The sequence below is a fragment of the Frankiales bacterium genome, assembly GCA_016125335.1.
Classification (GTDB): Bacteria; Actinomycetota; Actinomycetes; order S36-B12; family CAIYMF01; genus Longivirga.
In genome coordinates, this window is record WGLY01000025.1 from 55,396 (window position 1) to 111,838 (window position 56,443).

The 56,443-nt window shown below is 72.4% G+C and carries 57 protein-coding genes, 2 tRNA genes and 3 pseudogenes (2 of these 62 running past the window's edge); 31 read left to right on the plus strand and 31 right to left on the minus strand.

From position 1 onward, the window contains the following. On the plus strand, nt 1-220 hold the 3' portion of the coding sequence (locus GC157_13755; GenBank protein ID MBI1378531.1) for a type III polyketide synthase. The gene continues 851 nt to the left of window position 1, outside the view; the window shows 220 of its 1,071 coding nt (coding positions 852-1,071); the start codon falls outside the window, past its left edge; the stop codon is at nt 218-220. Between the two features lie 15 nt (nt 221-235). On the opposite strand, the gene GC157_13760 is transcribed toward GC157_13755, so the two are convergent. Continuing rightward, on the minus strand, nt 236-730 hold the full coding sequence (locus GC157_13760) for a PAS domain-containing protein (GenBank protein ID MBI1378532.1): 495 nt from the start codon (nt 728-730) through the stop codon (nt 236-238). Between the two features lie 245 nt (nt 731-975). Between GC157_13760 and GC157_13765 the strand changes: the two genes are divergently transcribed. Continuing rightward, nucleotides 976-3,228, plus strand: coding sequence for a SpoIIE family protein phosphatase (locus GC157_13765; GenBank protein MBI1378533.1), 2,253 nt, complete (start codon nt 976-978; stop codon nt 3,226-3,228). A gap of 37 nt (nt 3,229-3,265) precedes the next feature. Here GC157_13765 and GC157_13770 read toward each other — a convergent pair whose 3' ends face one another. After that, on the minus strand, nt 3,266-3,772 hold the full coding sequence (locus GC157_13770; GenBank protein MBI1378534.1) for a VOC family protein: 507 nt from the start codon (nt 3,770-3,772) through the stop codon (nt 3,266-3,268). A 74-nt stretch (nt 3,773-3,846) separates the two neighbouring features. Further along, on the minus strand, nt 3,847-4,347 hold the full coding sequence (locus GC157_13775) for a MarR family transcriptional regulator (GenBank protein MBI1378535.1): 501 nt from the start codon (nt 4,345-4,347) through the stop codon (nt 3,847-3,849). Between the two features lie 117 nt (nt 4,348-4,464). On the opposite strand from GC157_13775, the gene GC157_13780 reads away from it, so the two are divergent. From GC157_13780 to GC157_13790, 3 genes are all read left to right on the plus strand, one after another. Then, nucleotides 4,465-5,040: a diguanylate cyclase gene (locus tag GC157_13780; GenBank protein ID MBI1378536.1), complete on the plus strand. Its 576-nt coding sequence runs from the start codon at nt 4,465-4,467 to the stop codon at nt 5,038-5,040. 137 nt (nt 5,041-5,177) lie between these two features. Then, nucleotides 5,178-5,600 (plus strand): hypothetical protein, encoded by a 423-nt coding sequence (locus GC157_13785; protein MBI1378537.1) that lies wholly within the window; start codon nt 5,178-5,180, stop codon nt 5,598-5,600. A 263-nt stretch (nt 5,601-5,863) separates the two neighbouring features. Beyond that, nucleotides 5,864-6,493, plus strand: coding sequence for a hypothetical protein (locus tag GC157_13790; protein ID MBI1378538.1), 630 nt, complete (start codon nt 5,864-5,866; stop codon nt 6,491-6,493). Nucleotides 6,494-6,860: 367 nt separating this feature from the next. Here GC157_13790 and GC157_13795 read toward each other — a convergent pair whose 3' ends face one another. The 7 genes from GC157_13795 to GC157_13825 all read right to left on the minus strand — a co-directional run bounded on the left by GC157_13795 (nt 6,861) and on the right by GC157_13825 (nt 11,314). Next, nucleotides 6,861-7,997, minus strand: coding sequence for a hypothetical protein (locus GC157_13795; protein MBI1378539.1), 1,137 nt, complete (start codon nt 7,995-7,997; stop codon nt 6,861-6,863). Nucleotides 7,998-8,027: 30 nt separating this feature from the next. Next, entirely contained in the window at nt 8,028-8,867 is an 840-nt protein-coding gene (locus GC157_13800) for a cation diffusion facilitator family transporter (protein MBI1378540.1), read from the minus strand. A gap of 126 nt (nt 8,868-8,993) precedes the next feature. After that, entirely contained in the window at nt 8,994-9,236 is a 243-nt protein-coding gene (locus tag GC157_13805) for a thioredoxin family protein (GenBank protein ID MBI1378541.1), read from the minus strand. A 27-nt stretch (nt 9,237-9,263) separates the two neighbouring features. Then, nucleotides 9,264-10,316 (minus strand): permease, encoded by a 1,053-nt coding sequence (locus tag GC157_13810; protein ID MBI1378542.1) that lies wholly within the window; start codon nt 10,314-10,316, stop codon nt 9,264-9,266. Beyond that, on the minus strand, nt 10,313-10,570 hold the full coding sequence (locus tag GC157_13815; GenBank protein ID MBI1378543.1) for a metalloregulator ArsR/SmtB family transcription factor: 258 nt from the start codon (nt 10,568-10,570) through the stop codon (nt 10,313-10,315). The genes GC157_13810 and GC157_13815 overlap by 4 nt, the downstream gene beginning before the upstream one ends. A gap of 140 nt (nt 10,571-10,710) precedes the next feature. Continuing rightward, nucleotides 10,711-11,010, minus strand: a complete 300-nt coding sequence (locus GC157_13820; GenBank protein ID MBI1378544.1) for a thioredoxin family protein — start codon at nt 11,008-11,010, stop codon at nt 10,711-10,713. A gap of 28 nt (nt 11,011-11,038) precedes the next feature. Beyond that, nucleotides 11,039-11,314, minus strand: coding sequence for a metalloregulator ArsR/SmtB family transcription factor (locus tag GC157_13825; GenBank protein ID MBI1378545.1), 276 nt, complete (start codon nt 11,312-11,314; stop codon nt 11,039-11,041). A 203-nt stretch (nt 11,315-11,517) separates the two neighbouring features. Between GC157_13825 and GC157_13830 the strand changes: the two genes are divergently transcribed. The 8 genes from GC157_13830 (at nt 11,518) to arsA (ending at nt 18,373) form a co-directional block, all read left to right on the plus strand. Then, nucleotides 11,518-12,036: a glyoxalase/bleomycin resistance/dioxygenase family protein gene (locus GC157_13830; protein MBI1378546.1), complete on the plus strand. Its 519-nt coding sequence runs from the start codon at nt 11,518-11,520 to the stop codon at nt 12,034-12,036. A 26-nt stretch (nt 12,037-12,062) separates the two neighbouring features. After that, nucleotides 12,063-12,704 carry an arsenate reductase ArsC gene (locus GC157_13835; GenBank protein MBI1378547.1) on the plus strand — a complete coding sequence of 214 codons (642 nt, stop codon included), beginning with the start codon at nt 12,063-12,065 and terminating at the stop codon, nt 12,702-12,704. Between the two features lie 35 nt (nt 12,705-12,739). After that, on the plus strand, nt 12,740-13,156 hold the full coding sequence (locus GC157_13840; protein ID MBI1378548.1) for a phosphotyrosine protein phosphatase: 417 nt from the start codon (nt 12,740-12,742) through the stop codon (nt 13,154-13,156). Next, nucleotides 13,153-14,124: a thioredoxin-disulfide reductase gene (gene trxB, locus GC157_13845; GenBank protein ID MBI1378549.1), complete on the plus strand. Its 972-nt coding sequence runs from the start codon at nt 13,153-13,155 to the stop codon at nt 14,122-14,124. Before GC157_13840 ends, trxB begins: the two co-directional genes overlap by 4 nt. A gap of 53 nt (nt 14,125-14,177) precedes the next feature. After that, on the plus strand, nt 14,178-14,939 hold the full coding sequence (locus GC157_13850; protein ID MBI1378550.1) for an aquaporin family protein: 762 nt from the start codon (nt 14,178-14,180) through the stop codon (nt 14,937-14,939). 217 nt (nt 14,940-15,156) lie between these two features. After that, nucleotides 15,157-16,155: an ACR3 family arsenite efflux transporter gene (gene arsB / locus GC157_13855; protein MBI1378551.1), complete on the plus strand. Its 999-nt coding sequence runs from the start codon at nt 15,157-15,159 to the stop codon at nt 16,153-16,155. A 14-nt stretch (nt 16,156-16,169) separates the two neighbouring features. Further along, nucleotides 16,170-16,577 (plus strand): arsenite efflux transporter metallochaperone ArsD, encoded by a 408-nt coding sequence (arsD, locus tag GC157_13860; protein MBI1378552.1) that lies wholly within the window; start codon nt 16,170-16,172, stop codon nt 16,575-16,577. Between the two features lie 5 nt (nt 16,578-16,582). Continuing rightward, nucleotides 16,583-18,373 carry an arsenical pump-driving ATPase gene (gene arsA, locus GC157_13865; GenBank protein ID MBI1378553.1) on the plus strand — a complete coding sequence of 597 codons (1,791 nt, stop codon included), beginning with the start codon at nt 16,583-16,585 and terminating at the stop codon, nt 18,371-18,373. 19 nt (nt 18,374-18,392) lie between these two features. On the opposite strand, the gene GC157_13870 is transcribed toward arsA, so the two are convergent. Further along, the gene (locus tag GC157_13870; protein MBI1378554.1) at nt 18,393-19,178 is read right to left on the minus strand and encodes a TSUP family transporter; all 786 of its coding nucleotides are present in this window, start codon (nt 19,176-19,178) and stop codon (nt 18,393-18,395) included. Nucleotides 19,179-19,309: 131 nt separating this feature from the next. Then, the gene (locus GC157_13875) at nt 19,310-19,678 is read right to left on the minus strand and encodes a hypothetical protein (protein MBI1378555.1); all 369 of its coding nucleotides are present in this window, start codon (nt 19,676-19,678) and stop codon (nt 19,310-19,312) included. A 10-nt stretch (nt 19,679-19,688) separates the two neighbouring features. Here GC157_13875 and GC157_13880 point away from each other — a divergent pair, with 10 nt between their 5' ends. The 7 genes from GC157_13880 to GC157_13910 all read left to right on the plus strand — a co-directional run bounded on the left by GC157_13880 (nt 19,689) and on the right by GC157_13910 (nt 27,235). Then, entirely contained in the window at nt 19,689-19,901 is a 213-nt protein-coding gene (locus GC157_13880; GenBank protein MBI1378556.1) for a hypothetical protein, read from the plus strand. Nucleotides 19,902-19,933: 32 nt separating this feature from the next. Beyond that, nucleotides 19,934-20,356, plus strand: coding sequence for a hypothetical protein (locus tag GC157_13885; protein ID MBI1378557.1), 423 nt, complete (start codon nt 19,934-19,936; stop codon nt 20,354-20,356). Between the two features lie 260 nt (nt 20,357-20,616). Continuing rightward, nucleotides 20,617-21,192, plus strand: coding sequence for a helix-turn-helix domain-containing protein (locus GC157_13890; GenBank protein ID MBI1378558.1), 576 nt, complete (start codon nt 20,617-20,619; stop codon nt 21,190-21,192). Beyond that, complete coding sequence (locus GC157_13895) at nt 21,192-21,716, plus strand: hypothetical protein (protein MBI1378559.1); 525 nt, start codon at nt 21,192-21,194, stop codon at nt 21,714-21,716. Before GC157_13890 ends, GC157_13895 begins: the two co-directional genes overlap by 1 nt. Before the next feature lie 244 nt (nt 21,717-21,960). After that, on the plus strand, nt 21,961-25,284 hold the full coding sequence (locus tag GC157_13900; protein MBI1378560.1) for a relaxase domain-containing protein: 3,324 nt from the start codon (nt 21,961-21,963) through the stop codon (nt 25,282-25,284). Nucleotides 25,285-25,827: 543 nt separating this feature from the next. Continuing rightward, the gene (locus GC157_13905) at nt 25,828-26,058 is read left to right on the plus strand and encodes a helix-turn-helix domain-containing protein (protein ID MBI1378561.1); all 231 of its coding nucleotides are present in this window, start codon (nt 25,828-25,830) and stop codon (nt 26,056-26,058) included. Then, a complete protein-coding gene (locus tag GC157_13910) occupies nt 25,997-27,235 on the plus strand; it encodes a tyrosine-type recombinase/integrase (GenBank protein ID MBI1378562.1) in 1,239 nt (412 codons plus the stop codon). Before GC157_13905 ends, GC157_13910 begins: the two co-directional genes overlap by 62 nt. Before the next feature lie 32 nt (nt 27,236-27,267). Here the strand turns inward: GC157_13910 and GC157_13915 are convergent. Further along, nucleotides 27,268-27,345 (minus strand) — tRNA-Ile (locus GC157_13915). Between the two features lie 249 nt (nt 27,346-27,594). Here GC157_13915 and GC157_13920 point away from each other — a divergent pair. After that, the gene (locus GC157_13920; GenBank protein MBI1378563.1) at nt 27,595-28,494 is read left to right on the plus strand and encodes a ribonuclease BN; all 900 of its coding nucleotides are present in this window, start codon (nt 27,595-27,597) and stop codon (nt 28,492-28,494) included. Between the two features lie 34 nt (nt 28,495-28,528). After that, nucleotides 28,529-29,389, plus strand: coding sequence for a hypothetical protein (locus GC157_13925; protein ID MBI1378564.1), 861 nt, complete (start codon nt 28,529-28,531; stop codon nt 29,387-29,389). Nucleotides 29,390-29,445: 56 nt separating this feature from the next. Here GC157_13925 and GC157_13930 read toward each other — a convergent pair. The 3 genes from GC157_13930 to GC157_13940 all read right to left on the minus strand — a co-directional run bounded on the left by GC157_13930 (nt 29,446) and on the right by GC157_13940 (nt 32,015). Then, nucleotides 29,446-29,521, minus strand: a tRNA-Asn gene (locus GC157_13930). 87 nt (nt 29,522-29,608) lie between these two features. Beyond that, complete coding sequence (locus GC157_13935) at nt 29,609-30,097, minus strand: hypothetical protein (protein MBI1378565.1); 489 nt, start codon at nt 30,095-30,097, stop codon at nt 29,609-29,611. Nucleotides 30,098-30,122: 25 nt separating this feature from the next. Then, on the minus strand, nt 30,123-32,015 hold the full coding sequence (locus tag GC157_13940) for a DNA primase (protein MBI1378566.1): 1,893 nt from the start codon (nt 32,013-32,015) through the stop codon (nt 30,123-30,125). Between the two features lie 127 nt (nt 32,016-32,142). Between GC157_13940 and GC157_13945 the strand changes: the two genes are divergently transcribed. After that, entirely contained in the window at nt 32,143-33,348 is a 1,206-nt protein-coding gene (locus GC157_13945) for an aminotransferase class V-fold PLP-dependent enzyme (protein ID MBI1378567.1), read from the plus strand. 499 nt (nt 33,349-33,847) lie between these two features. After that, nucleotides 33,848-34,900, plus strand: a complete 1,053-nt coding sequence (locus tag GC157_13950; GenBank protein MBI1378568.1) for a hypothetical protein — start codon at nt 33,848-33,850, stop codon at nt 34,898-34,900. A gap of 3 nt (nt 34,901-34,903) precedes the next feature. Here the strand turns inward: GC157_13950 and GC157_13955 are convergent, their stop codons facing one another. From GC157_13955 to GC157_13965, 3 genes are all read right to left on the minus strand, one after another. Continuing rightward, nucleotides 34,904-35,440, minus strand: a complete 537-nt coding sequence (locus GC157_13955; protein ID MBI1378569.1) for a DUF664 domain-containing protein — start codon at nt 35,438-35,440, stop codon at nt 34,904-34,906. A 98-nt stretch (nt 35,441-35,538) separates the two neighbouring features. Then, nucleotides 35,539-36,816 (minus strand): deoxyguanosinetriphosphate triphosphohydrolase, encoded by a 1,278-nt coding sequence (locus GC157_13960; protein MBI1378570.1) that lies wholly within the window; start codon nt 36,814-36,816, stop codon nt 35,539-35,541. A gap of 39 nt (nt 36,817-36,855) precedes the next feature. Beyond that, the gene (locus tag GC157_13965; GenBank protein ID MBI1378571.1) at nt 36,856-37,605 is read right to left on the minus strand and encodes a hypothetical protein; all 750 of its coding nucleotides are present in this window, start codon (nt 37,603-37,605) and stop codon (nt 36,856-36,858) included. A gap of 118 nt (nt 37,606-37,723) precedes the next feature. Here GC157_13965 and GC157_13970 point away from each other — a divergent pair. Then, a pseudogene (locus GC157_13970) lies at nt 37,724-38,254 on the plus strand (hypothetical protein). Between the two features lie 249 nt (nt 38,255-38,503). Here the strand turns inward: GC157_13970 and GC157_13975 are convergent. Beyond that, nucleotides 38,504-41,215 carry a pyruvate, phosphate dikinase gene (locus GC157_13975; GenBank protein ID MBI1378572.1) on the minus strand — a complete coding sequence of 904 codons (2,712 nt, stop codon included), beginning with the start codon at nt 41,213-41,215 and terminating at the stop codon, nt 38,504-38,506. A gap of 305 nt (nt 41,216-41,520) precedes the next feature. Here GC157_13975 and GC157_13980 point away from each other — a divergent pair. After that, a pseudogene (locus GC157_13980) lies at nt 41,521-41,742 on the plus strand (TetR family transcriptional regulator). Nucleotides 41,743-42,879: 1,137 nt separating this feature from the next. On the opposite strand, the gene GC157_13985 reads toward GC157_13980, so the two are convergent. Together GC157_13985 and dusB are read right to left on the minus strand one after the other, a co-directional pair. Continuing rightward, nucleotides 42,880-43,770, minus strand: a complete 891-nt coding sequence (locus GC157_13985; protein ID MBI1378573.1) for a hypothetical protein — start codon at nt 43,768-43,770, stop codon at nt 42,880-42,882. Nucleotides 43,771-43,936: 166 nt separating this feature from the next. Further along, complete coding sequence (gene dusB / locus GC157_13990; GenBank protein ID MBI1378574.1) at nt 43,937-45,145, minus strand: tRNA dihydrouridine synthase DusB; 1,209 nt, start codon at nt 45,143-45,145, stop codon at nt 43,937-43,939. Nucleotides 45,146-45,221: 76 nt separating this feature from the next. Between dusB and GC157_13995 the strand changes: the two genes are divergently transcribed. Continuing rightward, nucleotides 45,222-45,989, plus strand: a complete 768-nt coding sequence (locus GC157_13995) for a hypothetical protein (GenBank protein MBI1378575.1) — start codon at nt 45,222-45,224, stop codon at nt 45,987-45,989. On the opposite strand, the gene GC157_14000 is transcribed toward GC157_13995, so the two are convergent. The 7 genes and pseudogenes from GC157_14000 to GC157_14030 all read right to left on the minus strand — a co-directional run bounded on the left by GC157_14000 (nt 45,986) and on the right by GC157_14030 (nt 51,842). After that, nucleotides 45,986-46,591, minus strand: a complete 606-nt coding sequence (locus tag GC157_14000) for a response regulator (GenBank protein ID MBI1378576.1) — start codon at nt 46,589-46,591, stop codon at nt 45,986-45,988. The genes GC157_13995 and GC157_14000 overlap by 4 nt on opposite strands. Beyond that, on the minus strand, nt 46,588-47,766 hold the full coding sequence (locus GC157_14005; GenBank protein ID MBI1378577.1) for a histidine kinase: 1,179 nt from the start codon (nt 47,764-47,766) through the stop codon (nt 46,588-46,590). Before GC157_14005 ends, GC157_14000 begins: the two co-directional genes overlap by 4 nt. Continuing rightward, the gene (locus GC157_14010) at nt 47,763-48,500 is read right to left on the minus strand and encodes an ABC transporter permease (protein ID MBI1378578.1); all 738 of its coding nucleotides are present in this window, start codon (nt 48,498-48,500) and stop codon (nt 47,763-47,765) included. The genes GC157_14005 and GC157_14010 overlap by 4 nt, the downstream gene beginning before the upstream one ends. Next, entirely contained in the window at nt 48,497-49,447 is a 951-nt protein-coding gene (locus GC157_14015; protein MBI1378579.1) for an ATP-binding cassette domain-containing protein, read from the minus strand. The genes GC157_14010 and GC157_14015 overlap by 4 nt, the downstream gene beginning before the upstream one ends. A 119-nt stretch (nt 49,448-49,566) precedes the next feature. Then, nucleotides 49,567-50,949, minus strand: a complete 1,383-nt coding sequence (locus GC157_14020) for a glycine--tRNA ligase (protein MBI1378580.1) — start codon at nt 50,947-50,949, stop codon at nt 49,567-49,569. Between the two features lie 66 nt (nt 50,950-51,015). Beyond that, on the minus strand, nt 51,016-51,450 hold the full coding sequence (locus tag GC157_14025) for a hypothetical protein (protein ID MBI1378581.1): 435 nt from the start codon (nt 51,448-51,450) through the stop codon (nt 51,016-51,018). Nucleotides 51,451-51,572: 122 nt separating this feature from the next. Next, nucleotides 51,573-51,842: pseudogene (locus GC157_14030) on the minus strand (antibiotic biosynthesis monooxygenase). Nucleotides 51,843-51,959: 117 nt separating this feature from the next. Here GC157_14030 and GC157_14035 point away from each other — a divergent pair. Genes GC157_14035 through GC157_14045 form a run of 3 tightly spaced genes read left to right on the plus strand, consistent with a single transcriptional unit; the run spans nt 51,960 to nt 53,571 of the window. After that, nucleotides 51,960-52,346, plus strand: coding sequence for a hypothetical protein (locus tag GC157_14035; GenBank protein MBI1378582.1), 387 nt, complete (start codon nt 51,960-51,962; stop codon nt 52,344-52,346). Between the two features lie 60 nt (nt 52,347-52,406). Then, nucleotides 52,407-53,138 carry a hypothetical protein gene (locus GC157_14040; protein MBI1378583.1) on the plus strand — a complete coding sequence of 244 codons (732 nt, stop codon included), beginning with the start codon at nt 52,407-52,409 and terminating at the stop codon, nt 53,136-53,138. Nucleotides 53,139-53,148: 10 nt separating this feature from the next. Beyond that, a complete protein-coding gene (locus tag GC157_14045) occupies nt 53,149-53,571 on the plus strand; it encodes a transcriptional repressor (protein MBI1378584.1) in 423 nt (140 codons plus the stop codon). 9 nt (nt 53,572-53,580) lie between these two features. On the opposite strand, the gene GC157_14050 is transcribed toward GC157_14045, so the two are convergent. Next, nucleotides 53,581-54,417: an isoprenyl transferase gene (locus GC157_14050; GenBank protein MBI1378585.1), complete on the minus strand. Its 837-nt coding sequence runs from the start codon at nt 54,415-54,417 to the stop codon at nt 53,581-53,583. A gap of 55 nt (nt 54,418-54,472) precedes the next feature. Continuing rightward, nucleotides 54,473-55,204, minus strand: a complete 732-nt coding sequence (gene recO / locus GC157_14055) for a DNA repair protein RecO (protein ID MBI1378586.1) — start codon at nt 55,202-55,204, stop codon at nt 54,473-54,475. 79 nt (nt 55,205-55,283) lie between these two features. On the opposite strand from recO, the gene GC157_14060 reads away from it, so the two are divergent. Next, nucleotides 55,284-56,443: the 5' portion of an AI-2E family transporter gene (locus GC157_14060; protein MBI1378587.1), read on the plus strand. 238 nt of this gene lie beyond the right edge of the window; the window shows 1,160 of its 1,398 coding nt (coding positions 1-1,160); the start codon lies at nt 55,284-55,286; its stop codon lies beyond the right edge, outside the window.

The window sequence follows — 56,443 nt, forward strand, 5'->3', positions numbered from 1 at the left end:
CATCCTCGACGTCGTGCAGGACCGGCTCGGGCTGCCTGACGACGCGCTCGCGGAGTCGCGAGAGACGCTGGGCGAGTTCGGCAACTGCTCGAGCGCCACGGTGCTGCTCGTGCTCGACCGGGTGCTCACCGCACGGCGTCCGGCCTCGGGCTCGCACCTGGTGGTGATGGCGTTCGGCCCCGGTCTCACGCTCTACGCCGCGCTGCTGCGCGTGCGCTGAGGCGCGCGACCGCGGTCACTCCCCGAGGACGGCCTCCGGCGAGGGGGCGACGTAGTTCGTCATGTCGACACCGGTGACCACGATGTAGGGGGTCGGCTCGGTGTGCAGCTCGCGGTCGACCAGCGGGTGCATAGCGATGTCGATGAGGCCCTCGCGGCCGTCGCCGTGGAAGAAGGCGGTGACGACGCGCAGGCTCTGCCCCGTGGTGAGCACCTGCTCCACCCAGCCGTGCACGGCCGCCGCCAGGTCGGGGTCGGGCGACCACCAGCCGCACTCCCAGAAGCGCACGCCCAGGACGGCGGCGCGGTCGTGCCCGAGCCCCTCGACCGACGTGTGGTTCGCGTCGAGGACCCGGCCGTGCTCGTCGAGCATGCCGGAGAACAGCAGAGGGGTCTCGTAGAGCGCCTGGAACCACAGGACGGACAGGTCGCCGCTGATGGGGCGGCCCACCTCGAACATGCCTCGGCCCGGTCCGGGCGACCAGCGTTCGACTCCCTTGTAGCGGCGCACGTGCTCTCCTCCTGCTGCTGCCCGGCGGTCCGGTGCCGGACCGCCCGACCTCACACCGGCGGGACCCCCACCCTCGCATCGCCGTCCGTTTTCCGGAAGGTTGCGCGGAGCGCCGGACGGCGAGCACGGAGAGTGGGCACTGTCGACCCGGGTGTGCCGAGCGACGGTGCGACGGCACGACCCTGTGCCGACGCGTCTGCACGACGATCCTGGTGGAACCGACCCGAGCGCGACAGGGGTGATAGGTGGCGACCTCCGAGCAGCTGTCCCTTCCCCCACGACGCGACATCGCCCCGGCACTGCTCGCGCTCACCTCCCGGCTGGCCGCCGCCGGCGACCCGTCCGAGGTCCTCGACGTCCTCCTCGAGCACTGCCCGTCGCTGCTCGGGGCCGACCTGGTCAACGTCTCGCTGCTCGACCCCGACGGCGACACCTTGCGGCTGGTGTCCTCGCGCAGCACCTCGCTGGAGGTGGCCGAGGAGTTCGCCGCGTACCCGCTCGACGCGCCCCTGCCCACCCGCGACGCCATGGCGGGCGAGGGCCGCACGGTGGTGCTGCGCTCCCTCGCCGAGCGCGACGCGCGCTACCCGGCGCTGGCCGGGGTGGAGGTGGCGCACGAGGCGTTCCTGGTCACACCCCTGCGCACGGCCCGGGTGCGGGTCGGGGCGCTCGGACTGGGCTGGCTGTCGTCCGCCGACCTCACCGACGAGGTCGTGGCCGTCAGCGAGTCGGTGGCCGAGCTCGTCGCCTCGGCGCTCGAGCGCGCCCTCGCCGCCCGCGACGAGATGCGCGCACGCCGGCGCGCGCAGGGGGCGCTGCTGAAGCTCCAGAGCCTCCAGCAGCTCACCAGCGACCTGGCGCACACGACGGACGTCCGTGAGGCGGGCGACCTCGTGGCCCAGAGCGCCTGCGACGAGCTCGGGGCCGACGCGGCGACGATCCACATGCTCGACGCCTCCGGCACGTGGGCAACGCAGCTGGCCACCTGCGGGCTGGACTCCGAGGAGGTCACGCGCCGCACCACGTGGCCGGTGACCGACTCGGACGTCGCGCTCGAGCTGCTCGAGACGGGCGAGCCGGTCGTGGTGCGCTCGCGACGCGAGCGCGACGAGCGCTTCCCCTCGTTCCAGGCCCGCCGCATCACGCAGCAGGCGTGGGTCACGGTGCTCCTCACCGTGGGCGGCCGGGCGGTGGGGATCGCGGCTTTCGGGTGGGACGAGCCCCACGACGTCGACGACGACGAGCTCGTGCTGCTCCAGGCCCTGGCCGGGCACGCCGCGGCAGCGATCGACCGCGCCCGGCTGATCGAGGACGAGCAGGCCCAGCGGCACCGGGCCGAGCGCGGGCGCGAGCGGCTCGTGCTGCTGTCCGAGGTGGGCCGGGTGCTCGACTCCGCGGCGGACGCCGACCGGGCGGTGGCGATGGTGCGCCGAGCAGTGCTGGCCGGCCGGGCCGACTGGTGCCGCTTCGAGGGGGCTTGCGACGACGCCCCGGTCGAGCCCGGGTCGCCGCTGCACTCCGAGGAGGCGAACGCCGCAGCGCAGACCGCGGCCCACGAGCGGGCCGTCGTCGCGTTCACGGTCCTCGAGGATGGTCGGCCCAGCCGGGAGGGCCTCGCGGTGCCGGTGCGGTGGTCCGGTCCCCGCCCCCTGGTGATGCTCGTCGCCGTCGAGCCCGGGCACGAGCTCGCGGAGTCCGACCGTGGCGCCTACGAGGAGGTCTGCCGCCGCCTGGCCGCCCGGCTGGACAACCTCGCCCTCCTCGAGGAGCAGACCCGGATCGCCGAGCGGCTCCAGGAGTCGCTGCTGCCCGCTCCGTTCCCGGAGGTCCCCTGGCTGACCCTCGGCTCGGCGTACGAGCCCGCGGACACCTCGCTCGACGTGTGCGGCGACTTCCTCGACGTGTTCGAGGCCGACGACGGCGACCTCGTGCTCGTCATCGGCGACGTCGTCGGCCGAGGCGTGGAGGCGGCCGGGCTCACCGGGCTCGCCCGGCACACCCTGCGCGCGCTGGCCGGCGACCTGAGCCCGGACCGCGCCCTGCGCCGGCTGAACGGCACGCTGCTCGGCACGGCGTCGCGGGACGAGGCGCCCTCGCTGCTCACCGCGGCGTGCCTGCGGCTGCGGCGCACGGAGGGGGGCGCACGGCTCACCCTCGCGCTGGGCGGGCACTGCCAGCCGGTGCTCGTCCAGGACGGACGGGTCTCGCTGTTCGGCGAGCCGGGCACGCTGCTGGGCGCGTTCGACACCGTGTCGCACCCGCTGACCACCGTGGACCTGGCGCCGGGGGACGTCGTCGTGCTCTACACCGACGGCGTGATCGAGGCGAAGGGGGCGGAGGTGGCGGACCAGTTCGGCGACGAGCGGCTGATCGAGCTGCTCGTGGAGCAGACCGACCACGACCCCGCCCACCTCGCGCGCGAGGTGATCGGCACGGTGCGCCGCTTCCGCCGCTCGGCGCCGGACGACATGGCCGTCCTCGTCGTGCGGATCGACTGAGCCGCACGGGCTCTCGCGGCAGCGACGTCTCAGCCGCTCAGGACTGCGTGGCCGAGTCGGCCGCGGCCTCGAGGTCGGCCACCACGATGCGGGTCATGCCGAACATCGCCTGCAGCGCGGCACCGGCCCGCGCCGGGTCGCGGTCGGCGAGCAGCTCGCCGAGCCGGTCCGGCACGATCTGCCACGACACGCCCCAGCGGTCCTTGAGCCAGCCGCACGGGCCCTCCTCGCCGCCGTCGGCGACCAGCGCGTCCCAGTACCGGTCGACCTCGGCCTGGTCCGCGCACGCCACCGACAGCGAGAACGCCTCCGTGGGCCCGAACTCGGCCGGACCGCCGATGGCGCGGTACTCGACGCCACCGAGGGTGAAGCCGGCGAGCAGCGTGGCCTCGCCGTCGGGGCCGGGCGAGTACTGCAGCGAGGTGATCTGCGAGCCCGGGACGAGCGAGGTGTACAGGCGCAGCGCCGCCTCGCCGTCGGTGCGGAACCAGAGGCAGGGCGTGACCTTCTGCCGAGCCGCGCCGGGGGCGTCGTCGTCGCTCATGCCGCGAGTCTCCTGTCACCGTCGGCAGGACTGTCAACCGGTCCGGTCCCGGCCTCCGGGCCCGGCGGACGCCGTCAGCCCGCGGCTGCCGGGCCCGCTGCCGCACGGGAGGCGTCGTCCGACGCCCGGGTGAGCGTCGCGGTCACCCGCCCCTCGGGGTCCACGCGGGCGAGGATGGCGTCGGCGATGGCGCGCAGCTCGTCGAGCTGCTCGCCGGTGAGGGCGTCCACGACGTGGCCGCGCACCGCCTCGAGGTGCCCCGGCGCGGCCTCGCGGACCACCTCCCAGCCGGCGTCGGTCAGGCGCGCGTTGGTGGCCCGGCCGTCCTCGGGGCACGGGAACCGCTCCACCAGGCCGCGGCCCTCGAGGCGCGAGACCACGTGCGAGAGGCGGGGCAGCGTCCCGCTGGTGCGCGAGGCGAGTGAGCTCATCCGCAGGGTGCGCTCGGGCGCCTCGGAGAGCATCGCGAGCACCCAGTACTCGAAGTGGGTGAGGTCCGAGTCGCGGCGCAGCTGCTGGTCGAGGACGCCCGGCAGCAGCTCCATCACAGCCGCGAGGCGCACCCAGGCGGCCATCTCGCGCTCGTCCAGCCAGCGGGTCATGGCCGCATCCTACCGCTTACTTGACACGACAACTAATTCCTCGTAGCCTCAGATTTAGTTGATGCGACAATCTTCTACCCGGAGGTCCCCATGAGCACCGTCACCATCCTCGGCAAGGGCAACATCGGCTCCGCCCTCGCCGGCATCGCCGGCAAGGCCGGCCGCGAGGTCCAGGTCCTCGACACCGACAGCGCCGACACCCCCGTCACCGGCGACGTCGTCGTGCTCGCCGTCCCGTTCGCCGCCGTGGACTCGGTGGTCGCGCAGCGCGGCGAGCAGCTCGCCGGCAAGGTCGTGGTGGACGTCACCAACCCGGTCGACTTCGCGACCTTCGACGGCCTCGTGGTGCCGGCCGACTCCTCGGCCGCCGCTCACCTGCAGGCCGCGCTGCCGGAGTCGAAGGTCGTGAAGGCCTTCAACACCACCTTCGCCGCGACCCTGGCCTCGGGCTCGGTCGGCGACTCGACGACCACCATCCTGATCGCCGGCGACGACGCGGAGGCCAAGTCCGCTGTGTCCGCGCTCGTCACCGACGGCGGGCTGAAGGCCCTCGACGCCGGGTCCCTCAAGCGGGCGCGGGAGCTCGAGGCGCTCGGGTTCCTCCAGATCACGCTCGCGGCCTCGGAGCAGGTCGGCTGGGACGGCGGCTTCGCGGTCGTCGCCTGACCCTCTCCCCCGCACGCCCGATCGGCCCGGCACCCCGCGTGCCGGGCCGATCGCCGTGGGGCCGGCGAGGTCGCTCCTCGTCGGGCGTCGTCGAGGCCGGTCGTGCCAGGGTGAGGACCACGACACCGGAGGCACCGATGGCACACCCACGCGTCGCAGCACTCGTCCTCGCCGCCGGCCTGGTCCTGTCCGGGTGCGGCTCCACCGGGTCCACGCAGCCGACCGCCGAGCAGCAGGTCTGCAGCGCGCGGGCCGACGTGCAGAAGGCCTACGACACCCTCGTCACCCAGGTGCAGGCGCTCAACTTCGGCGATGCCAAGACGACGCTGTCGCAGCTCACGTCGGCGGTCGACGGGCTCGTGGACGCGGAGAAGAACCTGGCGACCGAGAAGCGGGCGGCGATCGAGCCTCAGGTGACCGCGCTGAAGGCCACGCTGCAGGGGCTCTCGCAGGCCACCACGGCCGCCGAGCTCGGCGCCGGGCTCACGACCGCCAAGCAGCAGTTCACCGACGTGCTCTCCACCGTCGCGACGACGGCCGACTGCAGCACCTCGACCTGAGGCCTCGGCTCCCGCTCCCCGCCACCATGCGGTCCGGGGTCCTCCCGCCGCGCCCGCCGGCGACCTCCGGCGGGCCGGGAGTGTCAGGCATCAGCCGAAACAGCTGTCAGGCATGAGCCGACGACGTGCCACGCGTCAAACGCTATTGGACGTGTCTGGAGTGTGGGCCACGGCAGCGGCGTACACACAGAGAATCAAGGCGAAATGGATCAAGAAGGTCGCCGCGCAGTAGCGTCAACGCCCACGAGAGGGAGGTCAGACCGGTGGACGAGGCCGACGAGCCGCAGCAGTTCAGTGAGCAGACGAGTGGAGCAATCAACGCCGCTGTGGACGCATTGGTTGATGCGCTTCGATCCCACGCTGCCTTCGTCGGGGCGTTGCGAGGAGGCAGCAGCGAGATGCCATCCCTGTTTGCCGCCAACGAGGCTGTCGAACGTTTGATCACAGAGTGGAGCGAGCGCGTCTTCGATCACACGGGGACGTTCCCTGCGGTGCTGGTTGGTGACCCGGACCTCGATGGCTCAGATGACGACGAGGACGGCTGGGAGGAGTTGACGGAGGGTGACCCGCTGACCGTCGTCTCCCGGTGGGACCTGGCGCTGGTCGACCCAGGGGCCTTGCTCGACGCGGGACGTGCAGCGCATCGTCGCAATCGTGACGAGGAGACGGACGAGGATGCCGCCATGGCTATCGCAACTCCCGCCAACGCCCTGTATGCGATCCTCCACGAGTCCGGGGAACCCTGGTACCGGATCCCGGGTGTGGAAGTGATCAAGGGAGCCCGCTTGTTCATCCGCCCTGATGAGCAACCCGCTCCGCTGTCGGCCGATGACGAGGGCGACGACGTCGGCCAGCCAGCCGGTGAGGTTCTGTTCGGCGAGAGTTGGGCTTGACGCCCAGCCCGGCTCGCGGGGACTTCACGGGCTCGCCGCGGGCCTTTCGGAGTGCTGGCCCGACTCACAGGGACCTGATTCGGGTATCGGCCCTGGAAGGGCCTGTGGGGCGGGTGGGGCTCGAACCCACGACCTGACGGGTCGAAAAGGCGGGTTCTGGCCGGTTCAAGCAAGTACGAGATTTCCAGTATTTGCCACGCTTTTCGTCGCTTGACGTCCAGGAACATCTGGGACTGTTTGACCAGCGTTGGTGTCACGGTTGGTGTCAAATGATCTTGGCGCTAGCGTCGAGATCGGCGGGGTCATGGATCGTCCGCACCCGCATCTCCGGTGTGGCCCTTCCGAGCTGTGCCGGCCGCCCCGCTCATCATCGTCGCCAGACGAGGCCGCTGCGCACTCCGCGAACTGTTCCGGCGCTGACCACGACCCAGAAGGTGAGGAGGCCGGCGTAGAGCAGGACGCCGAACCACTCGATGAGGCTGGTGTCCCAGGCTCGGGCGAGCGTCAAGGTGGCGACGGTGAATGCGCCGAGGGGGAAGGTGAATCCCCACCAGCCCAGGTTGTAGGGCAGTGCGCCGGCTCGCAGGTAGCGCACGAGCAGCGCTACCGCCGCGGCGAGCCACCAGATCCCGAATCCCCACAGCCCGGTTGCTGCGAGCTGGCTGATGAGTGTGACCGTCGCTGCGCTTGATCCGAACAGGGGTGCTCCGGCGTGGGCTAGCGCGAGGAGGGCGAGCACTCCGACTCCGACCGGGCCGAGGCCGATCCACAGCGATGGGGCCATCGGTGCGCCTGGGAGGGGGTGCAGAACGAGGCGGTCGTGGAGCAGGCTCATGACGAGCAGGAACAGCAGGAACCCCATGCCGTAGAGCGCGTACCCGAGCATCAGGAGCTGCCGCGCGGTGCCGGAAGTGACGTGGGGCATCAGTGGGACGAGCGCCATCGGGATGATGATCGTCACGACCGGTGGGATGAACCAGCCGCCGTTGACCATGGCGGCCGGTGCCTCGCCGGTGAACAGGACGTAGGCGAACGTCACGCTGATCGCGAGCGCGAGGACACCGCCGACGACGGCGAGCGTGGCGATGATCGCTGTCACAGCGGAGTCGGAAAGTACGGTCGGTCCGATGACCGAGGTCATGACAGCGAGGACCAGCAGTCCACCGGGAACGGTCCCGTAGAGGGCTCCCATCACCGGGTGTCGCAGGTCCGCGATCGCCGCGTCGGTGTGCCGGATCCAACGGGCGGCATACGCGAGGGACAACACGGCGGCGATCAGGTAGGCGAGGACCGCGATCACGACGCCGGCCGCGTGCGCGGCGCTCTGGAGGGCGGCGACGTTTCCGGGGTTGTCGTAGGTGGCGACTGCGAGGATCGCGGTCCCCATGACCGCGGCGAACCAGCCCGGGTGCAGCCCGCGCAGGCGCTGCAGTCCCTCGGGCGGCGTCGCGGTGGGCGTGGGTGGTGCCGAGTTCGTCATCTGAGCGTTCTGCTCAGTTCTCATCGCGGGTTCCTGTTCGTGTGTGCGGAGGAGTCATTCCCTGATGTCGGTGGCGCATTCGAGCTCGAGAGCCATGTGGGTGAGGGCGAAGTGCTCGGTCAAGGTGGTGCGCACGCTCTCGGCGGTGCGCTGGGCCTCGCGGAGGCTGGGCCCTCCGGCGAGCACGAGGTGCGCGGACAAGGTGGGGATGTCGGAGGCGAGGTTCCACAGGTGGAGGTGGTGCACGTCGGTGACTGCGTCGACGGCGAGGATCGCGTCCCGGACCCGTTCGCTGTCGATGCCACGTGGGGTGCCTTCCATCAGCACGTGAGTGGTGTCGCGGAGCAGACCCCAGCCGGCCCAGAGCACGAGCAGTGCGGTGGCCATGGACACCAGGGAGTCGGCGCGCAGCCAGCCGAAGCTGAGGATGAGCAGACCAGCCAGGACGGCGCCGAGGGATCCGGCGGCGTCGGTGGCCAGGTGGACGAACGAGGCCCGCATGTTCAGGCTCTCGCCCTGGGAGCGGTGGACGAGGAGCGCACTTCCGAGGTTGATGACCAGACCGAAGGAGGCCACGGCGGCCAGCCCGGCACCGTCGACGGGAACCGGGTCGGTGAGTCGGGTGATGCTCTCGAACAGGATCCAGCCGCCGGCGGCGATCAGCAGCAATGCGCTGACCTGCGCGGCGAGCACTTCGGCGCGGGCGAAGCCGAAGCTGTGCCGGGTGCTGACCGGGCGCGCGGCCAGGATCACCGCGCCGAGCGCGATGGCGAGGCCGGCGACGTCGGAGACCAGGTGGGCGGCGTCGGCGAGCAGGGCCAGGGACCCGAAGACGATCCCCCCGGAGACCTCGATGACCAGGAGGACACCGTTGAGCCCGAGTGCCCAGCCCAGGGCTCGGCGCTGGCCGGCCCTTCCGGCGTCGACGCCGTGCTCGAACTCGTGACCGTCCGCGGGGGTTACGGCAGGGCGGGTCTGGGGGCCACGGCGTCTGTGCCGGGCCTGGTCATGGCCGGGCGGCTATGCGGTCGCGGGGGCGAGCAGGGCGCGGAGCTCGGCGATCTTGGGGACGCGTCCGTAGACGACGACCTCCTCGTCGACGACGAGGGCGGGGGTCGACATGATCCCGTAGCCGGCGATCTCGGCGTAGTCCTCGACCTTCTCGATCGTCGCGTCGAGCCCGAGGTCGGCGACGGCCTCGCGGGTGACGCGTTCGAGGTTCTTGCAGTTGGTGCAGCCGGGGCCGAGGACCTTGATGATCATCGTGTTCTCCTTGGTGGTGGGGCGAAGTCAAGCAGCGAGCAGGAAGTTGAACAGGTAGCCGACAAGGACGATCCCGGTGCCGACGACGCCGACGTAGGCGGCGAGGAGCTGGGGCTTGAGGACTCGGCGGAGCAGGATCATCTCGGGCAGGGAGAGCGCGACGACGGCCATCATGAACGCGAGCAGGGTCCCCATCGGCAGGCCCTTCTCGTAGAGGGCCTGGACCAGCGGCATGATGCCCGCGGCGTTGGAGTAGAGCGGGATGCCGATACCGACAGCGACCAGGACGCCGAAGGTGGAACCGGGTCCGGCGTACGTGGTGAAGAACTCGGTGGGCACCCAGCCGTGGATGACCGCGCCCAGGCCGATGCCGACGAGCAGGTAGGGCCAGATCTTGCGCAGAATGGTGCCGACCTCCTCGACGCCCATCGCCACTCGGTCGTCGAAGGTAAGTCCGGCGGCGGGGTCGATGGCCTTGCCGCGCAGCTTGGTCTCGAACACGAACGGCTCGACCCAGCGCTCCACACCAAGGCGTCCCAGGATCCAGCCCGCGACGATCGCGATGACCAGACCGGTGCCGATGTAGATGGCGGTGATCTTCACCCCGAACAGGGTGAGCAGCATGCCGATGGCGATCTCGTTGACCATCGGGGACGCGATGAGGAAGCTCAGGGTCACCCCGATCGGGACGCCGGCGGCGACGAACCCGATGAACGCTGGGACGGCGGAGCAGGAGCAGAACGGGGTGACGACGCCGAGGCCGGCGGCCATCACATTGCCGACGCCCTCGCGCTTCCCGCCGAGCATCGCGCGGGTCCGTTCGACGCTCATGTAGGAGCGCAGGAAGGTGACGATGAAGATGATGAGGACGAGCAGCAGGGTGATCTTGATCGAGTCGTAGACGAAGAAGTGGATCGTCTCGGTCACCCGCGCGGTGGGGTCCATCCCGAACCCGTTGAAGAGGACCCAGTCCCACAGGTGTTCGTTGAGCTGATACACCGCGAACCAGACGACCGCGGCGACGGCCAGGGTCAGTCCACGGCCGCGGCGGGTCTCCGGCATCCGCTCGAGCAGGGTCATGACCGATCGCCACCCAGGCTCGTCGGCAGCGCGGCAGTGATCCGGGCCTGCGCGTCGGGGGCGAGCGCGTAGTCGATCCACCTGCCGCGGCGGGTCGCGGTGACCAGACCGGCCTCGCGCAAGACCTTGAGGTGGTAGCTGAGCAGGTTCGCCGCGATCGGCACGTGCTCCTGGATGTCGCACACGCACGACGGCTTGACCGCGAGACGGTGCAGCACGGTCCACCGGACCGGGTCCGCGACGGCCTGGAGCAGGCTCACGGACGCATCGGCGTCTACAGCCGACCAGGACAGTTCAGTGCTCGTTGCTACAATCACAACTGAAGTATCGTCCTGGGCGTGGCGTTCAATCCCGCCGGGGAGCGGGTTGTGACCTACGGAACACGAGTGGTCGTTCAGCCGAGTGCGGTCACCAGGTCCTCGACGCTGGGGCAGCCGGACAGTCCGGTTGGGCTGCGGTACACCCGACAGCTCAGACCGGGAGCGCCCTCGCCGGTCGGGAACGGGTCGGTGCCGTTGATGAGGAAGCTCGGCGAGCCACGGAAGTTCGCCGCCACCGCGTCCTCATGGGTCTCGACCCGGCGCAGAACGATCGACACGTCGTCGTGCCCGGCCCGTCGCAGCGCCTCCAGGAGTCGCTCCTGGGCGACGGTCCAGTTGGGGCAGCCGTCGAAGTACTGCAGCTCGACATCCACGGGTCCGGCCCTTCCTGTCATCGTCGGCTCAGCGGAAGACGGAGGCGATCTCCGCGAGGCGCTCGGGGACCACGGAGTACCAGGCCCAGGTGCCGCGCTTCTCACGAGTGATCAGGCCGGCCTCGGTGAGGATCTTGAGGTGGTGCGAGACGGTCGGCTGGGACAGGCCGAGCGGCTCAGTCAGGTCGCAGGCGCAGGACTCGCCAGCCTCGCTGGCACGGATCAGGGCGATCAGCTGCAGCCGGGCGGGATCGGAGACGGCCTTGAGTAGCTGGGCGAGCGCCTCGGCGGAGGAGCGGTCCATCGGCTCGGTGAGACCCGACGGGCAGCACTCCGGACCGTCGAGGAGCACACCCTTGCGCGTGCGTGTCGTCGTGGCCACGTCACGTCTCCTTCACCTGTCGTTCACCGACACACCTGGGACATTGACATTCGTCGATACGTTCCGCGAGGATGCTTCGACAGACGTCAATGTAGACGATCGTCGATGTAGATGGAGTGGTGAGCATGTCGCGAGTCCAGCTGGCGCTCAACGTGTCCGACCTCGAGGCCTCGGTCACGTTCTACTCGACGATGTTCGGCGTCGAGCCGCACAAGCGCCGGCCCGGGTACGCGAACTTCGCGATCACCGAGCCGCCGCTCAAGCTCGTCCTCATCGAGGTCCCCGCTGACACCCGCGGGACCGGCGTCGCGGGCGCACTGAACCACCTGGGCGTCGAGGTCGCCTCCGTCGAGGACGTCGAGGAGGGCGCGGCCCGGCTGCGCGACGCCGGCCTGGCGACCTTCGACGAGAAGGACACCACCTGCTGCTACGCACTGCAGGACAAGGTCTGGGTGCATGACCCGGCCGGTGCGCCGTGGGAGATCTACACGGTCAAGGACGACGACCCCGCCAACCCCCAGCCGGCTACCGCCTCGCTCCCGCTGCTCGCGACCGTCGGTGGCGATGGCGCCTGCTGCACCCCCGCATCCGGGTTCGTGACCGCCGACGCGGGTGCCGGCTCCGACGCCGCTGCCTGCTGCTGACCACGACAGAGGACAGGAACCGCCCCGTGACCGAGTCCGACCTGCCCGACCGGGCGACCTCGCCCGTGGCCGGCACCATCGACCAGCTCGCCTACCGGTTCGACGGCATCTTCAGCCGCGAGACCGTCGCCGCGTGCGTCCAGGAGTGCTACGACCTGCTCGCCGAGAACGCCACCATCACCGGGTTCCTCCCCGTCTTGGCGGGCAAGTTCGCGCGGGAGCGGCTGACCGCGGTCGCCCGCCTCGAGGGGCTGACACAGGTGACGGTTCCCGAGGTGCTGTTCCTCTGCGTGCACAACGCCGGCCGCTCCCAGATGGCCGCCGCGCTGATGCACCAGCTCTCCGAGGGCCGGGTCCACGTCCGCTCGGCCGGGTCCGCGCCGAGCGGGCAGATCAACCCGGTCGTCACTGAGGTCATGGCCGAGATCGGGATCGAGCTGACCGAGGCGTTCCCCAAGCCGCTGACCGACGACATCGTCCGCGCCTCCGACGTCATCGTGACCATGGGCTGCGGCGACGCGTGCCCGGTCTACCCCGGCAAGCGCTACCTCGACTGGGAGCTCCCCGACCCGGCCGGGCTCCCGATCGAGGACATCCGACCCATCCGCGACCAGATCGAGACCCGGGTCCGCGGACTGCTCGACGAGCTCATCCCCGCCAACTCCTAGTCCACCCAACCGCCCTTCCGCAGAGAGTGACCACTGTGAGCGAGAAGCCTTCCGTCCTGTTCGTGTGCGTCCACAACGCGGGCCGGTCCCAGATGGCCGCGGCCTACCTGACCCACCTGGCCGGTGACCGCATCGAGGTCCGCTCCGCCGGGTCCGCCCCCGCCAACACCGTGAACCCGGCTGTCGTCGAGGCACTAGCGGAGGAGGGCATCGACATCTCCGCCGAGACCCCCAAGGTCCTCACCACCGAGGCGGTCCAGGCGTCGGACTACGTCATCACGATGGGCTGCGGGGACGCGTGCCCGTTCTTTCCGGGCAAGACCTACCTCGACTGGGTCCTCGAGGACCCCGCCGGGCAGGGCGTGGAGTCGGTGCGCCCGATCCGCAACGAGATCAAGGCCCGCATCGAGGGGCTCATCGCCGAGATCGACGCGAAGGCGGCGACGTCGTGAGCGACGTCCGCAACCTGATCATCATCGGGTCGGGCCCGGCGGGCTACACCGCCGCGATCTACGCCGCCCGCGCCCAGCTCGCCCCACTGGTCTTCGAGGGCGCGGTGACCGCCGGCGGTGCGCTGATGAACACCACCGAGGTCGAAAACTTCCCCGGCTTCACCGACGCGATCATGGGCCCCGCGCTGATGGAGAACATGCGCGCCCAGGCAGTCCGCTTCGGTGCCGAGATCATCACCGACGACGTCACCGCCGTCGACCTCACCGGGCCGATCAAGTCGGTCACCGACGGCGAGGGCACCACCCACCGCGCCCAAGCCGTGATCCTGGCCATGGGGTCGGGTTACCGCGAGCTCGGCGTCGAGGGCGAGAAGCGCCTGTCGGGCCACGGTGTCTCGTGGTGCGCGACGTGCGACGGGTTCTTCTTCCGCAACCAGCACATCGCGGTCGTGGGCGGCGGTGACTCGGCCATCGAGGAGGCCACCTTCCTCACCCGCTTCGCGGAGACCGTGACTCTCGTGCACCGACGCGACAGCCTGCGCGCCAGCAAGATCATGCAGGAGCGGGCGTTCGCCAACGAGAAGATGCGCTTCGCCTGGAACTCCGAGGTCGCCGAGATCGTGGGCGGCGACAAGCTCGAGAGCCTCGTCCTGCGCGACACGTCGACGGGCGAGACCCGCTCGATCGAGGCCACCGGCCTGTTCGTCGCGATCGGCCATGACCCCCGCTCGGAGCTGATTCGCGGCCAGGTGGCGCTCGACGACGAGGGCTACGTTCTCGTCGAGGGCCGCAGCACCAGGACGAACCTCGAGGGCGTCTTCGCCTGCGGCGACCTGGTCGACCTCACCTACCGGCAGGCCATCACCGCGGCCGGTTCCGGGTGCGCAGCCGCGCTCGACGCGGAGAAGTTCCTCGCCAACTTAGAGGCCGCCGAGAGCACCCATGACCCGCTGCAGGTCCTCGTGTAGGTGTCCGGCTCCCACGGCGCTAGCGGGATGTCCGTGCGTCCCTCAGGCCTCACATGCAAGGAGATCTCGTGCTCGAGTCCGCACCGGTAGCCGTCGTGACCAGCGCAGCTGTGTCCCTGCCTCGTCGGTTGTTCGCCGAGGCGCTGGGCACTGCGCTGCTCGTGGCCGCCGTCGTCGGGTCGGGGATCATGGCTCAGCGACTCTCACCCACCGACACCGGGCTCGCACTGCTCGAGAACGCGATCGCCACAGGTGCGGTGCTGCTCGTTCTTATCGCCACGCTCGGCCCGATCAGCGGTGCGCACTTCAACCCGGTCGTCACGGCGGTGGATGCCTGGTTCGGCGGCATCGACCGCCGTGACATCGCCCCCTACGTGGTGGTTCAGGTCCTCGGCGCGTGCGCCGGCGCGATCCTCGCCAACCTCATGTTCGGGCTGTCCGCAGTGTCGATCTCCACCCACGATCGGACCGGCAGCGGGATCCTGCTCTCCGAGGTGGTCGCCACATTCGGTCTACTGTGGGTGATCCTCGGCCTGGTCCGCGCCGGCCGGTCCAGTTGGATCGCCGCGTCGGTCGCCGCCTACATCGTCGGCGCCTACTGGTTCACCGCATCCACATCGTTCGCCAATCCGGCAGTCACCATCGGCCGAACCCTGTCGAACACCTTCGCCGGCATCGCCCCCGCGAGCGTGCCCGGCTTCGTCGTCGCGCAGTGCATCGGCGCCGTACTCGCCGTGCTCGCCACGGTTGTGCTCTGGCCCCGGCACTCGCCCTCCGGAGCGGTCGCCATCGACATCCACGAGGAGACCCGCTGACGGTGACGTGCCCGACTGCGCCCGCCATCGTGTTGGCGAACGGAGGAGACTGCTGACGACCACGCGACAAGCACAAGGGTGCGCCGGTAGCGAGACGCACGGAGGAGGCCCGGTGAGCGACCACGGCGCGCCATCGACTCCGGCGTCCGCCGACGACGCGGTTCTCACCCGGCTCTCGCGACTCGATCGGTTCCTGCCGGTGTGGATCCTGCTGGCGATGGCCGCGGGCCTGCTCATCGGCCGCACCTTCCCCGGCGTCCAGTCCGCACTCGACGCCGTCAAGGTCGGGCAGACATCGCTGCCGATCGCGCTCGGCCTGCTCTTGATGATGTACCCGGTGCTGGCAAAGGTCCGCTACGAGGACATGGGCCACGTCACCGGCGACCGCAAGCTGCTGTGGCTCTCGCTGTTGCTCAACTGGGTCATCGGCCCGGCGCTGATGTTCGCCCTTGCCTGGATCTTCCTGGCCGACCAGCCCGAGTTCCGGACCGGGCTCATCGTGATCGGCCTGGCCCGATGCATCGCGATGGTCCTGATCTGGAACGACCTCGCCTGCGGCGACGGCGAGGCAGCGGCCCTGCTCGTCGCGCTGAACTCGGTGTTCCAGATCCTCGCCTACGCCCTGCTCGGCACGTTCTACCTCAAGATCCTCCCGGGCTGGCTCGGCCTGGACACCCAGATCGTGACGTTCTCCACCTGGGAGATCACCAAGGCCGTCCTGATCTTCCTCGGCATCCCCCTGCTCGCCGGCTACCTCACCCGCCGCATCGGCCTGCGGACGAAGGGCCGTGACTGGTACGAGCAGAAGTTCATCTCGAGGATCAGCCCGTTCGCGCTCTACGGGCTGCTGTTCACCATCGTCGTGATGTTCGCCCTGCAGGGCGACGCCATCACGTCGGACCCACTCGCCGTGGTCAGCATCGCGATCCCGCTGCTCGTCTACTTCGCCATCATGTGGGGCGTCTCCTTCCTCGCCGGCACCCGGTCTCACCTGGGCTACCCCAAGACTGCGACGCTCGCGTTCACTGCTGCCGGCAACAACTTCGAGCTCGCGATCGCCGTCAGCATCGGTGTCTGGGGCGTCACCTCCGGACAGGCACTGGCCGGGGTGATCGGACCGCTGATCGAGGTCCCCGCCCTCGTCGCGCTCGTCTACGTGTCGTTGTGGCTGCGCCGCAAGTACTTCACCAAGCCCGTCATCCCCGCCACCACCTGAGCAAGGAGCACCCTGTGCCCGCCATCCGCGTCTTCGAGCCCGCCCTGTGCTGCAACACCGGGGTCTGCGGCCCCGAGCTCGACCAGTCCCTGGTCGACTTCACCGCCGACCTGACCCACCTACAGACCCAGGGCGTCGACATCGCACGGCACAACCTGGCCAACGACCCGATGGCGTTCGCCTCGGACGAGTCCGCGCGCGCGTTCCTGCAGGTCGCCGGCTCCGACGGCCTCCCACTGACCCTCGTCGACGGCGTCACCGTGATGACCGGCACCTACCCGAGCCGCGCCCAGCTGCTGCGCTTCGCGGGCATCGCCGACGAGCAGCCGGTCACCCCCGCAGGAGCAGTCGGACTCGTCATGCTCGACGCCAGCACCGACGCCGCCGGCGAATGCGGTTGCGGCCCCGAAGGCTGCAGCTGACCGCGATGCGTTTCCTCACCGACCCGCCCCGTTTCCTGTTCTTCACCGGCAAGGGCGGCGTCGGCAAGACCTCCCTGGCCTGCGCCACCGCCCTGCACCTCGCCGAGCAGGGCAAGCGGGTCCTGCTGGTCAGCACCGACCCGGCGTCCAACGTCGGACAGGTCCTCGGCGTGAGTATCGGCAACACCATCACCGCGATCCCCGACGTCCCCGGCCTGACCGCGCTCGAGATCGACCCCGAAGCCGCGGCCGATGCCTACCGCGAGCGCATCATCGGACCAGTCCGCGGACTGCTCCCCGACAAGGAGATCGCCTCGATCACCGAGCAGCTCTCCGGGTCGTGCACCACCGAGGTCGCGTCCTTCAACGAGTTCACCGACCTGCTCGCCGACCCCGCCCTCACCGCGGCCTACGACCACGTCCTGTTCGACACCGCCCCCACCGGACACACCATCCGGCTGCTCCAGCTCCCCGGTTCGTGGACCGACTTCCTCGAGTCCGGCAAGGGCGATGCGTCCTGCCTCGGCCCGCTCGCCGGCCTGGACAAGCAGCGCGCGACGTATGCGGCCGCGGTGTCCGCGTTGAAGGACCCCGCCCGCACCAGGCTGATCCTGGTGACCCGAGCACAGGCCTCTGCCCTCGCGGAAGTGCACCGCACCTTCGGTGAGCTCGACCAGATCGGCATCCACGCCGCGCACCTCGTCGTCAACGGGATCCTCCCGGACATCGCGGGTGACGAACCACTCACTCTCGCGGTCCGCGACCGCGAGAGCGCCGCCCTGGCCGGCATGCCCGACGACGTCGCCGCCCTGACGCGCGACGCAATCGACCTCAAGCCCGACAACATGATGGGCCTTCCTGCGCTGCGCTCACTGCTGACCTCGGACACCCCACCCGACACGGCGACGATGCCTACCGTCGAGGTCGATCTGACCGGGCACTCGCTGGCCAGCCTCGTCGAGCAGATCGAGGCCGACGGCCATGGCGTCGTGCTGTGCATGGGCAAGGGCGGCGTCGGCAAGACCACCATCGCCACCGCCATCGCCGTCGCACTGGCCCACCGAGGTCACGACGTCCACCTCGCCACGACCGACCCCGCCGCGCACCTCGACGAGACCCTCCACGGCGCCGTCGACCACATCACCGTCTCGCGCATCGACCCGGTCCAGGCCACCGCGGAGTACCGCGACCGGATCATGACGACCCGCGGGAAGAACCTCGACGACGCCGGACGCGCGAACCTCGCCGAGGACCTCCTCTCCCCCTGCACCGAGGAGGTCGCCGTCTTCCAGCAGTTCGCCCGCCTCGTCCTCGGAGCCAGCAAGCAGTTCGTCATCATCGATACCGCACCCACCGGCCACACCCTCCTGCTCCTCGACGCCGCCGGCTCCTACCACCGCGACGTCGCCCGCCAGATGGGCGAGACCATGCACTACCGGACCCCCCTGATGGTCCTGCAGGACCCGGACCACACCAAGGTCGTCCTGGTGACCCTGCCCGAGCCCACACCGGTCATCGAGGCACGCGTGCTCCAAGACGACCTGCGCCGCGCCGGCATCACACCCTGGGCCTGGGTGGTCAACAACTCCGTCGCCGCCGCCGGACCCCAGTCACCCTTCCTGAAACAGCGCGCCGCAGCCGAGCTCGCGCAGATCACCGAGGTCGAGAACATCTCCGCTCGCATCGCAATCGTCCCCCTCCTGCCCGCCGAACCGATTGGCGAGGAGCGCCTCGGCGAATTGACGTTGGCCACCAGTCCCTTCCGCGATTGCCCTACGGGGGTGCTAGGCCCGTGAACTGCAGCACTGCAACGGGTTACGCATGTCGCCAGACTTTGACGGCGGAGAAGAGCAGCAGTGCCACGATGAGCGGGACCAGGACGGCCTCGGAGACGACGCCGAGGAGGAGCGCCCCAAGGAACGTTCCCAGGATCGAGCCGCCGGCCATGACGGCGATGAAACTGGGGTGCTGCCCAAGAACGGTGAAGGCCTGGTCGCGGCTGTAGCCGAAGAACGCGACCAGCATTGTCGGCAGTGACACCAGCAGGGACAAGCTCCCCGCGAGCTTCGTGTCGACGCCGTAGAGCAGCACGATGGTGGGGATCAGGAGCTCGCCGCCCGCGACGCCCATGATCGCGGCGACGACCCCGATGCCGAACCCCACAACGACCCCGGCCACGGCTTGTGCCACGGCGGGCAGGTTCAGTGTGGGGATCGCGCCGACATGCTCGGCGGCGAACACCGCGGCGATGCCGACGAGGAGGACCGCCAGCACCCGGTAGAGGGTGGCCGCGCGCATCCGGGTGGCCCATGACGCTCCCAGCCACGCGCCGACCAGAGAGCCGGCGAGCAGGTTGACCACGATCGACCAGTGGCTGGCGACATCGGCGAACGGGACCGCGAGAAGCCGGGACGGGATCGCGACCATCACGACGATGAGGCTCATCGCCTTGTTGACGATGATGGCCTGCAGCGCGACGAACCCGAAGAGACCGATGAGCAGCGGCAGGCGGAACTCGGCACCGCCCAGTCCGACGAGGCCGCCGAGGAGACCGACGGCCGCGCCGGTCAGCCCGGCGAGCCAGAGCGGCCGGCCGACCACGTGGCTCGTCTCAGCGGCTCCTGAGCCGAGGTCGGCGGTCACGGCGACACAGTAGTGACCGGTCGGCCGCACATCGCCCGCCTCACCCCGCGCGACCTCAGTCGTTCACGGTGAGCGAGGCGTTCGGCACGCTAGGCGTCGATGACGACGGGGATGATGATCGGGTTGCGACGGCCGTTGTTCTGCGCCCATCGGCTGACGGTGCGGCCGATGATCTGCTTGAGCTGGTGGGTGTCGCCGATGCCTTCGGCCGCTGCCTTGGCCAGCGCTTTCTCGACGAGGGGGATGGCGGTGTCGAAGGTGTGCTGGTCGCGACCGAACCCGCGGGAGAGGAAGTCGGGCGGCTCGGCGAGGGCCCCGGTGTCGGCGTCGACGAGGGCGATGACGGTGATGACGCCCTCGGCGGCAAGGGTGCGGCGGTCGACGAGGGAGGCTTCGGTGATGTCGCCGACGGTGGAGCCTTCGACGTAGACGAGTCCGGCGGGGACCTTGCCGGTCACGGTCGACGCGATGAGCATCTGCCACCGGGCCGGGTACGCGCAGATGGTCTCCCACCGCTCGGGCGAGACACCCGACACCTTCATCGCCGACCTCGCAGTCGCCACCGGCTGCGGCCAGCTCAAGACCGGCGCCCCCGCCAGGGGCGAGCGCGTCGCGAAGTACAACCGGCTCATCGAGATCGCGGCGACCCACCCGAACCTGCCGTATGGCCTCATGACCTGACCGGCAGGCGCTCGCGCCATCGGGAGGTAACCGTGGACGACGTTCTCGACCGAGGGGAACGCTTCGCGTTCCGGTCACCGCTTCGCACCCCGCTGCGGTTGCGTGTGCGACGTATGACTCCCGAACGGAGCGGAGTCACCGTTGGCGCGCAGACGGTGTGGGTGCAGGCGGGCACGTGGACGATGACGATCCGGTTCGAGGAGATCGCCGCCGTCCGGGTGACCGAATGGCCCCCTCGAGCGCACGTCGGCGTGCATTACCTGCGACACGGGCGCTGGCTCGCGGCCGCCGCCCCGGGCCTACTGGCGACGCTGGACTTGGATCCCGTCGTGACGCCGACGACGGTCCCTCGCACGGCCCGCCTGGACCTCGGCCTCGCCGACCCCGAACGGTTCGTCAGCTGCCTCACGCCGCGACTGTCCAGCGATCACCGGACGCCGGACGCAGGAGGTTAGAACCCCAGCACCGACGCTGGGTCAGCGTCCTCTTCGTACCCGCCGTCGTCAGGTTGTCTCGACCGTGAGCACAGCCCCCAGGCCTCAGTTGTCAGACCGTCGATCGGCACTCACCTTGCACTGGCCGCCTTGACCAGCGCTCACCCGATTGCAGATGTCCCGATGTCATCACTGATCAATCGCTCGATCGGTGAAGCGCGGTTGACGTCGCTGACTGATCAAGGCATTCTCTGATACGACATCTCGTATCAAGGAGCCTCATGTCGGCGTCGTCACTGCTGCGCACCGCGCGTCACTCGCGTGGTGTGTCGCAGCGTGCGCTAGCCCAGGCAGCGCACGTGAGCCAGCCGGGCATCGCCGCCCTCGAGTCGGGGGCACACGACACGACCTTCGACCGGCTCGAGCTGCTCCTAGTGCCGCTCGGCCAACGCGTATCTCTGCTCCCGACGCGATCCCGACCGGTGTGGCAGGTCGCGGTCGACCTTCGCGCCGCCCTTGATGCGGGTGACGACAAGCGGGCATGGCGCGAGATCATCCAGTGCTCCGACGACCTTGCTCGCGAGACGTACGCGACGCGGGTGGCGCTGGCGGTCACGCAGCCGCTGCCGGTCGGAGACGCACGCTACGACGCTCTCCTCGCCGCTGTAACTGACTACCACCTGAGCCGCGACGCGCTGCCCCGACCGCTCTGGCTCGACCTTCCCGACTATCGGCTTGCCGATCCGTGGGATGTCGAGGCGGTCCCGTCGCTGCGCGACCAGGCACGACACGACACCCCGCCGGCCATCGCCCGGCACGGGGTGTTCCTCGCCGCGGTTGAGTTCGAGAGCGTGTGATGGCCGTCCTGCTCAGTCACGACGACGTCGAGATGCTCCTCCGAGAGCTCGCAGGACGGCTGCACACCGAAGGAGTCACCGCTGGCATCCGCATTGTCGGAGGCGCAGCGATCGCCCTGATGAACGCCGACCGGCGGTCCACGGCCGACATCGACGCGGTGCTGCTGCCCGCCGCACCGGTGCGCGCCGTAGCGGCCACGATGGCAGCTGAGCGGGACCTGCCCGCGGACTGGCTCAACGACGCCGCGATGGCCTACGTCCCGCTCCTCGGACTCGACGACTGGCACGAGATCTTCCGCGTCGGCGACGTCACCGTGTCTGTCGGCTCTGTCCAGATGCTGCTCGCGATGAAGCTGCGCGCCAACCGTGGACGACGCGACACCGACGACATCGAATACCTCCTCGGACGTTGCGACGTGAACTCCGTGCAGGACGCCCAAGAGATCTACGAGCGCTACCACGCCCAGGACGTCCTGACGGACTCAGCCGTCACACGCGTCCAGACGTGGCTCAACGCCCGCTGAGCCCCCAGCAACCTGTCACGGCACGCGCGAACGTCAGACAACTTTCGAGGCCCTCTTTGACGAGGCATGTCGTCCACGTCAATCCGCCCGTGTCCACGACGCGCCACCCCGGGGCTACCTGTTCGTCACACGCGTTTCGTGACGGCCACCTGCCATGAATCGAAGCAGACATGTGCATCGGCGGCGTGTACCGTCTGGCCCTGATTCTACTGTGGCACAACAGGTTTCCGGGTTGTGATGTTTCGTGTTGTCCAGTGCGAAGATCGGCCGGTCCTCCTGGCGGTACTACTCGCGCACCGTCGCCGGTGGTGCGTGTGAGTACTACGCCGAGCACGGCGACGCCCCCGGCCGCTGGCACGGCTCCGGCCTCGCGCAGCTCGGGCTGACTGTCGGTGCGAGGGTGGAGGAGCGCGAGCTCGAGGCGCTCTTCGGCCGTGCCTTGTCTCCGACGACAGGTTCCGCGTTGGGGTCGGCGTGGCGCGCGGATGCGGTGACCGGGTTCGACTTGACGTTCTCCGCCCCCAAGTCCGTGTCCACCCTGTGGGCGCTCGGCGATGCCCGCACGATGGCCGCTGTCGATGCCGCTCACGGGGCCGCGGTGAGCGCGGCGCTCGGCTACCTGGAGGCGCATGCGTCGTTGTCGCGGCGCGGCCGCGACGGCGTCGAGCAGATCGGGTCCGCTGGGTTCACGGCGGCCCTGTTTGACCATCGGACGTCGCGGACCGGGGACCCTCAGCTGCACACCCACGCCCTGGTGGTGAACAAGGTCCGCTGCGACGACGGTGCGTGGCGCACGTTGGACGGGCACGAGATCTACCACCACAAGAAGGCCGCCGGTGTGGTCTATCAGGCCGCGCTGCGGGCGGAGCTGACAACGCGGTTGCCGGTGGTGTTCGGGGCGGTGTCCGAGCATGGCCAGGCCGAGATCCAGGGGGTCCCCGAGGCGTTGATGTCGGCGTGGTCGTCGCGGACGTCGGCGGTGATGGCCGACGCGGTCCCGACCATCGCCGACGCCGAGTCCGCCCTCGGCCGCCCGGTGTCGGCTGGGGAGCGGGCCAGGATCATCAAGACCGCCGTCCTGGCCACCCGGCCGGCCAAGGACGCGCCCGTTCCTGAGGGGGACCGTCGGGCGCGGTGGGCGGCGCAGGCAGCCGGGTTGGGGTTCGGGGCGGACGCGGTGACGGACGCCGTCTCGTCCGCCCACCGTGCGGCGCCCCGGCTGCGGCCGGTGCCGGGGTGGGAGCACGCGGTGGTGGCGGACGCGGTGACGGACATCGGGCGACGCAAGGCGATGTGGTCCCGTGCCGACCTGACCACCGCGATGGCCGCGAGGATCTCGACCGCTGGGATCACCGCCCCCACCACTGCGGCGGGGGCGGTCGCGTTGGTGGAGGTCCTCACCGACACCGCCCTGACCCGGGTCGAGATCTCCGGCGCCGTCGAGCTCGGCACCGAGCGGTCGGGCGTGACCGCGCGGGCGTCGGACGCGAGGTTCGCGTCCCGGGAACTGGTGGACACGGAAGCGCGGATCGTGGAGCGCGCTGTCGCCGAGGGGTTCCGTACACCGGACCGGCTACCTCGGGAGTTCCTCGCCGCCTTGTATGACGGGCCCTGCGCCGCGTTGAGCGCCGATCAGCGGGCCGCGGTGGTGCGCCTGGTCGCGTCCCGGGACCTCGTCACGGTGATGACCGCACCGGCCGGGGCGGGGAAGACCACGACGTTGGCGGTCGCGGTCGCCGCGTGGCACTCGATGGGGATGCAGGTCACCGCGCTCGCCCCGTCGGCGCGGGCGGCATCGGAGCTGTCGGACGCGACCGGGGCACCCGGTCAGACCGTGGCGCGGTGGCTGCTCACCCACGACCACCTCGACGACCCGGAGCGGGCCAGGCACCGGTTGCGGTTCCTCCCACCGCGGGAGGTGGTCATCGTCGATGAGGCGTCGATGTTGTCCACCGCGGACCTCGACCGCCTCACCGCCAGGGCCGTGAACACCGGGTCACCGCTGGTCCTGGTCGGTGACCCCGCCCAGATCGGTGCGGTGAATGCACCCGGGGGCATGTTCGAACACCTCACCCACACCCTCGGCGGGCAAGTCATCGAGCTGACCGAACTCCACCGATTCACCCACCCGTGGGAGGCCGCCGCAACGCTGCGGCTGCGCGCCGGCGACTCCACCGTCCTGGACACCTACGCCGAGCACGGCCGGGTCCACCCCGAGGCCTCCAGCGAGGACGCCGCGGACGCGGTGTTCGACCGGTGGCGCACCGCCACCGACCACGGTGCCGACGCCCTCATGCTCGCGCGGGCGTGGACCGACGTGAACGCGCTGAACGCCCGGGCCCGCGCCGTCGCCGTCGCGACCGGTCAGGTCACCGGACCGGACCTGGTGAGGGTGGCGACACGGTCGGCGTCGACCCGCGGCCAGCTCGAGGACCGCACGTGGCGGGCCGGGGACGTGCTGATCGCGAAGAAGAACACCGCCCGCATCCCCATCGGTGCCGACACCCTGCGCAACGGGGACCGCTTCCGTGTCGTGGCCGCCAACGACGCCGGTGGCCTCGTCGTGACGGACCTCCGCGGGAGGGGCACGACCACCTTGCCGCACGGGTATCTCGCGGCGCATGCGGCGTACGGGTGGGCTGCCACCATCGACGGCGCCCAGGGCGCGACCGCCGACATCGGCATCGTCCTGGCCCGCAGTGGGCTTGATCGCGAGCACCTCTACGTCGCGATGACCCGCGGCCGCCTGGAGAACCACGTCCACACCACCCCGGAACTCGTCACCGGAGACGCCGGCCCGCACCACCACCCATCGACACGAACCGGCACGGCGGCCAGGGCATGGCCAGACCGGCGGCAACCCCACCCCACGCATGGCCAGACCCGCGGCAAGGGTGCGGACAGGCCCCCGGCATGTGTCCAGCTGCCACTTCCGGACCTTGACAGTGCGCTCGCGCAGCTCGCCCGCGCCGTCGCGACCAGCGGGCGCGAACGCGCCGCGCACTCCCTGCTCGACCCGCCCGTGCAGGTAGCACGGGAAGCGGCCTGGGCCAAGGCCGACGCTGCACAACCGGGCCGGCAGGTCCCCGTCGAGCACCGCCGCCACCAAGCCGACCTCGACCGCGCCCGCGACGAACGCGACCGCGCCCGACGCCACCTCGACCGGCTCGCCGGCGAGCTCCGCACCGCCGAAACGGACCTGGGCAATGTGGGGTTCTTCGCCCGCAAGCGCCGCGCCGAGCTCACCGCGAAGGTGACCTTCACCCAACGAATCGTCGGCGATGCCGTCGACTCGCTCGAACGCGCCGAGACGAAGGTGACCCGCATGGCTGGTGTCGTCGACGCCGACACCCACGAGCGGACCCTCGGTGACGACAAGGACCGGCAGGTCCGCCTCGAGACCTGGCGAGCACGAGGCACCTGGCACATCGCGGACCCCAACACCCACACCGGCCCCGACGACCCCGCCCTCCAGCCCGCTCGGCCCGTCCCCTTCGTCGAGCCCTATGCGATCGAGCACGACCCACCGCATCGCGACCATGGCTACGACCTGGGAATCAGTCGGTAACGCCTCCCGTCCTTACGGGCGTCGAGACAAATGACGCGACATTCCTGACCATGCGCGCACACCACGCCTTGGAGGACAGACGACGACACGGACGCACGTGGACGTGCGTGGACTTCCGTATGGGATCGTGTCCGGATCGTTGCGGAATCTCCCCGGTTTCCCCGGCCTGTCCTGCACTCCTCCAGATAGGGGGACATTTCGTTCCCACCTGATGGACCCCGGTGGAGGCAAGCCATGGATGCTCACGAGAAGTCAGCGCGGCTATGCCTGACCAGGCCGCCGCCGCGCACGCGGAGCACGCCGTCGGCCGCTCCTCGTCGCGCGGGTTGGGCCTGTCGACCTCCTCCGGCGCGCATCATCTCTGGTGAACCCCTGCACACGACGGCAGCGCCTGCACGACGACACGCACCTGTCCGCTGGCGTGATCCACAGCCAGCCTGCGCCGCTGAGCCGTCCACAGCACCAGCCCAGCGCACTTGCACGACTCATCCCCTCGAGCCCCGATGGACCGGGGCCGTCTCATCACAAGCCCTTGGAGGAGCAATGCCTCGTCGCGGAACCACGCCACCGACCGCCGATCCCGCATGCACGCTGCTGACCGTCGAGCAAGCGGCCCGCCGCCTCGGGGTCGGCCGGAGCACCATGTACGCGCTTCTCTCGCGGGGCGAGATCGAGAGCATCCAGATCGGTCACCTGCGCAGGATCCCGGTCGATGCGATCGGCATCTTCATCGACGAGCGACGGGCCGCTGCTGCCATGGCGTACGGGGTGTGATGTGCCGCAGCACAACACTCTCGGACGCGGTCCGAAGCAGGGAAACGGTGCGGGCTCGATCACCGAGCGCAACGACGGACGCTGGATGGTGCGCGTCACCGACCCGACGTCCGGGAAACGGCGAACCGCCTACGCCTCGACCCACGCCGAGGCAGTGCGGAAGCGGCGAAGCATGCTGGCGAAGGCCGAGCGGCGCGAGTCCGTCCTCGACTCGGCCGCGACCCTGCGCACCTGGGCCGACGACTGGACCGCCTCCGGCCGAGCCGCCCGGCGCCGGCGAGAGTCCACCGTTGGTGCGTACGTCTACCGGCTCGACGCCTACGTGCTCCCCACCATCGGCGGTGTGCGCCTGCGTGACCTCACGCCGCTCCATATCGACGACCTGTCCCACGGCTTGGCTGAGAAGGGCTTGTCGGCGGCCACGATCAAGGGCTCGTTGATCGCGCTCTCGGCGTGCCTCGACGATGCGGTGCGAGGTCGACTCCTCACCGCCAACCCGGCCCGCGGGGTGACCGTGCCCGAGTCGGCGCCGCGCACTGCCGAGGTCGTTCCCCCGACCACCGAGCAGGTTCGGGCGCTGCTGGCCGAGCTCGAGGGGACCGACCTCGAACGACTCGTCGCACTCATCGTGGGAACCGGGTGCCGGATCGGTGAGGCCCTCGCGGTGCGCTGGGCCGACCTCGACCTCGACCTCGACGGCGGTTCGTGGCGAATCCGCGGCACCACCTCGCTCACCGTCTCCGGGTCCACCGTCGTCGGCAACCGCACCAAGTCCGGCGGCGCCCGGCGCGTGGCGCTGTCACCGCTGGTCGTCGCGCAGCTCGTCCGCCAGCGAGCCCACGTGGACGGGCAGCGCCGAGCGGCTCGCTCCGCCTGGGTGGAGAACGATCTCGTCTTCCCCACCAGCATCGGCACCCCTCAGCACTCCGGCAACGTCCGGCGAGGATTCCGCGAGGCAGCAACCGCCGCCGGCTTCCCGGGCTCGTTCCACGCTCTTCGCCACTACGTCGCGACAGCCGGCCTGTCGGTGCTCCCCCCGGCCGTCGTGGCCAAGCAGCTGGGCCACCGCCGTGCGTCCCTGACCATGGACGTCTACGGCCATCTGCTGGTCGACGACTCCGCCGTGCTCGCCGCGTTGGTGTCAGGGTTGGTGTCAAACCCAAACGCCTCTCCGTGACGAGAGGCGTTTGCGCAGGTCACAGCGTTGGGTGGTGGGGCGGGTGGGGCTCGAACCCACGACCTGACGGATTATGAGTCCGCTGCTCTGACCAGCTGAGCTACCGCCCCGACGGCGGCAGCCTAGCCACGGCCCGCCGCGCCCCCGCGCCACACCGTTGCCGCTCCGTCCCGCGGCGCCGGGTGTCCGGACGACGGGACGAGGTCCGCGTCCGAGCGGAGGTCCGTGCCGCGGTGCGGCAGAGTGGGAGCGTGAGCGACGAGCGCAGCGACGCCCCCGACGACGGGTCGGGCGGCGGCATCGGCGGGCTCGTCAACGGCGTGCGCGACTGGGCCGACGACTTCCAGCGCCGGCACTCGCTGTTCGGGTTCCCCTACGCCGTCATCAAGAAGTACGGCGACGACGAGGGCGGCCGCCACGCCGCGCTCATCACCTACTACGGCTTCCTCAGCCTGTTCCCGTTCCTGCTGCTCGTCACGTGGTCGCTCTCGCAGATCCTCCAGGACCCCGCGACGCGCGAGAAGGTCATCGCGGCGATCGTGCCGCCCGAGTTCGCCGACACCATCGACGCGGCCGTGCGCGCGCTGCCCTCCAGCGGCATCCCGCTGGTCATCGGCATCGTCGGCCTGCTGTTCTCCGGCCTCGGCGTGGTCTTCACGGCGTACCAGACGCTCAACCACATCGCCGCCGTCCCGCACCGCAAGCGGCTCGAGTTCCTCCCGCGCTACCTGCGGGTGGTCGCGATGCTGCTCCTGCTCATCGTCGGCACCGCCGGCATCGGCTTCCTCACCGCGGCCGCGGGATCGATCCCCGGGCTCTCGTCGGTGTCCCGCGTCGCCGCCTACCTCGGCACCGTGGTGCTCGTGTTCCTGCTGCTGTGGGCCGCCACCGGTCTGCTGCTGCCGGGGCGCTCGGGGATCGGCGCGGTGTGGCCGGCCGCACTGGTCGGCGGCATCGTCGTCGCCGCCGTGCTGACCTTCGGCACCGCGCTGCTGACCCGCCTGGTGCAGCGCTCGGGCGCGGTCTACGGCAGCTTCGCCACGATCGTGGGCTTCTTCACCCTCATGTACCTCGTGAGCCAGGTGCTCGTCTACGGCGGGGAGGTCGCCATGGTGCGCCGCCGGCGCCTGTGGCCGCGCGCGCTGGACACCATGAAGCCCACCGACGCCGACCGTCGTGCGCTCGCGCTGCTCGCCCGCGAGCAGGAGCGGCTGCGCATCGAGCGCATCGGCACCCGGTTCGACGCCGACCCCGACTGACACCGGCGGGTCGCCCGGTTCCTAGGCTGACGCCGTGATCACCGTGGACGTGCGCGAGGCTGCTCAGTGGTTCGGGTTCGGTGTCGCCGGCAACTTCGCCGGCCACCTCGAGCAGGCCGGCGAGGCGGCCGACTTCGTCAGCGTCGGGGGCGACGACACGGCGCCCAAGGGGATCTTCCCGTTCCACGTGCCCGGCGCCTCGACGTTCCTGGGGCAGTTCCCGCTCTCCTCCGACGCCGTCGTGCTGCCGGTGTCCGACGTCGCGCTGAACCTCCAGATCGAGCCCGAGGCCGCGCTCGTGGCACGGGTGACCTACGACGCGGCCGGCGCCGTCAGCGGTCTCGCGCCCGTGGCGATCGGCGCGTTCAACGACTGCTCGATCCGTCGCGAGGGGGCGCGCAAGATCAGCGAGAAGAAGAACTGGGGGCCGGCGTCGAAGGGCCTGGCCGCCTCGCTGTTCGAGGTCGACAGCCTCGACGCCGACGGGCCCACGGCGCCGCTGCGCATCGCGAGCTTCCTGCGCCGCGGCACCGAGACGCACGCCTACGGCCAGGACAGCCCGGTGCTCGGCTACTCCTACTACGGCTCGCGGCTGCTCGACTGGGTCGTCGAGCGCCTCGTGAACCAGAAGGGCTCACCGGACACCCCGCTCGAGGACGTCGGCGCCCTGCTGGCCGCGGCCGGCTCTCCGACCACGGTGCTCGTCGGCATCGGCGCGACGCGCTACACCGACTTCGGCGCCACGCACTTCCTCGTGGACGGCGACGACAGCGTGGTGATCGTCTACGACGGCACCGGGAGCACCCCGGAGCAGGTCGCCGCGGCCGTGGCCGCGGGGCGCGAGCACGACCTGCCCGCCGCGTCGGTGCTCACCCAGCGCGTCCGCACCGCCTGAGCCTGCGGCCTCCCGACACGACGGACGCCGCCCCGAGGGACGGCGTCCGGTGGTCGTGGCTCCCGCGATTGGACTCGAACCAATAACCGCCCGATTAACAGTCGGGAGCTCTGCCGATTGAGCTACGCGGGATCGTGCACTGCCGCCGCACCTCGCGGTGCCGCGGCCGTCGGAGGATAGCAAGGGGCGAGCACGGGCCGGAAATCGCGGGCGGGCCGGTCAGACCCCGAGCGAGACCCTCAGCTCGGCCAGCGCCTCGTCCGCGCGGCGGCGCAGCTCGGGGTCGCGCGGGTCGAGCCCGGCGTCGAACACCACCGACCAGCGCAGCTCGGTCGACCCGGGCTGGCGGCGGGCCAGCACCCGGATCCCCCGCTCCCCCACCAGGTCCACCCGGCGCTGCACGACGATGCTGGCGTTGACCCGCTCGCGGACCACTTCCGGCAGCGAGCCGGGGTCCTCGTCGTAGCCGATGCGCGAGGTGACCGGCGGTCCGCCCGGCACCTCCTGGGCCACCAGCTCCAGCGCGCCCTCGACCCACGACGCGCGCACGACGAGATCCCACGGCACCCGCGTCGCGACGCCGTCGACCTCGGGCAGCAGCAGCGCGGTCTCGGTCGCGACCACGGACGAGCGCCCCGACGGCGCCCACGCGAGCACGCGCTCACCGGGCACCCGGGCGCGCACCTCCGCGGGCGGACGCAGCCTCATGCGCTCCCCCTCGACCCGGCCCGGCTCATGCGCTCGGCCCTCCGGCGACCTGCTCGCGCAGCTCGCGTCGCACCTTCTCCAGCGCGAGCACCTCGGCGAAGACCGCCTGGTAGGCGTCCGGGTCCGACGTCGGCTCCACGCGCTCGAGCCTGGCCTTGAGATCGGTGATGCGCCGCGCCGCGTCGATCTCGAGCAGGCGCGCGACCACCGACTGCGCGTAGCGCTGGTCGACCTCGACCATGGGGATCGGGTCGACGGCGAGCTCGTGCACCACGGCGCGCACGGCGTCGTCCGGGCACGCCGCGAGCACGGCGTCGAGCCACGCGCGGTCGACGAGCCCGGACGCCGCGCCGCCGGCGTCGACCACCGCCGCGTGCACCGCCGCGTAGGCCGGCGTGCGGAACGCCTCGGTCTCCAGGGCGTCGATCCAGGTGCCGCCGAGCTCGGGGGCCTGCAGCGCGACCTTGAGCGCCTCACGCTCGATCGCGGCCACCTTGTCGCGCGGGTCGGGGCGGGCCAGCCGCGGCACGGGCGGCGGGCCCACGGGCTCGCCGGTGGCCGGCGCCGGCCGGCGCGCGGGGGCCGGCTGGGCGCGGCCCGCGGCCTGCACCGCGCGGCGCACCTCGTCGTCGGGCATCCCCAGCCAGCCGGAGAGCCGGCGCACGTACTCCGGGCGCAGGGCCTCGTCGCGGATCCGGGCGACCACGGGCGCGGCCGCGCGCAGCGCCGCGACGCGGCCCTCGGCGTGGTCGAGGTCGTGGCCGGCGAGCTCGGTGCGGATCGCGAACTCGAACAGCGGCACCTTGTGCTCGACGAGCGAGCGGACGGCGTCCGGCCCCTGGGCCATCCGCAGCTCGCAGGGGTCCATGCCCCCCGGCTCGACCGCGACGAAGGTCTGCGCGGTGAACCGCTGGTCCTCGCCGAAGGCCCGCTGCGCCGCCTTCTGGCCGGCGGCGTCGCCGTCGAAGGTGAACACCACCTCGCCGGTGAACACGCCGTCGTCCATGAGCAGGCGGCGCAGCACGGCGATGTGGTCCGAGCCGAAGGCGGTGCCGCAGGTGGCCACGGCGGTCTCGACGCCGGACAGGTGCGCGGCCATGACGTCGGTGTAGCCCTCGACGATCACCGCCTGCTTGCGCCGGGCGATCTCGCGCCGGGCCAGGTCGATGCCGTAGAGCACCTGGCTCTTCTTGTAGAGCGGGGTCTCGGGGGTGTTGAGGTACTTCGGCCCGTCGTCCTCGTCGTAGAGCTTGCGCGCGCCGAACCCGACGACGTCGCCGGAGGTGTCGCGGATGGGCCACACCAGGCGCCCGCGGAAGCGGTCGTAGATCCCGCGCTGGCCGCCGCGGGCCACCAGGCCACCCTCGGCGAGGACGTCGTCGCTGAACCCTTTGCGGCGCAGGTGCGTGAGCAGGTTGTCCCAGCCCTTGGGCGCGTACCCCACCCCGAAGTGCGCGGCAGCCTCGGCGTCGAAGCCGCGCTCGGTCAGGAACCGGCGCCCGGCCTCGGCCTCCGGGCCGGCCAGCTGCTCGACGTAGAAGGCGGCCGCCTCCTTGTGCGCCTCCACCAGGCGACGGCGGTTGCCGGCGGAGCGGCTGGGCGCGGCGGGGCCGTCGGCGTAGCGCAGGGTGACGCCGTAGCGGCCGGCGAGCTTCTCGACGGTCTCGGTGAAGCTGAGGTGGTCGATCTTGCGCAGGAAGCCGATGACGTCGCCGCCCTCGCCGCAGCCGAAGCAGTACCAGGCGCCCTTGGCGGGGTTGACGTTGAACGACGGGCTGCGCTCGTCGTGGAAGGGGCACAGGCCCTTGAGGCTGCCGCCGCCGGCCGACTTGAGGGTGACGTAGTCGCGGATCACCTCGTCGATGCGGGCCTTCTCGCGCACGAGGGCGACGTCCTCGTCGCGGATCCGGCCTGCCACGCACCGATCCTACGGAGCCCGTCCAACCGGTCCCGCCCGAGCCGGACGTCACTGGTGGAACGGTCGCTTCCGGGGCCGGGTGACGACCGTTCCACCAGTGACATCGCGGGTGTGCTGGGATCGGGGCATGCTCCCCGACCCCTCGGGCCTGTCCGACGCCGACCTCGAGCGGCTGCGCGACGACACCCCGGCCAGCCGCACCTGCCACCACCTCAACAACGCCGGCTCGGCGCTGCCCCCGCAGGTGGTGGTCGACACGATGGTCGGCCACCTGCGCCGCGAGGCGGAGATCGGCGGCTACGAGGCGCACGACGAGGCGCAGGAGCGGCTGGCGGCCACCTACACGGCGCTCGGCCGGCTCGTGGGCGCGCCGCCCGAGCGGATCGCGCTCACCACGAGCGCCACCGACTCGTGGCTGCGCGGGTTCCTGTCGATCCCGCTGGACGCGGGCGACCGGATCCTCACCTCGCAGGCGGAGTACGCCAGCAACGTCCTCGCGCTCCTGGCCGTCGCCCGGCGAACCGGCGCCACGGTGGAGGCCGTGCCCGACGACGCCACGGGCGTCCTGGACCTCGACGCGCTGCGCGACATGCTCGACGAGCGCGTGCGCGTCGTCGCCGTCACGCACGCGCCCAGCCAGAACGGGCTGCTCAACCCCGTGACCGAGATCGGCGGCGTGCTGCGCGAGGCAGCGCCCGAGGCCTGGTACGTCGTCGACGCGTGCCAGTCGGTGGGCCAGCTGCCACTGGACGCCCCGGCCATGGGGGCCGACTTCCTCAGCGCCACCGGTCGCAAGTTCCTGCGGGGCCCGCGCGGCACCGGGTTCCTCTACGCCTCCGAGCGCGCGCTCACCCTCGAGCCCGCGCTGATCGACCTGCACGCGGCCACCTGGACCACCCCGACCGACTACGTCGTCGCGCCGACCGCGCGCCGGTTCGAGAACTGGGAGAAGTCCTACGCCGGCATGCTCGGCATGGGCGCCGCGGCCGAGTACGCGCTCGCGACCGGGCTGGACGTGCTCGCGGGCCGGATCGGGTGGATGGCCGAGCGCTGCCGCGAGGGGCTCGCCGAGCTGCCCCGGGTGCGCGTGCACGACCGCGGCACCCGACGCAGCGGGATCGTGACGTTCTCCGTCGCGGGCCGCGACGCCGCCGACGTCGCGCGCGAGATCAAGGCCGCCGGCGTGAACGTGTCGTACTCCCCCCGCGAGTACGCCGTGCGCGACTTCGACGCCCAGGGGGTCACCGGTCTCGTGCGCGTGAGCCCGCACGTGTTCACCTCGGACGACGACGTGTCCGCGCTGCTCGACGCGGTCGCCGCCGCCTCCCGCTGAGCCGCCGCGGCCGCCTCCCCCGGCGGCCGCCCCGGCCGCCCCTGCGGTCCGCGGGCTTCAGGCCCCGCCCGCACGCGCCGACCACAAGGAGGGGGACGCGCGCGTCCCCGACGGGTGCCGGCGACGCCGGTGCCGCCGGACGAGGGACGACGGGGGAGCCATGGACCAGGAGCGCACGACGCCGGAACCGCCCGGCGAGGGCACGCCTCCCCCGGGTCCCGCAGGCCCCGCACCGCAGGCACCGCCCGTGGCCGGGCCGTTCCCGGGCCCGGTCCCGGGTCCCGTCCCGCCCGCCGCGCCCCTGCCTCCGCCGCCCGCCCCGCCCTCGTGGGGCCCGCCGCCCGTGCCCACGCCGGCCGCGCCCACTCCCCCGGTGGCCCCGCCGCCCGCCCCGCCCTCGTGGGGCCCGCCTCCGGTGCCTGCCGCGGCGTGGGCGCCGGCCGCCGCGCCGGGCTCGCCGCAGGCGCCCCCGCCCTCGTCGTGGGGAGGCGAGCTCCCGGTGCTCTCCCCGCTGGAGACCCTCGACGGGCCGGTGCTGCCGGCCGCCGAGCCGCCCCGCGGGTCCCACCGGCGGCGCTGGCTGGTCGCCACAGCGGCGTTCGTCACGCTCGTGCTCGCCGGGGGCGCCGTCGCCGCGGTCGTCGTGCTCAACCGGCCTGACGTCCGGCTCCAGCGGGCGCTGTCGGCCACCACCGACCAGCCGGTGGGCGACGTCACGGCGTCGCTGCGCATCGTCGGCAACGACGGCGAGGGCGCCGACCTCGCCGTGCTCACCTCGCCGTCGATGACCCTGGCGTGGGACCGCGACAGCGGCACGCGCGAGGTGACCGGCTCGTGGCAGGGCACCCGCGTCGTCGACATGGTGGCCACGCCGGACACCCTCGTGCTGACCCTCAAGCTGCTGGCCCTGCACAACGCCGACGTGACCAAGGGCGTCGCGCAGATGCGCCGGGCCGCGACGTCGATCGGCCCCCAGGGCGCACCCATCACGGCTCTGCTCGACGGTCACCCCGTCCGCCTCCACACCGGGCCGGGCTCGGCGCTGGACACCCTGGTGAAGAAGGCGGCGGCGAACTCGACCACGATCTCGCCGGATCAGGCCGACGCGGTGCGGCAGCAGATGAGCGACGCGCTGGTGCGCAACGTCACGGTGACCGACGCCGGCACCGACGCCGACGGCGACCACCTCGTCGCCACGTTCCCGCTCAAGCCCGTGATCCAGCCGGCGGTCGACGCGCTGCCCGCGTCCATGCGCAGCGGCCCGGGCGCCGCGCTGGCGAAGCTCGACGCCGCCGCCACGGTGTCGGTCGACGTCTGGGTGCGCGACGGCACCGTCGCGAAGGTCGTCGTGCCGCTCAACCAGCTGGTGCGCGACCTCGGCGGCGACGTCCACGGGGCGCCCGACGTCCAGCTGGTGCTCGCGTTCGGCTCCGACGGGCCGCAGGCACCCGCCGCGACCGACGTCACCGACGTGCCCGACTCGCTGCTGACGACGCTGACCCAGGACTCCGGCGGGGGCAGCGGCGCGGGCGGCCTCGCCCTCGGCGGCTGACCGCTACTCGCCGGTGAGCCCGTCGATCGACTCGCGGAGCAGGTCCGCGTGGCCGTTGTGCCGGGCGTACTCCTCGACGAGGTGGCACAGGATCCAGCGCAGCGACACGCGCCCGCCGTCCTCCTCCCCCTGAGACAGGGTCGACAGCCCGTCCGGGCCGGCGAGCGCCTCGGCGATGACGGCGTCCGACACCGCCACCGACTCGTCGAGCCAGGCGACCAGCTGCTCCGGCTCGGCGCCGATCGCGGTGGTGAACGACCACGACGGGTCGTCCGGGTCCATCTCCCCGAGCCACGACGGCCGTGCGACGCCGCCCGCGAAGGTGAGGTTGAGCCAGCCCGCTTCGACGACCGCGAGGTGCTTGAGCAGGCCGCCCAGCGTCATGGAGGTGGGCGGCAGCGGCGTGGAGAGCTGCTCGCGGGTGAGCCCGGAGCACTTCCAGCGCAACGTGTCGCGCTGGTAGCGCAGGAAGCCCAGCAGGGTGGCCGCCTCGTCGGCGGCGAACGGCGGGTCGACCCGGTCCTCGGCACGGAACTGCATGCCCGCGAACCTAGCGACGGCCGCCGACATCGCGGGACGCGGGACGCTGCGTCCCCGACGTCGTCGCCGCCGGCGCGAGGGCCTCGCCGGGCGCGGCGTCAGCGGCAGAGCCGGGCGTGCCAGGCGAGCGCGCTGCGGTCGGTGAGGCTGGCCACCTGGTCCACCACCACGCGGAGCCGGCCGGCGTCGTCCGGCGCGGCCTCGTAGGCGGTGCGCAGCACGGGATCGAGCGCGTCGGCGCCGGCCAGGCGCAGGGCCGCGACGAGCTCGCGCACCACGTCGCGCTGGCCGGCGTAGACCGACTCCGCTCCCTCGCGTCGCATCACCCAGCGGTTGGCCACCGCCTTGAGCACCGCCACCTCGAGTCGCTGCTCGTGGGGCACCACGAGGTCCGCGGCGTAGCGCGTGAGCCTGCCACCGCCGTGGGCCGCCCGGGTGGCGGACTCGGCCGCGCCGGCGAAGCGCCCGATCAGCTGCGACGTGAGGTTCTTCAGGGTCGCCAGGTCGCGCAGCGTCCCGTCGTACGACGACGGCCAGAACGTCAGCGCCGTCAGCCGCTCCACCGCCGCGCCGAGCTCGGCCGGGTCGACGCCGGGGGCGTAGCCCGCGGCGACGTCGAGCAGGCCCTCGGGGTCGAGCGGGTGCCCGGCACCGGTCAGCGCGCGGATGTCGAGGTGGCCGGCCACCACGGCGTCCTCGACGTCGTGCACCGAGTACGCGACGTCGTCGGACCAGTCCATCACCTGTGCCTCGAAGCAGGCGCGCCCGGGCGGCGCGCCCTCGCGCACCCAGTCGAGCACCTCGGCGTCCTCCGCGTAGGCGCCGAACTTGCGCTCCCCCGGCCGGCGCCGCCAGGGGTACTTCGACGCCGCGTCGAGCGAGGCGCGGGTGAGGTTGAGACCCACTGGGCCGTCGGGCCGCGGGCCGTCGTGCGGGCTGAACGTCTTCGCCTCGAGCCGGGTGAGGATGCGCAACGACTGCGCGTTGCCCTCGAAGCCGCCGATCCCCGCGGCGACCTCGTCGAGGGCATCCTCGCCGTTGTGGCCGAACGGGGGGTGACCCAGGTCGTGCGCCAGGCACGCGGTCTCCACCAGGTCCGGGTCGCACCCGAGCGCCGCGCCGAGCTCGCGGCCCACCTGGGCGCACTCCAGCGAGTGCGTGAGCCGGGTGCGCAGGAAGTCGCTCTCCCCCGCGAGGATCACCTGGGTCTTGGCCGCGAGGCGGCGCAGAGCGGCCGAGTGCAGCACGCGGGCGCGGTCGCGCGCGAACGCCGTGCGCCCCGAGCGCTTGGGCGGCTCGGCGACCCAGCGCGCCTCGTCCGGCGGCGCGTACCCCGCCGAGGGACGGTCGTCGTCGTGCGCCGGTGGCTGGTCCATCACGGCGACCCTAGCGACCGGCGGGACGCCCGCGCGGTGTCAGGCCGGCACGACCTGCGGGACGTCGCGGCGCTCGGCGGCCCAGAACCACAGCAGCCCGAGCGTCTCGCGGCCCACGTAGTCCAGGGTCAGCGACGATCCGGCCCCCTCGCTGGTGGCCGACCCGTGCGCTCGGATGCCCAGCGCCCGCGCCATCGCCAGGCTCCGGGCGAGGTGCGCGGGGTCGGTGACGATCGTGGCGCTCGACCAGCCGTGGGAGCGCATGAGGCCGGCGACCGCGGTGAGGCTCTGCAGCGTGTCGTGCCCGGTGGGCACTGCGGTGACCGCGGACGACGGCGCCCCGGAGTCCACCAGCCACTGCTTGCCGGCCTGCGCCTCGGTGGTCACGTCGCCGGGCTGGTTGCCGCCCACCGTGACGATGCGCGGCGCCACGCCGTCGCCGAGAAGGTCCCGGGCGTGGCGCAGCCGCGCCTCGAGCACAGGGCTCGGGCGGCCGTTGAACTGCGACGCCCCGAGCACCACCACGACATCCGTGGGGGTGCGGTCGTCGTCGCGGGAGGTCGCGACGACGAGCGCCACCGCGAGCAGCGGCACCACGAGCACGAGAGCGAGGCCGAGGGCCAGCACCCACGCAAGCGCGCGCCGCACCGGCTTCGGGCGGCGACCGGCGCGAGCCGCGGGCTCGGCGTCGACGGTCGCGGTCACCGCACCAGTGTCGCCGATGCGACGGTGCGAGCCCAACACCCCGGCGGACACCTCTGCCCAGCAGCCGGTCGGCACAGCGGTCAGATGGTCCGCTCAGGTCCCGCACCCCGGACGTGACAGGTCGCTCACACCTGTCGCGCCCACGGTGGTCGCACCCCACCAACCCGGGGAGCGATCCCCCACAGCACGAGGAGTCCCCATGATCGACGACAGCACCCGTGCGGAGACCGCCCGCTCCGCCCGCCGTTGGGGCGCCGGAGCGGCGCTCGCAGCCGGCGGCCTCGCCGCCGGCATGGTCCTCGCCGGCACGCTCACCGCCAACGCGGCCACCACCTCCCCGAGCCCCTCGACGAGCAGCTCCGCCAGCTCCACGGAGGCGTCCGGCGAGACCGGCGCCGTCGGCTCGTCGTCGGACGGCTCGTCCTCGGACGGGTCGACCGCCGGCGCGGGCAGCACCTCGACCGGCTCCGCACCCGCCCAGGGATCCGCGATCGACCCGTCGCAGCCGCAGCGGCCCGACGAGACGCTGCTCACCGGCGACACGGCGACGAAGGTCACGGCGGCGGCCCTTGCGGCCTACCCGAACGCCACCATCGAGCGGGTCGAGACCGACTCGGAGGGCGTGTACGAGGCGCACGTCGTCACGACGGCCGGTGAGCACCTCATCGTGCAGGTCGGTTCCGACTTCTCGGTGACCGGCACCCAGTCCGGCCCCGGTGCCGGCCACATGGGCGGCGGCACCGGCACGGACCCCGACCCGCACGACGGCGACGGGCCGGGCACCGGCGTCCCCGGCGGCTCCCTGCCGTCGAACTCGTCCACCGGCGGCTGACCGGTCGGACCGTCCGCGACCGCGCGTCCCCCCGCGCAGCGGTCGCCCGCCCCACGGCCGTCCTCTCCCCCCGGCGGCCGGGGCGCACGACGGGGGCGGACCCCTCCCGCAGGGCCCGCCCCCGTCGTCATGCCGTGCGCCGGCGCCCGCTCAGCGCGTGTCGGAGCCCGCGGCCTCCAGCGCCGCCCGACCGGCCTCGAGCCGTGCCACAGGGACGCGGAACGGCGAGCAGGAGACGTAGTCGAGCCCCACCCGGTGGAAGAAGTGCACCGACTCCGGGTCGCCGCCGTGCTCGCCGCAGACGCCGAGCTTGAGGTCGGGCCGGGTGCGCCGGCCCTCCTGTGCGGCGATCTCCACGAGCCGGCCGACCCCGTCCTCGTCGAGGGACTCGAACGGCGACACCGTGAACACGCCCTTGTCGAGGTAGGCCGCGAAGAACTCGGCCTCGACGTCGTCGCGCGAGAAGCCCCACGTGGTCTGGGTGAGGTCGTTGGTGCCGAAGGAGAAGAACTCCGCGACCTCCGCGATGCGGTGGGCGGTCAGGGCGGCCCGCGGCAGCTCGATCATCGTGCCCACCGGGATGTGCAGGTCGACGCCCTCGCGTGCGGCGATCTCGTGCACGATGCCGTCGGTCTCGTCCGCGACGAGGTGCAGCTCCATCACCGAGCCGACGAGCGGCACCATGATCTCGACGCGGGGATCGCCGCCGTCCTTGATCCGCTGGGCCGCGGCCTCGGCGATCGCGCGCACCTGGAGCCCGAACAGACCCGGGACGACGAGCCCGAGCCGCACGCCGCGCAGGCCGAGCATCGGGTTGGACTCGTGCAGCCGCTCGACCGCGGCCAGCAGGGCGAGCTCCTTGGTGTCCGGCTTGCCCTCCGCGTGCGCCACCGCCACCCGCACGGACAGCTCCGTGTAGTTCGGCAGGAACTCGTGCAGGGGCGGGTCGAGCAGGCGGATCGTGACCGGAAGTCCGTCCATCGCCTCGAGCAGCTCGTAGAAGTCCTTGCGCTGCAACGGGAGCAGGGCGGCCAGGGCGAAGTCGCGGTCCTCGCCGGACTCGGACAGGATCACCCGCTCGATGAGCACCCGGCGGTCGCCGAGGAACATGTGCTCGGTGCGGGTCAGCCCGATCCCCTGGGCGCCGAGGTGCCGGGCGCGCAGCGCGTCCTCGGCGGTGTCGGCGTTCGCACGGACCAGCAGGCGACGCGTGTCGTCCGCGTGCTTCAGCAGGCGGTCGACCGAGCGCACGAGCTGCTCGGTCTCCGGGTCGGCGTCGGCCACCGCGTGGTCGACGCCGTGCTCGAGGTAGGTCACGACCGGCGACGGGCGCACCGGCACCTCGCCCAGGAAGACCTCGCCCGTGGATCCGTCGATGGACACGACGTCGCCCTCGAGCAGGGTGACGTCGTCGATGCGGGCCATCTTGGCCGCGGCGTCGACGTCGATCTCCTCGGCGCCGCAGACGGCGGTCTTGCCCATGCCGCGCGCGACGACCGCCGCGTGGCTGGTCTTGCCGCCGCGCGAGGTGAGGATGCCGGCGGAGGCGATCATGCCCTCGAGGTCGTCGGGGTTGGTCTCCTTGCGCACGAGGATGACGTCCTCGCCGCGCGCGGCCCAGGCGACCGCGGTCGCGGAGTCGAACACGGCCCTGCCCACCGCCGCGCCGGGCGAGGCGGCCATGCCCTTGGCCACCAGCGTGCGCGGGGTGCCCGAGTCGAACTGCGGGAACATCAGCTGCGCGAGCTGTGCGCCGGTCACCCGCTCGAGCGCCTCGTCCTCGGTGATGAGGTGCTCGTCGACGAGCTGGGTCGCGATGCGGAAGGCCGCCGCGGCCGTGCGCTTGCCGACGCGGGTCTGCAGCATCCACAGCTTGCCGCGCTCGATCGTGAACTCGATGTCGCACAGGTCGCGGTAGTGGGTCTCGAGCCGGCGCATCACGGTCATCAGCTCGGCGTGGGCCGCGGGGTCGAGCTCGCCCAGGTCGTCGAGGCTGAGCGTGTTGCGGATGCCGGCCACGACGTCCTCGCCCTGGGCGTTGACGAGGTAGTCGCCGTAGACGCCGGGCGCGCCGGTGGAGGGGTCGCGGGTGAACGCGACCCCGGTGCCGCTGGTCTCGCCGAGGTTGCCGAACACCATGGTGCAGATGTTCACCGCGGTGCCGAGGTCGTGCGGGATCCGCTCGCGGCGCCGGTAGATGCGGGCACGGTCGGTGTTCCACGAGTCGAACACCGCGCGGATCGCCTCGTCGAGCTGCTCGCGCGGGTGCTGCGGGAAGTCGCGCCCGGTCTCGTCGCGCACGATGTCCTTGAACCGCTGCACGAGCGCCATGAGGTCGGTGACGTCGAGGTCCACGTCGGACACGACGCCGCGGGCGGCCTTGGCCTTGTCGAGCGCGTCGGAGAACAGGTCGCCCTCGACGCCGAGCACGGTCTTGCCGAACATCTGGATGAGCCGGCGGTAGGAGTCCCACGCGAAGCGGTCGCTGCCCGAGGCCTCCGCCAGGCCGATCACCGAGGCGTCGTTGAGCCCGATGTTGAGGACCGTGTCCATCATGCCGGGCATCGAGAACTTGGCGCCGGACCGCACGCTCACCAGCAGCGGGTCGTGACGGTCGCCGAGGCGACGGTCGACGGCGTCCTCGAGGTGGCGCAGCGACTTGGTGACCTGCACCCGCAGGTCAGCCGGCTCCTTGCCGTTGGCGAGGTAGGCACGGCAGGCGTCCGTGGTGATCGTGAAGCCCGGCGGCACCGGCAGCCCGAGGCGGGTCATCTCGGCGAGGTTCGCGCCCTTGCCGCCGAGGAGGTCCTTCATGTCCTTCGAGCCCTCGGAGAAGTCGTAGACGTACTGCGTGCCGGGCATGAGTGCCTCCGGGCGTCCTCGTGGCGGCGGCGCGGCTGCGTGGCCGCGTCCTTCGTCACGACGCTAGTGATGCAACCGCTTCCGTTTCCTGGCCGCTTCACCTGGTGGCACGTGATCCGTGCCACCAGCGGACACGCTCCCGGACGGGGGTGTCGACGGCCGACGCCGCGGCCGACGTCCTCGATGGACCGCTCGCTCCGGTGAATGGGCGCGTTCCGCTGGTGGCGGCCCTACGAGGGACGTAGCCTCGGACCCGTCCCCGACCCTGCCGGAGGGTCGGCCCGTGCCACGAGGAGCCGTGCCAGGTGCCGCCGAAGACCGAGCGCAGGCATCGTCAGGGGGCCGAGTCCCGCCAGCGGATCCTGGAGGCGGCGCTCGAGATCGCCGCGGAGCGCGGCTACGACGGCATGACCGTCGCATCGGTGACCGAGCGCACGGGTCTGCCGGCGTCCTCGGTCTACTGGCACTTCCGCAACAAGGACGCGCTGGTGGCCGAGACGCTGGAGTACAGCTACGAGCGCTGGCTGGTCTCCTCGCTGACCTGGCCCCAGGAGGAGGCCGGCCTCGAGCCGCTCGAGCGGCTGCGCCGCCGCCCGCGGCTCAACCACGAGCGCCTCGCCGCCCAGCCGGAGTTCTGGCGCATCGGGCTCATGCTCGGCCTGATCGACCCGCCGCAGCCGATCGCCGGCCGCGACCGCTACCTCGAGGTGAGGGCGCAGGCGCAGGCGCGCACCCTCGCCTGGGTGGGCGAGCAGCTGCCGGCCACGCTGCGCAGCCGCCGTCCCGACCTCGTCCTGCATCTCGCGCAGCTGCTGACCGCCTGCACCGACGGGCTGTTCCGGGCCGACCAGGCCGGCCGCGAGTGGGACTTCGGCCGGCTGGCCGACGACGTCGGCGCGGCTCTGGCCGTCTACAGCCAGAGCCCGCCCGGGCGGCGGTCCCGGCGCACGCCCACCGGCCACCGGCACCAGTCCGCCACGCGCGAGCTGCCCGCGGACTCCCGCGACCGGCTGCTCGCCGCCACGTCGCAGATCGCCGCCGAGCGCGGCTACATCGGCGCCACGATCTCCGCCATCTGCGACCGCTCGGGCCTGCCCGTGAGCTCGCTCTACTGGTTCTTCAGCGACAAGGACGAGCTCATCTCCGAGGTCGTCGACCGCAGCTTCCGGCAGTGGCGCCAGAACCAGGGACGGTGGACGCCGTCGGACTCGCGCAACCGGGTGCGCACGCTGCGGCGCGTGCTGCGCCGGGCGGCGCACGCGCTCGACGTCGACGCGCCGGACTTCCTGCGGATCGGGATGCTCGCGACGCTCGACCACCACGACGGCGAGACCTCCGTGCGCAGCCGGTTCCTCTCGATCCGGCGCGCCTCCGAGGACCAGCTGGCCGCGTGGTGGACGAGCACTCTCACCGACGAGCAGCGGGCGGCGGACCCCGACGTCGGTCGCGAGCTCGCCCAGCTGGTGCTCGCGTTCATGGACGGGCTGTTCCTCGGCCGGCGCATGGACGAGTGGGACCACGACACCGACACCTTCGTCGAGGGCGTCATCGCGCTCCTCGAGATCGTGCTCCAGCAGCGCACCGGCGCCACCGACCTGCGCGACCGCCTCGCCGCGCCTCTCCCGGAGCGCGAGGGCGCCGAGCCCGAGGAAGCCTCGGCCTGATCAGGCACCCGTCCTGGGCCGGGGCGCCGCGTCACGGTTCCGCCGGCGCCGCCGGCGCAGGGTGCGGACGAAGCCACCCGCGGCGACGGCACCGGCCGAGACGAAGAGGAAGCCTCCCAGGTCCCTGGGGTGGAGGCCCTCGATCGCCACGCGGCCGGGATCCGCGGCATCGACACGGACCTCGACCACGTCGCCGACGGGGAGGTCGGCGACGCCACCGAGGTCGACGCACCGGGCGGCCGGCGAGGACCCCTCGGCGCCGCCCGAGCCGTCCTGGGCCAGGGCGAGGCAGACGTAGGAGGTCTGCGCTCCTCGTGCAGTCGAGTGCGTGGAGTCGGAGGTCACCACGGCGGACGAGGGCACGCCGTCGTGCTGAAGGACCCAGTCCAGATACGTGGTCTCCCCCGAGCCTCCGGCGAGCACGACCAGCACGACGAAGGCGATGGCCACACCCCGGTAGCCGACGGTCGAGCCGACTGCTCGGGCTCCGGCGACCGCTGCCAGCCGGTCCCGCTCCACGTCCGTCAGCTCGGCACCCACGTCGCCCAGCAGACGGGCGACAGCCATGACGAGCGGGTCGGTGGCGTCTCCGCCCGGAGTCCTGAGCATCACCCGTCCGCCGTCGAGATCCGTCAGCAGGAGGACCGTGCCCGCCGTCCGACCCTGGGAGAATGTCGGCGACACCTGCACGGACGCGAGCCGGTCGAGATCGCAGCGGACCCTCGTCGGCCAGGTCCGGACCAGTACCGACCCGGCCAGGGTGAACCGCGGAGTGATCAGCGGCAGCAGCAGTGCCAGGCCGCCGAGCGTCGCTGCCACCCACCCCAGCAGCACCTGTCTCGGCGGCAGCACGATGAGGACGTACGCCGACAGGAGGAACAGGCATCCCACGACGGCGGATGCCGCACGCCCGCGCCAACCCATAGGACCGACGACCTGGTGAACCCCGGACCGCCGCGCGTCCTGTCCCCCGCGCATGGACCCATGCTGCCGCATCTGCGCTCCGGCGTTCCCCGCCCCGGCGCCGTCCTGACGCCGGCCTGCCGGCGACGACCGCTCAGCCGCCGGAGACGGAGAGCTCAGCGGCGCTGATGTCGGCGAGGAACCCGTCGAGGTCGTCGGGGTCGTCGAGCCAGCCGTCCGGCAGGGCCACCCGCTTGCCGGGCTGCGTGCGCCCGCGCGGGCCCTCGGACACCTCGCCGGGCCAGGGCTGGTCGAGGTCGAGCTCGGCGAGGTACCCGTCGATCTCCTCGAGGCTGCTCGCCATGGCCAGGCCCTGGCGCAGCTCGCGGCGGACGGCGAACCCCTTGAGGTACCAGGCGATGTGCTTGCGGAAGTCGCGCGGGCCGCGCTCGGGCCCGAGCACCTCCGCGAGCAGCGCCGCGTGATGGTGCATCACCTCGGCCACGGTGCGCAGCCCGGGGTCGGCGGGGACAGGGAGGCCGGAGAAGTCCGCGGCGAGCTGGCCGAACAGCCACGGCCGGCCCAGGCACCCGCGGCCGACGACGACGCCGTCCGCGCCGGTCTGCTCCACCATGCGGCGCGCGTCGCGGTGGGTCCAGATGTCGCCGTTGCCGAGCACCGGCACCCCGTAGGGCGCGAGCTCCTCGACCAGCCGCGCGATCGCCGTCCAGTCCGCCGTGCCGCCGTAGAGCTGGCTCGCGGTCCGGCCGTGCAGCGCCACCCAGGCGGCCCCCTCCTCGGCGGCGGCGCGACCGGCCTCGAGGTAGGTGAGGTGCTCGGGGTCGACGCCGGTGCGCATCTTGACGGTGACCGGCACCGGTTCGCGACCCACGGCCCGCGCCGTGTCGTCCGCGGTGCGGACCGCCTCGCGCACGATCGCCCGGAACAGCCCGCGCTTCCACGGCAGGGCGCTGCCGCCGCCCTTGCGGGTGACCTTGGCGACCGGGCAGCCGAAGTTCAGGTCGACGTGGTCCGCACGGTCCTCGGCCACGAGCAGGCGCACCGCCGCCCCCACGGTGGCCGGGTCGACCCCGTAGAGCTGGACGCTGCGCGGCGACTCGTCGGGGTCGGTGGCGATCATCGCCATGGTCTCGTCGTTGCGCTCGACCAGGGCGCGCGAGGTGATCATCTCGGTGACGTAGATGCCAGTGGCCGATCCGGAGGTGGCGCTGCGCGCCTGCTCGCGGGCCAGCCGGCGGAAGGCGCGGTTGGTGATGCCGGCCATCGGGGCGAGCACCACCGGGACGCCGCCGCGCCGGAGCAGCTCGTGGCCGGGAGAGGTCATGGGCCCATTGTCGTGCATCGACGCAGGCACCTGGCGACGGCGACCGGACGGCCGTCCCCGCGCGAGACCCGCGCCCCGTGGCTAGGGTCCCCCCGTGTCGGACTGGTACCAGGACAACGTCGTCGCGTCCGGCCGCTCGCCGGCGCTGTGGATGCTGCTCGGGTTCCTGGTGACCTACACGGTCACCCGGTGGGTCACGCTGCGGATCCGCGCCCGGGCCGCAGGTCCGCAGCCGGAGCCGGCCGACGGAGAGGGCGGGGGCCTCATCGGCGACATCCACATCGGCGGGGTGCACGTGCACCACCAGGTGTGGGGGATCCTGCTGGTGCTCACCACCGGGCTGCTGTCGTTCCGGTACTCGCCACAGCCCCCGTGGCAGGAGGTCCTCGCGGCGCTGTTCGGCGTCGGCGCGGCCCTCGCCCTCGACGAGTTCGCCCTGTGGCTGCACCTCGAGGACGTGTACTGGACGCCGGAGGGCCGCAAGTCGATCGACGCGGTGATGATCGCCGTCGTCGTCGGCATCCTCCTGCTCGTGGGCTCCGCGCCCCTCGGCATCGACAGCTCGACGACCAACCTCGGCTGGGTGTCCGTCAGCGTCCTCGTGGTCGTCCACGTGGGCTACACCCTGATCTGCCTGCTCAAGGGCAAGCTCGTCACCGGCCTGGTGGGGCTGGCCATGACGATCCTGTCTCTGGTGGGGGCGATCCGGCTCGCGAAGCCCGACTCCTTCTGGGCCCGCCGCTTCTACAGCCCGGCCAAGATGGAGCGGGCGAGCGCGCGGTTCGCGGGCGAGGCCGCCCGGCGCGAGCGCTGGCGCGCCCGACTCGGGGCCGGGCCGCCCGGCTCGCAGACGGTGGGCTAGAGCCAGCCGCGGTCCTGGGCCACCCGGACCGCCTCGGCCCGGGTCCGCGTCCCGGTCTTGCTGATCGCCGCCGACAGGTAGTTGCGCACGGTGCCCTCGGACAGGTGCAACCCCCGCGCCAGGTCCGCCACCGTGCCGCCGTCGCTCGCCGCGACGAGCACCTCGCGCTCGCGCTCGGTCAGCGGGCTCTCGCCCATCGCCAGGCTCTCGGCGGCCAGCGCGGGGTCGACCACCCGCTCCCCCGCCGCCACGCGGCGGATGGCGTCGGCGAGCTGCGCGGCCGGGGCGTCCTTCACCAGGAACCCGCGCGCGCCCGCCTCCATCGCGCGGCGCAGGTAGCCGGGGCGCCCGAAGGTGGTGAGCACGAGCACCGCGCACTGCGGCGCGCCCTCGCGCAGCACCGCTGCCGTCTCGATCCCGTCGAGGCCCGGCATCTCGACGTCGAGCAGCGCGACGTCGGCGCGCGAGGCCAGCACGGCCTCGAGCACGGTGTCACCACGGCCCTGCTCGGAGACCACCTCGAGGTCCGGCTCGAGGGAGAGCAGCGCCGCGAGCGCACCGCGCACGAGGTGCTGGTCGTCGGCGAGGAGGACGCGGATCACGACGCCGCCCCCCGGTGGGCGGCGAGGCGGAAACCGCCCGTGGGCAGTGGCCCTGCCTCGATGACCGCACCCGCCGCCGCGGCCCGGCTGCGCAGGCCGGCGAGCCCGTGACCGTCGTGCGTCGGGCCGCCCCCGCGCCCGTCGTCGAGCACCTCGACCGAGGCCGGGCCGAGGCGGACGGTGCACGTGCCGGCGCCGCTGTGGCGCACGACGTTGGTGACCCCCTCGCGCACGACGTAGGCGAACAGCTCGCGCAGGTCGCCTGGCACGGCGTCGACCGCCGACGGGAGGTCGGGGTCGACCCCGGCCGCCTCCAGCGCGCTGCGCGCCGAGGCGAGCTCCGCGGCCAGCGACACCTCGCGGTAGTTGCCCACGGTGGCACGCACGTCGGCGAGCGCCACGCGCGCGAGCCGCTCGATGTCCTCGACCTCGCGCCTGGCCCGCTCCGGGTCGAGCCCGACGAGCTTGCCCGCCAGCTCGGACTTCACCGCGATCACGGTGAGGCTGTGGCCCAGGATGTCGTGCAGGTCCCGAGCGAACCGCTCGCGCTCGGCGAGGACGGCGTAGGCCGCGCGCTCCTCGTGCGCCTCCACGAGGGCGCGGTTGCGCTCGGCCATGCGTGCGACGCCGAACATCGCCATCCCGGCGGCGACGATGGAGAACGCGTAGCTGCCCCAGTCCGGCCACCCGGCCGCGCGGCTGACGAGCGCCTCGAGCGCCACGAGGGCCACCGTCGCGAGGATCGCCCAGCGCCACGGCAGCACGAGCTGCACGACGACCGCCACGAAGATGAACGTCGTCAGCCCCGACGGGCCGGCGAACGGCAGCACGGCGAGCGCCAGCGCCAGCAGCACCACGGCCAGTGCGCCCGCACGACGACGCCCAGCCGGGCTGCGGTCCCACGCGAGCACCACGAGCACGAGGTAGAGCACGGCGAACGCGACGAGCAGGCCGAGGCCCACCACGGTGCCGACGGGCGAGCCGGAGCGGTCCACGACGTCGCCGGCCGGCCCGAGCAGCACGACGAGCCACACCCCGGCGAAGGGGACGGCGTAGCGCCACCGGCGCGCCCGCCACTCGCGTTCCGCGTCGGCCAGGGCGTCCGGCGGCGCGGTCACGACGTCGTCGGGCACCGCGCGCACCTCCTCCGGACCTCGGGCCACCGGGACGGTCATCGTCCCGTGTCGCGACGGTAGGCCCAGCGGGCCAGCCGGGCGAGCACCGCCGTCCACACCGCGATGACCAGCCAGGCCTTGAGCGGCCACGAGTCGCCGGTGAATGCCGAGTGCGCCGCCTGGGTGAGCCAGTACGACGGCAGCAGCTCCACCAGGTCGTGCAGGACGCCGGAGTCCCCCGCGATCGGCCCCCAGGAGCCGCCCAGGAGCGCGAACAGCGCCGTGATGCCGCCCAGCGCCGGGCCCATCGCGTCGGTCGAGACGAGGTGGCCGAGCAGGATGCCGAGCACCGCGAAGGGGATCAGGCCCACCAGGATGAGCAGCGTCATCCGGACCCAGCCGTCCCACGGCATGCGCACGCCGAGCGCGAGGCCCGCGGCGTACAGCACCGCCATGGTGATCGCCGCGGTCGCGTAACCGCTGAGGACCTTGGCGGAGAAGTACGTGCGCACCGGCAGCGGGGTGACGCGCAGCTGGCGGATCCACCCCACGGAGCGCTCGAGCGCGATGCGCGCCCCGCCGGCCATCACCGCCGACATCGCGCCCCAGGAGACCATGCCGACCATGAAGTAGAGGGCGAACGAGATGCCGCTGCCCGCGAAGTCGGTGACGTCGCGGTTCGCCCCCGCCGTCACCAGGAACAGGATGAGCGGGAAGGCGAGCGAGAAGACGAGGAACCGCCGGTTGCGCAGCATGCGCACCAGCTCGTAGCGCACGTACGTCGTCGAGCTCATGCCGCGCCCCCCACCTTCTCGTCGATTCCGGTCAGCAGCCGGAACGCCTGGTCGAGCCCGGCGCCCGAGATCTCGATGTCGCGTGCCTGCGGGTAGGCCGGCAGCAGCGCCCGGACGGCGTCGTCGGAGCTCGTGCACGTGAGCGTCACGGCCTCGCCCTGGCGCAGCACCGACTGCACGCCGGGCAGCGCCGCGAGGTGCTCCTCGGGGACGCCCGGCAGCGTGGCCCGCAGCGTGCGCAGGCCGACCACCGCCTTGATCTCCGTCGCCGGCCCGTCGGCGACGACGCGCCCCGCCGCCATCAGCACGATGCGGTCGGCGAAGGCGTCGGCCTCCTCGAGGTAGTGCGTCGCGAACAGCACGGTGCGGCCGGCGCCGGCGTACTCCCGCATCGCCGACCAGAACTCGTGCCGTCCCTCGACGTCGAGCGCCACCGTGGGCTCGTCGAGCACGAGCAGGTCCGGGTCGCTCACGAGCGCGATCGCGAAGCGCACCCGCTGGGTCTGGCCGCCGGACAGCTTCGACGCCTGGCGGTCGGCCACCGCCGCGGTGCCGGTGCGGCGCAGCACGTCGTCGACGTCGAGGGGGCTCGGGTAGAGCGAGGCCATCATCGTGACCAGCTCGCGCACGGTGAGGTTCTGCACGAGCCCCCCGGTCTGGAGCATCGCGCCGACCTGGCCGCGGGCGACCGCGTCGCGCGCGGACGAGCCGAACACCTCGACGCGTCCCTCGTCGGCGTCGACGAGCCCGAGCATCATGTCGATGCTCGTGGACTTGCCGGCGCCGTTCGGGCCGAGCAGCGCGACGACTTCGCCGCGACGGATGGACAGGTCGACGCCGGCCACCGCGTGGGTGTCGCCGTAGCGCTTGTGCACGCCGGCCAGTCGTACGGCGTCGCCGGGCACCGGGCCCGCGCCGGGCACCGGCCGGGCCTCTGCTGGAGTCATGCCGCCAGCCTGCCGCGGCGTGCCCGGCGGCCCCCAGTGCCAGGCATCCGGACCTCGGCGTGACAGGTGTCATGCCGGGCCGCCGCGGCGCCGGCCGGCCGCTCGGCGCGGGCGGCGGGTCAGCAGCCGGGCAGCCGCTGGGCCAGCCAGCCGGGCAGCGCGTCGAGGCCGACCCGCTCCTGCGCCATCGTGTCGCGGTCCCGCACGGTCACGGCCTGGTCCTCGAGGGTGTCGAAGTCGACCGTGACGCAGTAGGGCGTGCCCACCTCGTCCTGGCGGCGGTACCTGCGGCCGATGGCACCGGCGTCGTCGAACTCCACGCTCCACGTGCGGCGCAGCTCGGCGGCGAGGTCCTTGGCCTTCGGCGTGAGGTCCGCGTTGCGCGAGAGCGGCAGCACGGCCACCTTGGTGGGGGCCAGCCGCTTGTCGAAGCGCATCACCGTGCGCTTGTCGACACCGCCCTTGGCGTTGGGCGCCTCGTCCTCGTCGTAGGCCTCGAGCAGGAACGCGAGCACCGCCCGGGTGAGGCCCGCTGCGGGCTCGATGACGTAGGGGAACCAGCGCTCGCCCGCCTCCTGGTCGAAGTACGACAGGTCGACGCCGGAGTGCTCGCTGTGGGTCTTGAGGTCGAAGTCGGTGCGGTTGGCGATGCCCTCGAGCTCGGCGAACTCCGAGCCGCCGAAGCGGAAGCGGTACTCGATGTCGACGGTGCGCTTCGAGTAGTGCGACAGCTTCTCCTTCGGGTGCTCGTAGAAGCGGAGGTTGTCCGTGGACAGGCCGAGGTCGACGTACCAGTTCCAGCGTTCCTGGAGCCAGTACTCGTGCCACTCCTCGTCGGTGCCGGGCTTGACGAAGAACTCCATCTCCATCTGCTCGAACTCGCGGGTGCGGAAGATGAAGTTGCCCGGCGTGATCTCGTTGCGGAACGACTTGCCCACCTGGCCGATGCCGAACGGGGGCTTCTTGCGCGCCGTGCCCGCGACGTTGGCGAAGTTGATGAAGATGCCCTGCGCCGTCTCCGGCCGCAGGTAGTGGATGGACGCCTCGTCCTGCACCGGGCCGAGGCTGGTCGAGAGCAGGCCGTTGAAGTTGCGCGGCTCGGTGAACTGGCCCTTGGTGCCGCAGTGCGGGCAGTTGATGCCGGCCAGGCCGCCCTCGGGCGCCCTGCCGTGCTTCTCCTCGTAGGCCTCGATGAGGTGGTCCTCGCGGAACCGGCGGTGGCACGACAGGCACTCGGTGAGCGGGTCCACGAACGCGTCGAGGTGGCCGGAGGCCTTCCACACCTGGGGCGAGAGGATCACGGCGGAGTCGAGGCCGACGACGTCCTCGCGGCCCTGCACCATCGCGCGCCACCACTGCCGGCGCACGTTCTCCTTCAGCTCGACGCCGAGCGGGCCGTAGTCCCAGGCGGACCGCGTGCCGCCGTAGATCTCGCTGCACGGGTACACGAACCCGCGGCGCTTGGAGAGGTTGACGACGGCGTCGACGCGATCGAGTGCCATGGGGGCTCCGTCCGGCTGGTGTGTCGGCGAGTGGGACGTGCGCGCCCGCGGGCGCGGAGGCTCAGGCTACGCGAACGTGTCGTAGTGCCACTGCAGGGATCTGCGCTCGAGCGGTCGCACGAGTGCGACGACCTCGTCGTAGCGGGTCCGCAGGTCGGTCTCCGCCTCCTGCGGGCACACCGGGACGGCGAGCACGAGGCTGCTCGCCCCGGCGGTGCGCAGGGCCGCCGCGACCGCCCGCGCCGCCGTGCCGCTCTCCACGCCGTCGTCGACGACGACCACGCGACGGCCGGCCACGTCCAGCGGCAGCTCGACCCGGACGCCCGCGTCCGAGCGCGTGGTGACCAGCGGCACCACCGCGATGCCGAGCGCCTGCGCGACGGCGCGCCCGGTGACCAGGCCGCCGTCGCCGGCGCTCACGACGACCGCGTCCGGTGTCAGCGCCGCGGCGACGAGCGGTGCCAGGCGCCGGCCGCCGTCGGCGAGGTCGACGAACCTCATGCCGGGGGCACGCCTCCGTAGACCGGGACGTGGGCCGCGGCCGCGTGGCCGAGCCCCACCGTGCCGGCGTCGGCCGCCCGGGCGGAGGACGCCTCGACGACGTGGTCCGGCGTGCGCGCCACGAGCACCTCGTAGGCGGTCGGCTCGTCTGTGGCGGTCTGAAGGAACGGCGAGCGCAGCTTCACGTCGTAGGCGGACAGGGCCCGGCGGTAAGAGCCGACGTCGTCCCACTCGTGAGCCACGACGAGGACGTCGGGGTCGTCCACGGCGCGGCCGACCCAGCCCCGCACGTACCCCGGGCGCGCGGCGAGCACCGCCAGCAGGTCGCGGGCCGCCTCGAGCGCCGCAGGGGCGCCCTCGAAGCCGGGCAGCGGCAGCCGGTGGCGGGTCAGCGCGAGCACTCCCCCACCGTACGGTCCCGCGGGGATGCGACGATGGGCGACGGCCGGTGCCCGCCCTGTGCGGCCCGGCCCGGCCCACCCGACCGACCGACCCACCCGAGGACCGCCGTGCCCCAGAGCAAGCGCCACCCGGCCCGCCGACCCGCGAAGCGCCCGGCACGCACGGTCCACCGCAACCCCGCCGCCCCTGCCACCCCGGTGCCCGCCGGCAGCCCGTGGCGGCGAGCCCTGGAGCGCTGGAGTGCCGGCCCGCTGGTGGTGCTGCACCGGATGCCCACCTGGCTGGTCCCCGCGCTGCTCGCGGTCTTCCTCGTGGCCGGCCTCGCCCTCCCGTTCCCGGCGGCCGGCATCCTCCTGCTCGTCCCGGCCGTGTTCCTCACCTGGCTGCTGCTGCTGTCGTGGCCGGCGGTCTCGCCGTCCGGGCGGCTGCTGCGCCTCATCGCGGTGCTGGCGGTGTTCGGCGCGGCCGTGGCTCGGCTCGCCGGCGCCTTCTGACGCCGCCCGGCGGGGCTTCACGCAATTGACAATCATTCTCGTTAAGCGCAGACTCCCGCCATGGCTCTCGTGCTGGCGCTCTTCACGGTCGTCTCGACGACCATCGGCGGTCTGGTCGCCCTGCGGGCCCGCGACCGCATGCACCTCGTGCTCGGCGCGTCCGCCGGCGTGCTGCTCGGCCTGGTCGCCTTCGACCTGCTGCCGGAGATCTTCGACCTCGGCGCCGGGGGCACGGCGGGCGGCGTCCGGGTGCCCTGGGCGATGGTCGCGCTCGTCGTCGGGTTCCTCCTGCTGCACATCATCGAGCGGGCGGCCGGCGTGCACGAGCCGGTCGACAGCGACTACGGCGAGCACCGCCACTCCCTCGGCGGCACGCTGGGCGCCGCCGGGCTCATCACCCACTCGTTCCTCGACGGCCTCGGGATCGGGCTGGCCTTCCAGGTGAGCACCGCGGTCGGGTGGAGCGTGGCGATCGCCGTGCTGGCGCACGACTTCGCCGACGGCCTCAACACCGTCACGCTCATGCGCCGCGCGGGGCACGACCGCGGACGGGCCCGGATCGCGCTGGCGCTCGACGCCCTGGCCCCCGTCGCCGGCGTGCTCGTGGCCACGCTGCTGGCCCCGTCCGACGCGTTCCTGGCGATCTACCTCGGCGGGTTCACCGGCCTGCTCATCTACCTCGCCACCGCGGACATCCTCCCGGAGGCGCACGCGCACCACCCCTCGCGCCTCACGCTGCTGATGACCGTCCTGGGCGTCGGCTTCATGTACGTCGTCACCTCGTTCGCCTGAGGAGGTCACCGTGCCCGCGAGCCCCCCTCCCCCCAGCCCGCGCCGCAGCACCCGCCAGCAGGCGGCGGTGCGGCGTGTGGTCGACGACGCCGAGGCCTTCCGCTCCGCGCAGGAGATCCATCACGAGCTGGTGGACCGCGGGGAGGCCGTGGGCCTGAGCACGGTCTACCGCTGCCTCGCGACCCTCGCCGCCTCCGGCGAGATCGACACGCTGCTGCGCGACGACGGCGAGACGGTCTACCGGCGCTGCAGCGCCGGCCGGCACCACCACCACCTCGTCTGCCGGCTGTGCGGCGCCACGGTGGAGGTCGACGGCCCCGCCGTGGAGCGCTGGGCCGACCGCACCGCCGAGCAGCACGGGTACGACGAGGTCAGCCACACGCTGGAGATCTTCGGGCGCTGCGCCGAGTGCCGCGCAGCCGGCCGGGCCTGACGGCCCCGGTCACCCCGGCGGCAGCGGGTTGGGCTCGGCGCCGCCGTACCGGCGGTCGCGGGAGGCGTACTGCTCGCAGGCCCACCACAGGTGCCGTCGGTCGAAGTCCGGCCACAGCGTGGGCACGAAGACGAGCTCGGCGTAGGCCGACTGCCAGAGCAGGAAGTTGCTGGTGCGCTGCTCGCCCGACGAGCGCACGAACAGGTCGACGTCGGGCATGTCCGGCTCGTCGAGGTGCCGCGACACGGTGCGCTCGTCCACCTTCGACGGGTCGAGCCGCCCGGCCGCGGCCTCCGCGGCGATCGCCCGGGCGGCGTCGGCGATCTCGGCCCGCCCGCCGTAGTTGACGCACATCGTGAGCGTGAGCGTGGTGTTGGCCGCCGTGAGCCGCTCGGCCTCCTCGAGCTCGTCGACGACCGACTTCCACAGCCGCGGCCGGCGGCCGGCCCAGCGCACGCGGACGCCGAGCTCGTGCATCTCGTCGCGCCGGCGACGGATGACGTCGCGGTTGAAGCCCATGAGGAAGCGCACCTCGTCCGGCGAGCGCTTCCAGTTCTCGGTCGAGAAGGCGTAGGCCGAGATCCACCCGATCCCCAGCTCGATGGCCCCGTGCACGCAGTCGAGCAGGCTCGCCTCGCCGGCCTCGTGGCCCGCGGTCCTGGGCAGGCCGCGGTCCTTGGCCCAGCGGCCGTTGCCGTCCATCACCACCGCCACGTGGCGCGGCACGAGCTCCGGCGCGATCTGCGGCGCCCGGGCCCCGCTGGGGTGCGGGGTGGGCGGGCGCAGCGGGGGTCGACCCTGCGCGCGCGGGCGCGAGCCCCTCATCCGTCCGGCCACGGGCCCCATCGTGGCACCCCCGTCGCCGCGCCCGGTCGCGCGGCGCGCGGCGTCGGCGGGCGGCTCAGCCGCGCTCGACCAGCGGCAGGCTGCGCAGCCCGCGCTCGAGCTGCCACGACAGGTAGGCGGCGACCAGGCCGGACGCCTCGCGCCGGGCGCGGTCGTCGCTGGCGTCCGCGTCGTCCCAGTCGCCGGAGAGCAGCGACCCGAGCAGCCGGAACGTCTCGGGCGCGGGGGCGGCCGATCCCGGCACCCGGTGCTCCGCGCACAGTGCCCCGCCGGCCGGCACCGAGAAGGCCCGGTGCGGGCCGGGCAGCCCGCAGCGGGCGCAGGCGTCGAAGCTGGGCGCCCAGCCGGCGACCGACAGCGAGCGCACGAGGTAGGCGTCGAGCACGAGGCCGGCGTCGTGCTCGGCGGCCACGAGCGCGCGCAGGCCCCCCACCAGCAGGAGGTACTGCTGCACCGCGGGCTCGCCCTCCTCCGGCGTGAGCCGCTCGGCGGTCTCGAGCATGGCCTGGCCCGCGGTGTAGCGGGCGTAGTCGTGCACGAGCCGGGCGCCGTAGGACGCCAGGGTCTCCACCTGGGTGACGCCGTCGAGCGTGCGACCGGTGTAGAGCTGCACGTCGACGTGGCCGAACGGCTCGAGCCGGGCCCCGATGCGCGAGGTGGTGCGCCGCACGCCCTTGGCGACCGCCCGGATCCGGCCGTGGTCGCGGGTGAGCAGGGTGACGATGCGGTCGGCCTCGCCCAGCTTCTGGGCGCGCAGCACCACGCCCTCGTCCCGGTAGAGGCTCACGCTGCATTGTGCCCCGCCGGGGTGACGACGCGGACGTGGCGCGCGGGACCGGCCCGTCCCGGCGGGTAGCCTCCGCAGCATGGACGCCGAGAAGCCGGAGGAGAGCTCCTCGCTGTCCTTCCTCGTCACCGACGAGGAGGAGCGGGCGCTGCGCGCCGAGCCGCACGTCACCACGATCCGGTTCGAGACGCGGTCCTTCCGCCGCGCGGTGGTGGCGGTCCTGCTGCTGCTCCTGGCCTTCATGGCGGTGCTCTGGATCTACACCACGCTCGCGTCGTTCCTGTTCCTGCTGCTCCTGGCGTGGCTGCTCTCGATCGCGATGGAGCCGGCGGTGGCCTGGTTCGCCAACCGGGGCATCCGCCGCGGCCTGGCCACCGGCATCGTCGGCCTGATCGTCATCGTCGCCTCGATCGCGTTCATGGCCGTGTTCGGCAGCCTGTTCTTCTCCCAGATCTCCGAGCTGATCAAGGGCCTGCCCGGCTACGTCGAGCAGACGGTCACCTGGCTGAACTCGACGTTCCACCTCCACCTCGACAGCACCACCATCCTCGACCAGCTGCAGATCACGCCCGCGAAGGTCGCCGAGTGGGCCAGCAGCGTGGCGGGCGGGGTGTTCGGGTTCGTCGGGGCCGCCTTCGGGGTGGTCTTCGACTTCATCACGGTGCTGGTCTTCGCGTTCTACTTCTCCGCCGACGGGCCGCGCCTGCGCCGGGCGATCGGGTCGTGGCTGCCCGAGCGGTCCCAGCGCGTCTTCATCACGGTGTGGGACATCGCGGTCACGAAGACCGGCGGCTTCGTGGTGTCCAAGGTCGTCCTCGCGGCGATCTCGGCGTTCTTCCACTGCGGCTTCTTCTACCTGATCCAGGTGCCCTACTGGCTGCCGATGGGCATCTTCGCCGGCATCGTGAGCCAGTTCATCCCCACGATCGGCACCTACATCGGCGTGGCCATCCCCGCGCTGTTCGCGGCCTTCGCCGAGCCGCTCGACGTCGTGTGGATCATCGCCTTCGCCACCGCCTACCAGCAGGTGGAGAACTACGTGTTCACCCCGCGCGTGAGCCGGGCGACGATGGACATCCACCCCGCCATCGCGCTCGGCTCGGTGTTCGTGGGCTTCGCGTTCTTCGGGCCGATCGGCGCGATCATCGGCATCCCGCTGGCAGCTGCCGTGATGGCGGTGATCGAGACGTACGGCCAGCGCCACGAGCTCGTGCCGGAGCTGCGGGCGCGCACCCGGGG

Bases quoted from the DNA above. Each gene is read 5' to 3' on its own strand.
- GC157_13770 (MBI1378534.1), bottom strand. From the start codon at position 3,772: ATGAGCGACGACGACGCCCCCGGCGCGGCTCGGCAGAAGGTCACGCCC.
- GC157_13775 (MBI1378535.1), bottom strand. From the start codon at position 4,347: ATGGCCGCCTGGGTGCGCCTCGCGGCTGTGATGGAGCTGCTGCCGGGC.
- GC157_13780 (MBI1378536.1), top strand. From the start codon at position 4,465: ATGAGCACCGTCACCATCCTCGGCAAGGGCAACATCGGCTCCGCCCTC.
- GC157_13785 (MBI1378537.1), top strand. From the start codon at position 5,178: ATGGCACACCCACGCGTCGCAGCACTCGTCCTCGCCGCCGGCCTGGTC.
- GC157_13795 (MBI1378539.1), bottom strand. From the start codon at position 7,997: ATGAGAACTGAGCAGAACGCTCAGATGACGAACTCGGCACCACCCACG.
- GC157_13805 (MBI1378541.1), bottom strand. From the start codon at position 9,236: ATGATCATCAAGGTCCTCGGCCCCGGCTGCACCAACTGCAAGAACCTC.
- GC157_13810 (MBI1378542.1), bottom strand. From the start codon at position 10,316: ATGACCCTGCTCGAGCGGATGCCGGAGACCCGCCGCGGCCGTGGACTG.
- GC157_13825 (MBI1378545.1), bottom strand. From the start codon at position 11,314: ATGGACCGCTCCTCCGCCGAGGCGCTCGCCCAGCTACTCAAGGCCGTC.
- GC157_13830 (MBI1378546.1), top strand. From the start codon at position 11,518: ATGTCGCGAGTCCAGCTGGCGCTCAACGTGTCCGACCTCGAGGCCTCG.
- GC157_13850 (MBI1378550.1), top strand. From the start codon at position 14,178: ATGCAAGGAGATCTCGTGCTCGAGTCCGCACCGGTAGCCGTCGTGACC.
- arsB (MBI1378551.1), top strand. From the start codon at position 15,157: ATGGCCGCGGGCCTGCTCATCGGCCGCACCTTCCCCGGCGTCCAGTCC.
- arsA (MBI1378553.1), top strand. From the start codon at position 16,583: ATGCGTTTCCTCACCGACCCGCCCCGTTTCCTGTTCTTCACCGGCAAG.
- GC157_13880 (MBI1378556.1), top strand. From the start codon at position 19,689: ATGAGCATCTGCCACCGGGCCGGGTACGCGCAGATGGTCTCCCACCGC.
- GC157_13890 (MBI1378558.1), top strand. From the start codon at position 20,617: ATGTCGGCGTCGTCACTGCTGCGCACCGCGCGTCACTCGCGTGGTGTG.
- GC157_13895 (MBI1378559.1), top strand. From the start codon at position 21,192: ATGGCCGTCCTGCTCAGTCACGACGACGTCGAGATGCTCCTCCGAGAG.
- GC157_13905 (MBI1378561.1), top strand. From the start codon at position 25,828: ATGCCTCGTCGCGGAACCACGCCACCGACCGCCGATCCCGCATGCACG.
- GC157_13910 (MBI1378562.1), top strand. From the start codon at position 25,997: ATGCGATCGGCATCTTCATCGACGAGCGACGGGCCGCTGCTGCCATGG.
- GC157_13935 (MBI1378565.1), bottom strand. From the start codon at position 30,097: ATGAGGCTGCGTCCGCCCGCGGAGGTGCGCGCCCGGGTGCCCGGTGAG.
- GC157_13945 (MBI1378567.1), top strand. From the start codon at position 32,143: ATGCTCCCCGACCCCTCGGGCCTGTCCGACGCCGACCTCGAGCGGCTG.
- GC157_13955 (MBI1378569.1), bottom strand. From the start codon at position 35,440: ATGCAGTTCCGTGCCGAGGACCGGGTCGACCCGCCGTTCGCCGCCGAC.
- GC157_13960 (MBI1378570.1), bottom strand. From the start codon at position 36,816: ATGGACCAGCCACCGGCGCACGACGACGACCGTCCCTCGGCGGGGTAC.
- GC157_13975 (MBI1378572.1), bottom strand. From the start codon at position 41,215: ATGCCCGGCACGCAGTACGTCTACGACTTCTCCGAGGGCTCGAAGGAC.
- dusB (MBI1378574.1), bottom strand. From the start codon at position 45,145: ATGCACGACAATGGGCCCATGACCTCTCCCGGCCACGAGCTGCTCCGG.
- GC157_14005 (MBI1378577.1), bottom strand. From the start codon at position 47,766: ATGACCGTCCCGGTGGCCCGAGGTCCGGAGGAGGTGCGCGCGGTGCCC.
- GC157_14010 (MBI1378578.1), bottom strand. From the start codon at position 48,500: ATGAGCTCGACGACGTACGTGCGCTACGAGCTGGTGCGCATGCTGCGC.
- GC157_14015 (MBI1378579.1), bottom strand. From the start codon at position 49,447: ATGACTCCAGCAGAGGCCCGGCCGGTGCCCGGCGCGGGCCCGGTGCCC.
- GC157_14020 (MBI1378580.1), bottom strand. From the start codon at position 50,949: ATGGCACTCGATCGCGTCGACGCCGTCGTCAACCTCTCCAAGCGCCGC.
- GC157_14025 (MBI1378581.1), bottom strand. From the start codon at position 51,450: ATGAGGTTCGTCGACCTCGCCGACGGCGGCCGGCGCCTGGCACCGCTC.
- GC157_14040 (MBI1378583.1), top strand. From the start codon at position 52,407: ATGGCTCTCGTGCTGGCGCTCTTCACGGTCGTCTCGACGACCATCGGC.
- GC157_14050 (MBI1378585.1), bottom strand. From the start codon at position 54,417: ATGGGGCCCGTGGCCGGACGGATGAGGGGCTCGCGCCCGCGCGCGCAG.